Source organism: Roseateles sp. P5_D6, assembly GCF_054049415.1.
Map to the genome: position 1 here is coordinate 57,672 of NZ_JBFUMK010000012.1, position 57,052 is coordinate 114,723.

Here is a 57,052-nt window from a genome sequence, read left to right on the forward strand (position 1 = left end):
TCGAAGCAGGGATCGAAAGCCAGCTCCAGCGCCAGCCGCAGGCCGTGCACCGTGCCGCGCCAGCGGAAGAAGTCCATCGCATGCTGCACGAAGAGGCGATGGCGGCGTTCGTCCCAGGCGGGGTCGAGGGCGACATCGAACCACTCGGCCAGCCAGGCCAGGGCCTCGGACGGCACGGTGCGGGCGTCGAACAGCGACTGCACGCGCGCCACCTTGTCCTCGATGCCGGTCAGCGTGCTCTCGAAGTTGGCGAGCCAGCGCTCCAGGAAGTCCGCGCCCCGTTCGTCCTCGCGGTAGACCGCCGGCAGGAAGCGCTCGGGGTAGGAGAAACGGGGTGCCCACACCCGCAACGCGCGCAGCCGCGGCGTGTTCGTGCCCTGTTCGCTGCTGAGCTTGAGCTTCAGCTGCAGATAGCGGCCCTGGGCGGCCTGGAACAGCAGCTCCCAGGTGCCCTGCCCGGTTTCGCGCCGCGTGGGCCGCATGGCCTCGCGGCGCAGCCACGGCAGCTCGGGGCCGTCGGGCCGCAGCAGCGGCGCCGGTTCCGGCCGCCAGGCGCCGACCAGTTGCATCGTCTCGCCAGGTGGGGACAGCTGGCCCGGGAAGCCGTCGACTTCGTCGGCCGCGCGGCTCCACACCTCGACCAGGGTGCCGGCGGGAATCGCGGCGTCGAGCAGCAGTTTGTCCCAGGTCGTGCCGAGTTCGCCGCTGTCGAACAGTGGGCTCACCAGTTCCGCCTCGGTCTCGAAGCGCGCGCGCGGCTGCTGCACGAACAGCGTCCACACCGGTTGCGCGATGCCGCTGTCGTAGCGGCCATCGCCGCGCACCGCCACCAGCGCCCGGCCACCGTAGCGGCGCAGCGGGTAGAGCTGGGGCAGAGTCTGCAGCTCGAAGCGCTCAGCGTCGTCGATGACGCCGAAGGCATGCACCTGGTTGCCGACGGTGCTGGCGACGAAGAGCTGCTTCGCCACATCGCCCTCGGCGCAGGGCCAGCGCGGCGCGGCGGCGTGCAGGAAGTCGTGGGCCGGCGCTGGCAGGCCGGCCAGCCAGTCCGACGCGTCCTGGGACCAGGTGTCGCCCTCGCGGCGCAGGCGCACGACGCGCGAGCGTTGCACCACGTCGTCGCGGTCGAGCAGCCACACGCTGCCGTCGCGGCCGGGCTCAACGGCAATCGGGTCCGTGACCCAGCCGGGGCTGGCGGCGAGGTCCAGCCCCAGCGGGAAATCGGTCGCCGCATGCACGCGCTGCGGGCCGGACAGGGGCTGGAAGTCGTCGATCACCTCGGGCGCGAGCGACGACAGCGGCTGGCCGCTGCGCACGATGGCCAGCTTGCAGTCCAGCTCCCACAGGCGCAGGTTGGCGCGGTCGAGGATCCAGACGCCACCGCCTTCGCGGGCGCACATGTCCAGGGGCAGGAAAGGCACGGCGGCGGGCCAGGGCGTTTCCAGAGACTGACCGCCGGCGACCAGGTCGAAGGCCAGCAGGCCGCGCAGGCCGCCGCGCTCGAAGGCGACTACGAGCCAGTCGTCCTGCGTGACGGCCATGGCGAGATAGGTTTCAGTCACCGCCGCCGCCGTGGCCGCGTGCAGCTGGAAGGCGAGCCTCTCCCGTTCATGCTGGGGCGTGCAATCGGACGGCTCGGCTGGCCAGAACAGGCTGTCGTGGCCGCTGCCGGCCGACGCCACATGCAGGGAGCGCAGGTCGTCGGCCACACGGTAGACATTGCCGTAGCGGTCCGCCGCGGCGCCGCGGCGCGCTTCCAGTGTCAAAGGCGCCTCGGTGGCGGTGGCCGGCAGCTCGATGGGGCGCGGCTGCAGGCTCAGTTCCTTGCGCGCCACGTCCCAGGCCGGCAGTTTGGGCGGCAGCAGCGGCGCGGGGCTGCCAGCGCCGCTCCACCAGGCTTCCAGCGACAGGGCCGCAGCGCTGTCGCCAACGACGCAGCGGCCCCAGTCGGCACGGCCGAGCAGCAGCTGGAAGCGGGCGCCGTTGACGTTCTTCATCAGCAGGACTCCGGCACCACGGGCACGGGCAGCAGCTGGATGGTCGCGGCCGGGGCCGTACCGGCGCCGCCGCGCAGGGCATCCAGCGGCAGCGGGTCGCCCGACACCACCGAGATGCCGAGCACGCGCGGCAGCTCCAGCCCCGTCATCTCGACCACGTCGGCCCCGGCGCGCGCGCCTTCGGCCAGCAACACGTCGGCAACCGAAGTGACGCCGGGCACGCGCGCCACTTCGGCCAGCAGCACGCGGCTGGCGACTACCGTGCGCAGCGGCCAGCCACGCTCGGGGTCGGTGCCGCGCGGCGTGAACAGCGGCGTTTCGCGCGGCTCATCGCCGTGGGGACCGACCGGCGCCAGCAGGCTGCGCAGGCGCAGCTTCACCGCCTCGACCACTTCGGCAATCGCGAAACCGGCGGCGGCCTCGATGCCGACAGAGATCCACAAGCCCTTGTAGACCGGGCCGCGCACGACCAGTTCGGTGGTGACCAGCCGGCGCGGGTCGAGGTGCTGGCACAGGGCATTGAGGAAGAGGCGGTCCGCACGCGGCGCATCGGGCTGGCCGGGATCGAACCTGGGGATGGCCATCACGGTGACCACGCCCGGTGCCGCGCCCGGTTCGTTGGGCACCAGGTCGGGATGGAAGGCCGGCAGGATCTCGACGCGGCCGATCTGCACGCCGGGCGCACGCAGCGTGATGGCCTCGAAGTCGTCGACGTTGACGAGGCGGTCGCGGTGCTGCAGATAGCGTCTCACCTGCTTCTCGCCGCTGGCCACGTCCTCCGCGTCGGCGCCGCCCCAGGTCTGCACCGGGTTGAACACCGTGAAACCCGAGGGCAGCTGCGGGGCGCTGTCGATCATGCCCTCGGCCACATTGCCGGCAGCGCCCTGGCTGAATTCATAGGAGGCCAGCACGCGCGCGCCCAGCGGCAGGCGGCGCCCGCGCAGGCCGTCGCCGAAGCGCAGCTCGCCGGCCTCGGCGTCGAGTTCGAAGACCTCGGTCGGCCCGGTGTCGGGCGTGTTCAGCTCGCGGGCCGTGGAGCGCGGGTTGCCCACCGGCACCTCGGGCGCCGCGGCGGCGAGATCATCGATGGGCTTCCAGGCCAGCGGCGCTTCGCTGCCCACGCGGGTCGTGACGCTGACGCTGCCCGGCAGCACCGGCGCGCGCGCCAGACGGCGCACCTGGTCCGGCGAGCCGTCGCCATCGGTCAGCGGCTCGGCGGCGATGCGCTGGGTCTGCCGCACCGGCGCCGCATTGATGCCGGCCCAGCGCAGGCGCGCGCGGGCGGCGCCATCGGCACGCACGCGCAGCCAGGTGACGACGCGCGCGCCGAGGGCCGGATCGTCCAGGGTCGGCGGCATGTCGCCCACACCGCCTTCGAGGGGATCGACGTCCTGCCACAGCTTGAGCTGGGCGGCGGCCGGCAAGGCGAGCTGCACGACGCCGGGCACCGACAGCAGGTCGACGTCGGTGCGGGGTTCGAGCTGGCGGTAGCGCGGGGCCGGCCGGTCGCCGGCATCGCGGGCGACGCGGCCATCGACATTGACCTCGGGCAGCTCGAAGCGCAGCAGCTGGCGCGGCTGGGCGCGGCCGGCCGGCGTCAGCTCGGCCGATTCGGCATCCAGCGCGGGCACCAGGCCCAGTGTCAGCGTGCGGCCGCCCAGCTTGTCGCGCAGCGTCTTCCAGGGATCGCTGCCGCCGCTGTCGGGCGGGTCGTCGCGGCGCGCCAGCAAGGCCATCCACAGGCTGGCGTCGACGGTGTCGGCATTGAGGTCGACGCTGTCGACCACCTGCGGGTCCAGGGCCACGGTTTCGTAGAGCTGCACATCGTCGGGGAATGGCACCTGGTAGGACGCGTACAGCAGTCGGTAGTAGTCGAGCAGCTCGGGCGATGGCGCGCTCAGGCGGCGCTTGAAGAAGACGCGCGCCTCCAGCGGCAGCACGTCCAGGCCGAGCTGGGTGCGGAAGGGCACCGCGCCGGCACGCACTTCCAGGTCTGCGCCCAGGGTCTGCACGCTGGCCGCACCGCGTTCGTTGGCGATGGCGACCAGGCCGCTGGCGGCCGACGCCGGCGCCAGCGGCACGCGCAGCATCTGCAGGAACTTGGCGCGGTTGCGCAGCGGCACGAGATTGGCGCGGTACAGCAGGCTCTCGGTCAGGAAGGAGAACAGCTGCACCAGCGTGACGCCGGGGTCGCTCTGGTTGAAGTTGGTCCACTCGGGCGTGTGCACGCGGGCACGGGCCAGCGTGCTGTCGACCAGCTGCGTGAAGCGGCGGTCGTCGAGCGGCGGCGGGGTGATCGGCATGGTCGGGCCCTCGTGTCGCGTCAGGCCGCGCCCAGCGGAACGCCGACCGTGATGCGCTCGCGCGCAGCGGTGGCGACCAGCTTGTAGGTGATGGTCAGCAGCGCGTTCTCGGCGTCCGCGGGGTCGGCCGCCATGTCGAGCGACTCGACCTGAATGCGGGGCTCCCAGCGCGTCAGCGCTCGCTGGGCCGCGTCCTTCACCAGCGCATGCGTGGCGGTGATGTTGGGTTCGAACAGATAGCGCGTCAGGCCGGCGCCGAACTCGGGCAGGCCGACGCGCTCGCCGGCCTCCGTCTTCAGGATCAGCGTGATCGACTCGCGGATATTGGTCTCGCCCTCCGACCAGACGAAACGGCCGTCGGCGCCCACCCGGGGCGGGAAGGACAGGCTCCTGCCGAAGATGCTGTTCATTCCGACTTCCCCTTGAACTTCGGGACCGGGAAGCACATCGCGAAGAAGGGCAACCAGCGGAACACGAAGTCCAGCAGGCTGACGATGATCATCAGCAGGATCAGCGCGCAGATCGTGATGATGGGCAGGGACAGCGAGCAGATCATGCCCAGGCTGGCCTGCGGCGAGCTGCCGCAGGGGCCCATGCCGCCAACGTCGAGGGGCTTGTGCAGGGGCCAGGGCAGCACGGAGCGCACCAGGTCGACGAAGCCCAGCCCCTTGGCGCGCTGCACCTGGCCGCACAGCACATCGGACATCATGAAGGCCGCGTTCTTCTGGTGCTTGCGCAGGCCGGCCGGCGTCGTGTCCATGGGCAGGGCAATGCGGATGGGGCGGGCCGGCGCATCGGAGTCGAAGAAGCTGGCGAGCTGGAAGCGCACGCTGGGCGCCGACAACAGCGTGGGCTTCAGCGACCCGCAGTCGCAGCGCACATAGGCGCAGCGGATGACGAACCAGCCGACGTCGCCCTGCAGGCTGTCGAAGGCGTCGCGCAGCTTGGCGGCGAACGGCAGGGCCGGCGATGGCGCCGCCGGCTGCGTGAGGTCGATGGCGGGTATGACCAGCTGCACGACCTTGTCGACCAGGGCCGCTGCATCCTCGGCTTCCTTTTGCAGAGGCGTCATGTTCGGCGCCGTAGCCTCAATGTCGTCGGCATCGACCGGCACGTCGGGCACCGGCAGCGTGGTGTGCAGGCCGGCAGCCGCATAGGCCGGCAGCACGCCCTCACGCAAGCCGGCCAGCAGATAGCGGAAGTCGGGCCAGGCCAGGCCGCTGCCCGGGTCGTCCGGATAGAGGGCCGTCGTGGCTTCGAGGCTGGCGCGCGCACCGCGCACGCGCCTGAGCGCCTCGCGCAGCGTGATGCCGGGGCTGCCGCTCAGGCCCGGCCAGCCCGTGCCCATCTGTGTCGCATTGCCGTTCAGCCAGTCGAACAGCTTCTTTGGCGCGCCGGTCAGCTGCGCGCCGAGGGCGGGCGTCTCGACGGCGTCCCAGACCCGCGACACATGGGTGGCGAGGAAGTCGGCAAAGTCCAGCAGCACCAGCCAGGACTGCCCCTGCAGCTGCTGGTTGGCGCCTTCAGCCTGCGTGGCGCGGCTGGCAGCATCCACGCCACCGTCTACCACGGTCATGATGCGCCCCTGGGCATAGAAGGCGCTGCGAACCAGGTTCTTCCAGGGCTCGCTGACGTCCATCTTGAACTGCTCCTTGCGCGTCGAGACCACGCTCGGTGCCGCGCCGCCACCCGTACCGGCAGCGCCGTGCTGGGCGCGCGCGCCCATGTATTCCTCGCGCCGGCCGACAGGGATCAGGCCGGCATGCAAGCGCCGGGGCTGGCCGTTATCGGCCTTGAAGCCCATGGAGAACAGGCCCAGCAGCTCCTCACCCGCCACCATGGCGTCGCCGGGGTCGACCTGCTGCCAGCGCGCGCCCGAGGCGTCCTTGACGAAGGCATACTCGACCGGCGTCGCGTTGGCGGACGGCGGCAGCAGCCGACGCAGCACGAAGCCGACCTGCTCGCTGCCGCCGGTGGCCAGCGCACGGTCGGGCAGGCCCGGCTGCGCGCACACCAGGTTAGCCGCGACGAGGTAATAGCGCTGGTGGGCCGGCTGGTAGAGCTTGAGCGGCAGGGTGCGGTCGACGCCGTTCTCCTTCGTGGCGAGCTGGGCCGTCGGCGCCGTCACTTCGGTGCGCGCCTGCCTGTCCTTGCGCAGCCGCGCCAGCGTCTTCGCCAGCTTGGGCAGCGGCACGCGCTCGACGAGGTCGGGCAGTTCGCCGGGCGGCAGGCGCCAGGTTTCGGGGCGCGCGATGCGGTCGCCGAGGCTGGCCGGGTCGTGCTCCAGCGCGGCCAGCACCTGCTGCATGTACTCGTCGCTGTCAAAGCGCAGCAGCACCGGGCGGCCCTGGTCGGCCGACACGGCACCGAGGGCCTGCGTGGCGCCAAAGCGGCCCCAAAGCGGCTGAGCGGTTTGCCAGGCGACGTTGTGGTTCATGGCATCACCACATATTCCCTGCGCCAGGCAGGTAGGAACTGCCAATCACCGTGCTGGCAATGACAGTCGTCGCCTGGACAGTGCCGGAAAAGGTCGCCATGCCGGCATCGACCGACAACAGCCCCGCGCTGACGCTGACCGTGCTCGCGTTGACCGTGACCTTGGCCGAGGCCGTGACGGTGATGCCCGCGGCCTCCAGCTTGATCGAGTTGCCGTTGCTGTCCTCGATGGTCACCGAGCCCGGGCCGTCCTTCAGCGTGACCGACTGGCCGCCCGGCGTCTCGACCTTGAACGACTCCTGGCCGTCCTGGTCGTCCAGCGTCAGCTTCACGCCGTTGCGCGAACAGATCACCTTCTTGGTGTTGTTGCTGTCCATGGACGCCGGCGGCGCGTCGCGGCCGTTCCACAGCCCGCCCAGCACATAGGGCCGGCGCGGGTCGCCATGCTCGAAGGCGACCAGCACCTCGTCATCGACGTCGGGGATGAACCAGCTGCCACGGTCGTTGCCGGCAAACAGCGTCGCCATGCGGGCCCAGCCCTCGTAGCGCTGGCCGCTCGCATCGGGCGACCAGGGCAGCGTGATCTTGACCCGCCCCTGCTGATCAGGGTCCTGGTTGTCGATGACGATGGCCGGCGCCACGCCATACCAGCGTCCGCCCCAGCCGGTGGGAACGCGCTCGTTTAGCAGCTGCTCGAAGGGTGGCAGGTCAGTCACGAGCATGTCAACGTCCTTCGCCAATCGCGGGACGGTCGCACCAGAACTCGGTGCGCAGCCCGCCCTTGGCGTCGAAGCGCACCTGCACCTCGGTCACGGTGTAGTCGCCCTCGAACAACGGGCCGACACCCTTGACCTTGAGCTTGGCCCCGACACGCAGGCCGGGCTTGGTCTTGGCCACGCCGTGGCCGACGACGAAGCGGCGCGCCATGTGGCGGAAGCTTGCCTCGGCGAAGGCGCGCGCCTCGGCATCGACCGCCGGCAAGGCATGGGCGAGCGTGTCGATGCGGCCTCCGAAGGCGCGCTCCAGCGTGGCGGCGCCGCTGGCATTGCCGTTGAGCTCGGCGCGGATGGCGGCCTCGTCGGCCTCGTGGCGGGCCACGCGCTTGTCGGCCACGCTCCAGCCGGAGCCGACGAGCTTGGTGCGCTGGTGGGCCAGGTCGGCGCAGACACAGAACTCGCGCAGGTCGCCCGGCCAGGCCAGTTCGACCGTCGGCGATTCGCGGCGTGCGCGCTGAGCGGCCTTGAGCTGCATGTCCTCGATCCAGATCTGCGCGTCCTCGCGCCGCGCCAGGTCGCGCACAAAGGCCAGGTCGCTCTGGTTGACCTGGGCCAGGTGCTTGTAGGTCTCGCCGCTGAGGTCGGTCTGGGCCTGCAGGCCGTGGTCGCCGGCGATGCGGCTCAGCACGTCGGCCAGCGTCGCATCGGCGAAGCTGCGGGTGCGCCGCGTCATCCTCAGGTCCTGCAGGCGGTCCTCGGCATAGACGCCGATCTGGGCCGGCCGGCCTTCTGGGAACTGCGCCGTGATGGCGCTGATGGCGCCCTTGAACACCAGGTCGTCGGCCACCTTGACCGACAAGGCCTTGCCGAAATCCAGCAGCTGGCGGTCGAAATACTGGAAGCCGCCGCTGTCGTTGCCGCCCCAGTTGCCGAACACCAGGTCGGCGCGCGCCAGGCCTTCGCTGGTCTCGACGATGTCCATCATCATCAGCCCCGCGCACAGGCCGGCATCGCGCTGGGCGTCGATCTCGACCGACGGGCGGGAGCTGTCGATGGCGTCAGTGGATGGACCGGGCATGGTCGGCTACCTCAATGAGCCCAGACACGCAGGGCTTGCGTGCGCAGCGTTTGCAAGGCGTCCTTGACCTCCTGGGGCGGCAGCTCTTCAGGCTTGCCGCCCTGGGCGTCGTTGGCCGCGGACGTGCCGCCCTTGGGCTGCTGGGGCTGGGCATCGCGCAGCACCTCGAAATCGTTGACAACCACGGAACCCATGCTGTGCTCCTCGTGTTAGCCGATGGCCAGGCGTGCACCGCTGGCGCCGCCCAGCGATGCGTTCAGTCCGCCCCCTGCCGATGCGGAAGCCGAGGCGCCGAATGACGCATCGGCCGAGGCCGACGCGCCTGCGGAGACAGAGGCATTGAGATTGACGAACTGCCCCGGCGCCATGCGCAGGGGGTCCTCAATGTCGTTGGCGGCGGCGATGCCCTGCCAACCGTCCTTGTTGCCGCCCTTCTTGTTCTTGCCCGCCATGTTCTGCAGCGAGTCGCCCTGCTTGGCCGCCTTCAGCGGCGCATGGCCCGGCGGCTTGTGGCCGGGCTTGACCTCGACCTTGCCGGCGCCGTCGAGCTTCTGCTCCAGGATGGCCTGCTGGCTCAGGGTCAGGGACAGGCTGGCGCGCAGCGGCTTGCCGTCGGGCGAGAAGAACTCCAGCGATTCCTCCAGCGCCTCGATCATGCCCTTGAACATGAAGTCGCCCCAGTGGAAGCAGACGCCGGGCGGCACCTTCTTGGAGGGATCGGCGTCGGATTCCTTGGGCTTCATGAAGTACAGCACCTTGGTGGTCAGGCGGCGCACGTCGTCGACCGGGTCCTTCTCCATCGCGGTCACGTCGAACCACAGCTGCAGCGCCAGCTTGGTGGTGCTGGAGCCGACGAACTGCATGCCGTCGGAGCCGGCCTTCTGGTCGCCGCCCTCGGGGGTCTTGAGCTCGTTGCTGAAGGTCAGCTTCAACGTCTCGGGGTTGAACTGCACCTCGACGGACTGACCGTCCTCCTTCTTGTTCTCGAAGCCCGGTTCGAGCTCGAACATGACGGCGCGCTTGAGTTCGGTCATGGCTGGATCCCGTTGAAGCGCAGGGTCTCGTAGGCGACCTGCAGTTCCTCGACGGCGACCTGGCCGTCGCGCGCGTTCAGGGCCGGTGCCTTCAGCTTGACCGGCACGCAGCGCGACAGCTGGAAGCTGGCGGTGACGGTGTGGCCGTCGGCCGCGTACATGACGACCTCGGCCTCGGCGCGCAGATAGGGGTTCTTCACGCAGTCCTGGAACCAGTGCCAGAGGTCGAAGTTCTCGGTCATGCCGCGCTTGAGCGTCAGCTGGCCGTAGGCGATCGCGCCGTTAAGGCGGATCTGCCGGTCGTTGGAGCCGCCCTCACGAATGGTCTTGACCTCCATGCTCATCTCAAGGCCGTCGCATTCGGCGAAGGCGGCCGAGACCAGCGGCTTGGGCTCTTCGCCGCGGAAGATCTCCACCGCGAAGTTGAAGGCGGTGAAGGGGCGGACGACGGCGACCTCGCTCATAGCTCTTCGGCCACGCTGAGGCGCTCGCCGCTTTGCAGCAGGCGCACCGCGATGAAGCGCATGGCCTGGGCCGGCGCGACATGCAGCTCGACGACGAGGCGGCCGGCATCGGCCTCGCGCGGCGTGTTGACGGTTTCGTCCGTGACGACGCGGAAGGACTGCGACGGCGTCGCGCCGGCGAAGGCGCCGCGGCGGAACAGGTCACCCATCAGGATGTCGAAGCCGCGCTTGATCGAGCGGCGCAGCGCCGGGCCGTTGGGCTCGAACACCCAGGCCGTGCCGCGCCGCAGCGCGAGCCGGCGCAGCAGCGCCAGCAGCCGCCTTACCTGGATGGGGCGCAGCTCGGTGTCGTGGGCCAGGGTGTCGGCCGACAGTGTCAGGAAGCCGCGCGGGTCGTCGCGCAACAGGTTGATCTGTGCATCTTGCAAGGCCTGGCGGTCAATGCTGCGCACCGGCGGCGCCAGCGCGACCACGTCCCGCAGCGCCTGGTTGGCCGGCGCGATCCAGGCGCCGCGCTGCGAGGCGCGCGCGGCCAGCACACCCATGGCCAGGCCATCGGGCGGGACCACGCGCGGCGCGGCCGGCAGCAGGCCATCGCGCAGCGCCGACTGCACCCAGGGAAAGTACATCGCACCATGCGACAGCGCCCGCGCCTCGTCGTAGCCGAAGGCATGCGGGTCGCCCTGCGCGGGCGGGCGGCGCACCGCGCGCAGCCGCGCCGTGTAGAGCAGGGCCTGCGGCGTGCGGAAGTGGCGCGGCATCGCCAGCGCGACGAACAGGTCGCCACAGGCATTGGCCAGGCGCAGTGCCGCGCGCTGCACCGCCAGCCAGTCGGCCTCGTGCACCAACTGCGCCGCGTCGGGCGCGAGCTGCTCCCAGTCTTCGCCACGCACCACCACCGTGACCGGGTTGGAGCCCAGGCTGCGCTGGCCGTCCAGCCAGGCGAACACCTGGTAGCGCAGCACGCCTTCGCGCATGGCGACCATGCGGTGTTCGAGGCCCAGGCCGCGATAGACCTCGCGTGCGTCGCTGAAGTCGGCCGCGGTCGCTTCGAGCAGCACATAGGTGGCACCCGGCTCGCTGTCGCTCCAGGACAGCCGGTAGGGGCCCGGCGGCAACGGCGCATCCGGGCCGGACAACCAGGGTGCTGCCAGCAGCCGGGTGCTGCAGTCCAGGAAGCTGGCGAAATCGGGGCCACCCTCGGGCGCCGAGCTCTGAGTGGCGCAGGGGCCGGCGTGGCTGCCCCAGAAGGGCAGCGCATCGGGGCCCTCCGGCTGCGACGGCTCCGGCGGCACATCGACACGGCGCTGCCAGCCGAGGTGGATGGCGTCGGGCAGAGCGAGCAGGCTGGCCTCGTTGAACAGGCCGCCCGCGCCGATGGCGAGGGCGGCATGCAGGCCTAAGAGCTCACGCGGATTCGGGCGGATCAGGCGGATGTCGTCGGCATGCGCGACCACGGTGGCGACGCCGTCGTTCACCAACTCCGGGTCGACGAAGAGGCTTGCGTCGAAGCGCGACAGGCCGTCGCGCTCCAGCGCCGTCTCGTCCTGCGGCAAGGGGGCGAGCGCGGCACCGTGCAAGGGCTCGACGCCCAGCGGCAGCCAGGCCAGCGTTTGATCCTCCGGCAGCGGCGCCAGCGCAAACCGCGGCAGTTCGCCCGGCGGCTGCGGCGGACGGTCATCGCGCGGCCGGTAGAAGGCGGCATCGTCCTGCAGCGTCCAGAACGACGCTGGATGCGCGGGTGCGAGGCCGATGCCGGAGCGCCGCGTGACCTCGGCGTCCGCGCTCGTGCGCAGTTCCAGCTCGACGCGCTGCGCCTGCGTGCTGCCGCCCAGTTCGGGCGGCAGCACCGCGCCGAGTTCCTGCCAGGCCGGGCCAAAGGTGGTCGCCGTCATCAGCGCGGTGGCCATCGAAGGCGGACTGCCGGCGAACGATGCCTCGCGGTGGATGCTATCGATGCGCTGCCAAAGCACGCCAGCGGCGCTTTCGAACCGCGCCCAGTGGCCAGCTTCGAGCAAGGCCGGCAGCGGATCATCGAACTGCAGTGCAGCGACGTCGTCATGCTCGGCGTCGGCACCCAGCCAGGTGGCCGACACCGCAGCCCCAAAGCCCCGGACTTCGGCGCTGCCCGGCAACCCCGGTGACAGCAGGCCGCTCGCCCGCTCGAAGGCCGCGAGCATGCGCGCCTCGACCAGCTGCAGGCTATCACCGCCCTGTCCCCGGTCGACCGCTTCCACCCGCGCATAGGCGCAGACGCGGTCGCGGTCGCCGAGTTGCAGCAGGTCGCCCACACGCAGCGCCACGCGCGAACGGAAGACGAGGCCATCGCCCGGCGGCGAGCTCGCCTCCACCAGCCCCTCGATGGCCAGGCCACGCACCAGCGCGGCGCAGCTCAGCCGCAGCGGGTCGGCCCAGGAGCCTTCGCAGCGCGTGCCCGACAGCGCAGACACGGCCGCCCCGCCCACCGGCAGGGCCAGCACGCCCGGCACCGCGAAGCGGCTGCTGCGCGCGACGCCGGGCAGGGAAGGATCGGCGCCCCGCGCCACCTCGAGCGCCTCGCTGCGCGCGATGCGCTGCACCCAGCAGCGCCGGCCGCCATTGGCGAAGAAGGCGCGCACCGCGCAGCCGAGATGGGCGAGCACCCGCTCGCCCCGTTGCGCATCCCAGGCCAGGGGCGCATCCGGGCCGAATACCGCGGCGTACTGGGCCGCGCTTTCTATCGCCACCGGCAGGTGCAGAGGCCCGGTGGATGCAAAGCCGACGAAAACCGCGACGTCCATGCGCGGCAGCGCATCGACCGCCGGCGGTGGCGCGACGTCGACCCGGATCCCGGGCAGTCGGCGAGCGATGGCGTCGGCTAGCACCAATCACTCCATCTCGAGGCGCTCGTAGGCGAGGACGAGTTCCTCCATCGCGACGTCGGTGCCCTTGGCATTGAAGGGGCCGCTGGTGTGCTTGATGATGCGCGCGCGCAGCAGCTTCCAGGTCTGCACCACCGCCGTGTGGTCCTCGTTCTGCAGCTGGATGGTGACCGTGCGCATGGCGTCCTGGTCGCCATTGCGGATCTGGTCCAGCCACTGGTAGAGGTTGAGCGAGCCGATCACGCCACGCTTCATCGTGACGTCGGTCGCCTTGTTCATGCCGGTGATCTTCATCACGCTGTTCTCGCGGGCATTGCCCGTGCGGTACTCGGACACGGTGACTTCCATGCCGATGCCGCTCAGCTCCTGGAAGCCGGCTTGCGGCCCCTCGGTGTTCCCGTCACCCAGGTCGACGAGGAAGTTGAACTGCACATAAGGTCGGTCTCGCAACTCGGCCATGACGGGCTCCTGTTAAACCTTGCGGTCGGCCGTCCATTGGCCGATGCGGAAGATGACGAACTCGGCGGGATTGACGACAGCCAGGCCGACCAGGCAGATCAGCCGGCCGTTGTCGAGGTCGTTCTGGGACATCGTGGAGCGGTCGCACTTCACGAAGAAGGCCTTCTCGGCCTTGTCGCCGAGCAGCGCGCCGGTTTCCCACTGCTGGCGCAGGAAGTCCTCGATGGTGCGGCGCACATTGGCCCACAGCACCGGCCCGTTGGGCTCGAACACCGCCCACTGCGTGCCCTTGTCGATGGACCGCTCGACGAAGGCGAAGTAGCGCCTCAGGCTGACGTATTTCCACTCGGGGTCGGAGCTGATGGTGCGGGCGCCCCAGAGCCGCATGCCGCGGCCCTCGAAGAAGCGGAAGCAGTTGATGCCCTCGGGATTGAGCACCTCCTGCTGCGACTTGTTGAGGAAGCGTTCGAAGCCCAGGGCCAGGTTGACGACCTCGTTGGCCGGCGCCTTGTAGACGGCGCGGTTGATGTCGTTGCGCGCATAGATGCCGGCGACAAAGCCCGATGGCGGCACATGGATCTCGCGCTGGCTCAGCGGGTCCAGCACGCGGATCCAGGGGTAGTAGAGGGCGCCGTAGGTGGAGTCGAGCTGGGCGCGCATGGCGCGCACCTCGCTGATGGCCTGGTCATCGCCGCTGTCGATGACGGCGATGCGGTATTTCATGCGCTCGGCGTGGCGGATCAGCGCGCGCACGATGGTGCGTGCGGTCGGGCCGTAGCCGGGCTCCTCGTAGCCGAAGGTGGAACCCGGTGCGGCGACGATGGAGATGTCCTCCAGGTCCTCGAACGCGACCATGCCGGTCTTGCGGTCGTCGAGCGTCGTGATGCCGGCGTATTCGTCGGCCTGCGGGCGGTTGCCGTCGTCGCCGTCTTCCAGCACGATGGCGACGCTGCGCTGGGCCGGCGAGCTGTCGTCGTTCTCGAGCGCCGCCTGCAGGCCGGTGGCCGGCGAGCCGATGCTAGGCGCTGCGGTGAAGAAGAGGCCCAGCAGGTCGACGCCGGTGTTGATGCCGGCGACATCGGCCTCGCGGAAGACGATGGGCAGCGTGCGGGCGCGCGCCATGCTGGCGGGATGCTCGGAGAAGTAGTCGAACAACCCGTCGGGGCTGCCGCCACGTTCGTGGTCGGGGTCCAGCGGCAGGTCCGGCGACGTGAAGGGCACGGTGATGCCGGTCAGCGGCGCGATGGTCACGCTGACCGTCACGATGCGCATTTCGTAGTCGCCCGGCGTCAGCTGGGCGAGCTGCACATCGGCCGTCGCCAGGTCGTCGCCGGTGGACGAGAAGGCCCAGCTCTCGTTGACCGTGTCGCGCAGCGCCAGGTAGTAGCCCTCGGCCACGGCGGGCGAACCGGCGCCGCCCGCTGGTGCGGGGCGGATCCAGACCGTGTCGCGGTTGGCGAGGGAGCGCACGCCCGGCACGGTGCCGTCGGCGACGAGCACGCTCTGGCCCATCTTGAAGGTGAAGCTCACGCGCGCATCGCCCATGGCACCGGGGAAGCGCGCGAACACCGCCAGCGGCGACGGGCTGCCGGGCAGTCCGCCAAAGGCGTGGCCCGACCAGGGATCCGCTTCATTCGTCGGCGTGAACACGCGGCTGACATAGAGCCGCTTGCCGCCTTCCTCGAAGAAGGCGCGCACGCCGTGCCACATGTAGTTGTCGATCTCCCCGGCGTCCTGGTAGTCCAGGCGTTCGCGGCCGCCATAGGTGCGCTCGAACTCGACCAGGCTGGTGATGATCTCGGGCTCGATGTCCAGCGGCCCGTAACGCGTCGGGCCGACGAAGCCGGTGGTGGTCGTGCTGACGCCTTCGATCGACTTGGAGCGGAACGACACCTCTTCGACGAAGACTCCGGGGGCAAGGTACTCGGGCATATCGCTTCTCCTGCGGTAGGCGGGTGACTCAGGCGGCAGAGACGGAAAGCCAGGACGCGTCGGCCGGCGCCGCCCCCAGCGCGCGTGCCGTCAATGGCACGCGGTAAGCAAGACGGCGCGAGGCCGTCGGCGAAGAGACCAGGTCGTCGACGCTGCCGGGCGTGTTCAGCTGCGCCAGCACGTCGGCCAGGTCGGCAATCGCAGGCACCGGCGCCGGCGGCGAGGCCTGCGACCAGAACACGTCCAGCTCGACCGGCCATGAAAAGTCGTTGCGCGCCTCGGGCGGCGAGGACAGCGCGCGCCGCGCCGGCTCGGGATAGGGGAACATCACGGCCACGCGGCCCTGTTCGTCGGCCAGGCCCAGGCCGCAGCGCTGGCCTTCGATGCGGACGCCCAGCAGCGCCCAGGCGGCCGGCCGGCCGCTGGCGGTGTCGCGCATCTGCGCGTAGACGGCGGCCTGCGCATCCGGCACGCCGCGGCTCGGCGCCGAGAACAGCGGGATGCGCTGCAGCATCAGCTGTGGCGGTGAACCTGGCGTGCCCGGCAGCACAATGGGCTGCGGCGGCGAGAACCAGGGCGCGTTCCAGGTCAGCAGGCCGCGCACCGGCAGGTCGACGTCGATGGCCAGCGGCAGGAAGCGGCCATAGGGGTCGCGCACCTCGATGCGGCAGGCGCGCAGCGCCGCCTCGGCCGTGGCCCACAGCTGCTGCGGATCGGTGTCCGAGAACTCGAAGTCGCGCAGGCCCGGCACGCTGTGGCCAACGTAGACGCCGCTGAGGTTTGGGCTCATGGGCTTGCGCACGCGCGGGTTCGAGCGTGCGAACACCTCGACCTGCAGGCCGTCGATCAGCGACGTGCTGCGCGCGGCATCCCAGAAGCGCACGCCGATGGCGGCGTGGCGTGCCAGCACCTCGAGCGACCGCGCGGCGAGGCTCATGCCGTCACCCCGCGCATGTCGAAGCGCCGCGTCTGCACCGCCGCCCCGCCCTCAACGTGGACGTCGGAGTCGATGAAGGCCATGCGCAGCGTGTAGGTGGCCGAGGCCGGCAGGCGCGGCTGCAGCCGGTCCCACAGGGTCAGGTAGTCTGTCAGCGACAGCGGGTCGCACACCAGGTCGAGCGCCTCGTGGGGCGCGAAGGTGTCGGTCTCGCTGAGGTAGTGGTTCAGGTGGCCCGCCGACAGCGTGCCGGTGTCCTCCATCAGCCGCATCACCCAGCCGAGCATGCGGTGCTGCATCTCGGCGTCCTGCGCCCACGGCGTGACCATGTAGTGCAGGTCCAGCGGCAGCGACGGCCTGAAGTTGCGCCCGTCCGGCGAGCGGCGCATGGTGAGGTTGCGCACCGAGCCGTTGATCGCCACGCGGTACAGGCACACCGAGAAGCCGTCCTGCATCGGTGACTCGAAGTCACGCATCTGGTAGAGCTGCACCTCGAGGCCCGCGCCGAACTCGTCGCGCGGATAGTGGTCACGGATCAACCCGGCCAGCGCGGTGCTGGCGGCGGCGATGGCGCGGTGGTTGGCCATCTTGGCAATCAGCCCCGCGGGGCGTCGCCCAGCAGGTCGTCGAGCTGGGCGTCGCCGGCGATGCGCCGGTAGCGGCGGCGGCCATCGGCCGCGCGCAACTCCTCGACGACACCTTGTTCCTGCAACCAGCCGAGCACAGTCTGAAGCTGTTCCATCGTGATCTCCACTCCCGGGGCTAGCCACCAAAGACAGATGCCTTCGACCGTGTCCGAGGCATGCGGATTCGCGCGCAGGTATCTGGCCAACGCACGCACGGTCGCCGTGGGATCTGTCCCTTCAGCCATGTCTTGATGACGTTTGACGTTGCCTAACCCTGCAAGCGATGTGCCAGGTGTGCGGTCTCGCTCAAGCCCTTGATTTGGCTGGCACCTGGCCGCGCGGCCGCTCCCGGGGTGGCTGGTTTTGTCCTGCCCCGCAGCACAGCAAGCGCGGCCAGCCGACGCGCCGCGAGAGGGCAGACCGGTCAGGATGAATTTGTCCTGGCCCCGTGCTGGATTTGTCCTGACCGCAACGGCCCACGGCATGCCGCAGCCACCGCAGGCTGCGGTGGCCGTCGACAAGCCTTCGGGATGGGGTGGGTCAGGCGGCAGGAAGCCGGAAGCGCTGCGGCTGGATGCCGTGCTTTCGGATCAGCTCGAAGAAGGCACGCCTGTCCTTCTTGGCGGCCTGCGCGGCATGGGTGACGTTTCCGCCGTGGACGGTGAGCAACTGCTCGACATAGCCGCGCTCGAAGCTCTCGACCGCGCGCGTCTTCGCCGCGCGGAACGACTCGTCCTCGGCAGCCTGGGTCTCGCTGCCGGCGCGGCCGATGTCGATGTCTTCCGGCCCGAGCGTGGGCCCCTTGGACAGCAGCACGGCGCGCTCGATCACATGGCGCAACTCGCGCACATTGCCTGGCCAGTCGTGCATGGACAGCTTGTGCAAGGCGGCGGACGACAGCGTGCCCACCCCACGGTCGAACTCGCGCGCGAACTCGCGCAGGAAGTGCAGCGCCAGCACCGGGATGTCCTCACGCCGCTCGCGCAGCGCAGGGATGTTCACGTTGAGCACGTTCAACCGGAAGAACAGGTCCTGCCGGAAATGCGCACCCTGCATCAGCGCGTACAGGTCGGTATTGCTGGCCGCGATCACGCGCACATCGGCGTGCACCACCGAGCTCGAACCCACGGGGCGGTACTCGTGCTCCTGCAGGAACCGCAGCAGCTTGGCCTGCGCCGGCAGCGGCAGGGAGTCCACCTCGTCCAGGAACAAGGTGCCGCCCTCCGCCTGACGCACCAGGCCCGGGCTGGCCGCGTGGGCGGTCGTGTAGGCGCCCTTGGCATGGCCGAAGAGCTCGTTCTCGACCAGCTCCGTCGGCAGCGCGCCGCAGTTCAGCGCCACCCAGGGCCGCGAGGCGCGGGCCGACATGTAGTGCACGGCTCGCGCGCAGACCTCCTTGCCTGTGCCCGTCTCACCCGTGATCAGCACGTTGGCCTGGCAAGCGGCAATCACCGGCAGCTTGGCCGCAACCATTTCGCAGGATCGACTCACATAGACGAAGCCGCGGATGGCGTCCGGGCGCGGTGCGACGGCACCGGGTGCCGCGCCTGGCCCGAGATGCCCGGTAGCCCTGCGCAGGCGGACATCCAGCTCTGCGGCGCTGCATGGGAGCAGGATGAAATCGTGGGAACCCGCCTTGAGCAAGGCGGCCATGTCCACGGCTGCGTGCCTCTCGGCAGCACACAACAGCGCGCACGAGGGATGCCGCTGGTGCAGCCGGGTCACCTGCTCGGCCGCAGATTGCAGGTCGTGAGGGTCGATGACGAGAACAATGCCGACCAAACCCTTCAACCTGTCGTCAGCGTCGCTGGACGCGGCAACCTCTATGCCGTCCAGGCCGCTCATCATTGAAATGACCGTCTGCGCGTGCCCCTTCAGGCAGGAAGCAGCCACGACGGCCCACCTGCACGTTTCCATTCGAGCACCTCGATGTCAGCCGCGACGAGCAGTTCCACGTACAAGGGGCCGAAACGCCGTTGACTTAGGTCACCGAGGTCGGCTCAAGGGCACGCTAAAGCGCTTCAGGCTGCGTTGGCCAAGCGGGCTTGGACTTCGGCGCAACCTCAAGAGCGTTGGGGCGGTTTGAGTTTAAGAGGCATGAAACGAAGCTCCATACTTCAGCTTAGGGAAGCGGTTAACGATTCGGCCGGGTGGCGGCCCGGCGTCGAGGCGGCCCTTCGAAGCTGAGTTGCTGGGGATTCAGGAACAAGGCAATGCATGACTTGGCTGATGGCGTCGCGACCTCAGGTGCGCGGCGCCGTCGCCTGACTGGAGGCGTGGCATGGATGGATTCACGGGCGGCTGCCTGTGCGGCGACGTCCGTATCGTGGCCTGCGGGCAGCCGTACCGGGTGGGCCTTTGCCACTGCCTGGATTGCCGCGCCTACCACGGCGCACTGTTCCACGCCAGCGCGATATTCCCTCAGGACGCGGTGACTATCACCGGCGAGACCCGCGACTACGCCGGGCGCTTCTTCTGCCCACGCTGCGGCTCGTCCGTGTTCGGCTGCAGCGCCGACGAGATCGAGGTGAGCCTGGGCGCACTGGACGCCCCAGCCAGCTGCAGCCCACCTACGAACTCTGGACCGTTCGCCGCGAGTCGTGGCTGCCGCAGTTTCCTCTGGTGCGCCGGTACGCGCATGACCGTGACAGCACAAGCCGCCTTGAGCCCTAGCGCGAGGCGGCTCGGCCGCAGCCACTACGATGCCGCCCCTGGATCAAGTGGGGCGCGGACGATGGCGTGGATGGACTTCTGTGAGGGTGGCGCGTGGGCCTGAGGCTTCTTGTCGGTTTTGTCTGGCTGCTCAGCTGGCTGCCGTTTCGCGCCATCACGGGCCTGGGCTGGCTGATTGGCAACCTCGTCGCATCGATGCCGTCGTCACGCCGGCACATCGGTGAAGTCAACCTCAAGCTCGCGCTGCCGGACTGGACACCGGCAGCTCGCCGCCGCCTGCTGCGCCAGAATTTCGTCGCCATGGTGCAGATGCTGCTGGAGTACGGCTATGGCTGGTTCGCTTCGCGCGAGCGCCTGAAGCGCCTGGTCCGCATCGAAGGCCTTGAGAACCTGCGCGCGTTGGATGGCCGCAATGTCATCTTGATGATGCCCCACTTCACCGGCCTGGACCTGGCCGGCCTGCGGGTGTCGCTGGAGACGCCGCTGGTCAGCATCTACTCGGTTCAGAAGGACCCCTGGCTGGACGCGTTCTTTCGCGCCAAGCGGCTGCGTTTTGGCACCGGCATCATCTTTGCGCGCCAGCAGGGCACGCGGCCGACGCTGCGGGCGCTGAAGGAAGGCTATCGCCTCTACTACCTGCCCGACCAGGACTTTGGCCACCGCGACTCGGTCTTCGTGCCCTTCTTTGGCGTGCCGGCGGCCACCATCGGCGGGCTGTCGCGCATGGCCGCCGTGACCAAAGCGGCTGTGCTGCCCTGCTACCCGCGCCGCGAGGCGGATGGCTACACGCTCGTCATCGAGCCGGCGCTGGAAAATTTCCCGACCGACGATATCGTGGCGGACGCCACCCGCATGAATGCCGTCATCGAGGCTCAAGCGCGCCGACAATTGCACCAATACTTCTGGCTGCACAAGCGCTTCAAGTCACGGCCTCCCGGCGAGGCTGACTTCTACGCCAAATGACCCACGACATTCCCTATATCAAGCTGCTCATCGTGGCGGTCTTCATCGCGAGCACGATGTACGTGCATTTCCGCGGTCGCGTGCGCCTGCGCTTCTTCCGCCAGCTGATGGATCACTCCACCTTCATGGCGCCCATCAACTGCCTGATGTACCTGTTCTCCAGGCTGCCGGCCAAGCCTTATCTGCCGGTGGCCGGCTTCCCGGAGCTCAAGCTGCTGCAAGACCATTGGCAGGACATCCGCGCCGAAGCCTTCAAGCTGGCCGACGCGGGCGAGATCAAGAAGAGCGATAAGTACAACGACGCGGGCTTCAACAGCTTTTTCAAGACCGGCTGGACGCGCTTTCACCTGAAGTGGTATGGCGACGCGCATCCGTCGGCGCGCGAACTCTGCCCGGTGACGACCGGGCTGCTGCAGCGCATCCCGACCGTGAAGGCCGCCATGTTCGCGGCCTTGCCGCCGGGCGGGCGCCTCGTCACCCACCGCGATCCCTTCGCCGGCTCGGTGCGCTATCACCTCGGTCTCGTCACGCCCAATGCCGACAGCTGCTATATCTCGGTCGACGGCGAGCGCTATTCCTGGCGTGACGGCCAGGGCGTCATCTTCGACGAGACCTATCTGCACTACGCAGAGAACCAGTCGGACGTGATGCGCATCATCCTGTTCTGCGACGTCGAGCGGCCGCTCAACAACCCGGTGGCGCGCTGGTTCAACCATTTCATCAGCCACACGCTGATCCGCGCCGCAGCCGCCCCCAACTCGGACACCGACAAGACCGGCGGCATCAACCGGCTGTTTGCCTATGTGCAGCAGGTGCGCATGTTCGGCAAACGCATCAAGGCCAGGAGCCGCTTCGCCTACTACGGCTTGCAGTGGCTGATCTTTGGCGGCTTGTTCGTCTGGTGGCTGTTCTGAACCCATGCTCCGTCTGCGCCTGCTCGGTGGTTTTGAGATCGAGCGGGCCGGCCGCGTCGAGCTGACCCGCCTGCCCAGCCGCGCCAGCGTGCTGCTGCTGGCCCGCCTCGCGCTGGCGCCCAGGCGCCAGCATCCGCGCGAGGAACTTGTCGAGCTGCTGTGGCCGGGTGTCGAACTGGACGTCGGCCGCAACCGGCTGCGCCAGACCCTGTCCACGCTGCGTGCCCTGCTCGAAACCGACGAAGCGCCGCTCTTCAACGCCGACCGTCTGCAGCTCTCGCTGTTGCCCGGCGCGCTGGCTTCAGACGTGCATGACTTCGAGGCCACCCGTCTTGCTTCCCACTATGGCGGTGAGCTGCTGCCCGGCCATTTCGACGACTGGGTCGTCGCCGAGCGGCATCGGCTGGCGGCGCTGGCCGACGATCTGCCCCCGCAGCCGCAGCCGGTGCTCGAGTTCGTGCACGCTCCCGCCCTGCCCTCGTTCGCGACCAGCCTGCCGCGCTACCTGACGCGCTATTTCGCGCCGCCTGGCCGGCTCGAAGCGCTGGCCGTGCGGCTGCCCCAGCTGCGCCTGCTGACGCTCGTCGGCCCAGGCGGCGTGGGCAAGACCCGGCTCGCGGTGGAACTGGCCTGGCTGCAGTTCGGCGAGCACCACTGGAGCTGCGGCATGGCGGCCCTGGCCGAGGTGCGTGATGAGGCCGGCCTCGTGGCAGCGCTCGAGCGCGCCCTGACCGTCACGCGCGGCGGCGGCTGGCCGGCCATCGAGGCTGCGCTGCAAGACCCCGGCGGCCTTCGGTTGCTGGTGCTGGACAACGCCGAGCAGGCCCTCGGCGTCGTCGCCCAGGCCGTGCAGCGGCTGCTCGCGCAGGCGCCCACGCTGTGCCTGCTCGTCACGTCCCGGCATGCGCTGGAGGTGGACGGCGAAACCCTCGTCGATGTGGCACCGCTCGCAAGTGCTGAAAATTCGGCCCAGGACACCGCCCAGGCTCTCTTCATCGACCGCGCCCGCGCCGTGCGGGCCGACTTCCACGCCAGCCGCGACAACCAGGCCGCGCTGACCGAACTGATCCGCGAGCTTGAGGGACTGCCGCTGGCGCTGGAGCTGGCGGCCGCCCGCGTGCGCAGCTTTTCGCCGGCCCAGATGCTGGCGCAGTGGCGCGGCCTCGGCACGCAGGCCGCGCCACTGCCTGCCTGGCTCGCGAGCCCGACGCGAGCGCCCCGCCACGCCTCGGTGGCGGGCCTGCTGGACTGGAGCCTGGCCCTGCTCGGCCCCGAGCCGCGCGCCCTGCTGCAGCGCCTGGCCGCCCTGTCCGGTGCTTTCGCCTGGGCCGACGTCGAAGCCCTCGGCGGCACACCGGCACTGCTGAGTGAACTGGTCGGCCATTCCTTGCTGCAGGCCGGCGGCGACGCCGAGCCGCGCTACCGCATGCTGGAGCTGCTGCGCCGCGGCGTGCTGGCGCACCTGGACGCGGCCGAGCAGCGCCAAGCGCGCCGCAAGCTGCGCGCGGCGCTGTGCGACTGGGCGCTGGCGCTGGGCCTGCAGGCGCCCATCACGGCCTGGGCGCCACGGCGCGAGCAGGCTCGCGCCCTTGTGGCCAGCGCGGCGGACGACAGTGACGCGGCCACCGGCCTGCGCCTGGCGCTGGCCATGCGCCCCTGCTGGGAAAGCGACGGCGTGGACCGCACGCTGGTGGACCAGCTCGGCCTGCTGCTGCAACTCGCGCCCTGCTCCGCCGGCCATGAGCTGCGCGCGCAACTGGCTTTCACACATGGCGACCGCGCCCTCGCGCTGGCCGAGGCCGAGCGTGCGCTGCAACTGGCCGGCAGCGACCCCGTCGCCCGCGCACCGGCCCTGGTGCGCCGTGCCTGGGTACTGCTGGCCGGCGACAACCGCGAGCAGGGCCAGACCCGCCCGCTTGAAGAAGCCATCGGCCTGGCCCGGCGCGTCGGCGACGTGGCCACCGAGGCGCGTGCCTGGCAGCAGCTCGCGGCAATAGCCGTGTCGCGTGGCCAGCCCGCGCAGGCCGAGGCGCTGTACGCCCGCGCCCAGGAGCTGTGGGAGGCGGTCGGCCACTCGCGCCAGGCCGCCGCAAGGCTGCGCAACCGCGCCCAGTGCCTGATCGAGCTGGGCGACATCGCCACCGCGCTGGGCTGGATCACCGCCTGCCAGCGGCTGGCCGAGGCCGATGGCGACGGCGTGGGCCAACTCGACGCGGCCATCTCGCTCGCCATGGTCCACGAAGCCCGCCGCGACTGGCCGGCCATGCTCGCGGCGGCTCGCCAGGCCTTGCGCATCGCGCATGGGCGTCAGCATCTGCACGCGCGGGCCCTGACGCTGCAGCTCTTCCCTCGGCCGCTGGCACGGCTGCGCCACCCCGAGCAGGCGCTGCAGCTGGCGGCCTTTGCCGAGCAGTACTGGCAGCGCCATCTGGGCGCCCTGGGCTCGCGTGAAGCCCGCGCGCTGGCGCGTGTGCGCCGCCTGGCCGGCGCCCAACTCAGCCGTGACGGCGCCAAGCTGGCCTGGGCCTCCGGGCAAACCCTGAGCCTCGCAGAAGCCCTGGCCTTGGCTGGGGCGTGACGAACGGGCGGGCAAGCCACCCTTCGCTAGCATCGAAGGTTTTGGTCTTCCCAACACCCGCCTCCATGCATCGTCTGAACGCCGCCCCCGCCCTGCTGCTGGCCGCAGCCCTGGCCGCGAACGCACAAGAAGCGCCCAAGCCTGCCGCGCCGGCCGCGTCCGCGGTCTGGAATGTCAACACGCCGCCCGGCGTGGCCAAGACGGCCAACATCGACGTGAAGAGCGGCACCTGGATGAGCGTGGACGTCAGCCCCGACGGCAAGACGATCGTGTTCGACCTGCTGGGTGACCTGTACACGCTGCCGATCGGCGGCGGCGAGGCCAAGGCGCTGACCCACTCCATCGCGTGGGAACACCAGGCCCGCTTCTCGCCGGACGGCAAGCAGATCGCCTTCCTCAGCGACGCCGGCGGCGGCGACAACATCTGGGTCATGAACATAGACGGCAGCGGCGCCCGCGCCGTGACCAAGGAAGACTTCCGCCTGCTGAACAACCCTGTCTGGCACCCGAATGGCAAATACCTGCTGGCGCGCAAGCACTACACCGGCACGCGCAGCGCGGGCTCGGGCGAGATCTGGCTGTTCCACGTCGATGGCGACGCGGCCAAGAACAAGGGCGTGCAGCTCAACGAGAAGCCCAACTGGCAGAAGGACCTCGGCGAGCCGGCCATGTCGCCGGACGGCAAATACCTGTATTACTCGCAGGACACGACACCCGGAAAGACCTTCGAATACAACAAGGACAGCAATGGCGAGATCTACAAGATCTTCCGCCAGGACCTGGGCGACGGCTCGGTCGAGGCCTTCGTGCAAGGCCCTGGTGGCGCGGTGCGGCCCACGCCCTCGCCGGACGGCAAATACCTGGCCTTCGTGCGCCGCGTGCGCAACCAGAGCACGCTGTTCCTGAAGGACCTGACCACCGGCGTCGAGCGCCCTGCGTGGAGCGGCCTGTCGCGCGACCTGCAGGAGATCTGGGCGATGTGGGGCGTCTACCCCAGCTTCGCGTGGATGCCTGGCTCCAAGGAGATGGTCGTCTGGGCCGAGGGCAAGATCTGGCGCGTCGACCCCTTCAAGGGCACGGCTGCCGACATTCCCTTCCACGTGAAGGACACGCGCGAGCTGCGCGAGCCGATGCGCTTTGCGCAGGACGTCGCGCCCGCCAAATTCGCGGTGCACCAGTTGCGCGGTGCGCAGGTGTCGCCGGACGGCAAGCGCGTCGTCTACTCGGCGCTTGGGTCGCTGTACGTGAAGGACCTTCCCGACGGCGCACCGCGCCGGCTGACGAAGCAGGACGAGTCGTTCGAGTTCGCGCCGAACTGGGCGCGCGACGGCAAGTCCGTCGTCTACGCCACTTGGCGCGACGACACCCAGGGCAGCGTGCGCCGGCTGGACATCGCTTCGGGCAAGGAGACCTTGCTCGTCAAGGAGCCGGGCAAATACCTGGAGCCGCGCCTGTCGCCGGACGGCAAGCAGGTCGTCTACCGCAAGGTCAAGGGCGGCGGCCTGACCAGCCCTTGGCACGGCCTGGACACCGGCCTCTACCTGGCTGCGGCCGATGGCTCGGGCAAGCCCGAACGCATCAGCAAGGAAGGCAGTGGCGCGCAGTTCGGTGCGAAGAGCGACGAGCTCTTCTTCACCAAGACGAGCAGCACCAGCGAGGTCGAGCAGCGCTTTGCGCTGACGCGCCTGAACCTGCGCGACCGCAGTGAGACCGAGGTGGCGCGCAGCGACGCGGCGGCCGAGTACAGCGTGTCGCCCGACGGCCAGTGGCTGGGCTTCGTGGAGCGATACCACGCCTACGTAACGCCGCTGCCGAACGTGCAGGGCCAGTCCGGCAAGACCATCACCGTCGGCGCCAAGATGGACGCGCTGCCGGTGCGCCAGCTCGACGTGAACGCCGGCTCGGCGCTGCACTGGAGCGGCGACAGCAAGAAGCTGCATTTCACGCTGGGAGATGAGCTCTTCACCGCGAACGCCGAAGGGAAGGACAAGGCAACCAGCCAGAAGATCGGCTTCGAGCAGGCCAGCGACAAGCCCACGGGCAAGGTCGCACTGACCGGCGCCCGCATCGTGACGATGAAGGGTGATGAAGTCATTGAGGGCGGCACGGTCCTGGTCGACGGCAACCGCATCGTGGCGGTCGGCAAGGACGTCGCGATTCCCGCGGACGCCAAGCGCATCGACGCCAGCGGCAAGACCATCGTGCCCGGCTTCATCGATGCCCACTGGCATGGCTCCATGAACGACTCGGGTCTGATCCCGCAGCAGAGCTGGGTCAACCTCGCCTCGCTGGCCTTCGGCGTGACGACGCTGCACGACCCGTCCAACCTGAGCTCGGCCATCTTCACGCAGGCCGAGATGCAGCGCGCCGGCCTCGTGCTGGGCCCGCGCATCTACTCGACCGGCACCATCCTCTACGGTGCCCGCACGCCCTTCTATTCCAACGTCAACAGCCTGGACGACGCGCTGACCCATCTGAACCGCCAGAAGGCCGAAGGCGCCATCAGCGTCAAGAGCTACCAGCAGCCGCGCCGTGACCAGCGCCAGCAGGTGCTGGAAGCCGCACGCCAGACCGGCATGATGGTCGTTCCCGAGGGCGGCTCGCTGTTCCAGCTCAACATGAGCATGGTGGTCGACGGCCACACCACAGTCGAACACGCGCTGCCGGTGGCCGAGGTCTGGGACGACGTCAAGCAGCTGTGGAGCCAGACGGCAGTGGGCTACACGCCGACGCTGAACGTCGGCTACGGCGGCCTGGACGGCGAGCATTACTGGTATGCCCGGACCGACGTCTGGAAGCACCCGCTGCTGAGCCGCTATGTGCCGCGCACGGTGCTGGAGCCGCGCTCGGTCCGCCGCGAGACCGCGCCCGAAGAGGACTTCAACATCATCCGCGTGGCCCGCACCGCGACCGCGCTGTCACGCGCTGGCGTCAACACCTCCATCGGCGCCCACGGCCAGCGCGAAGGCCTGGGCACGCACTGGGAGATGTGGATGTTCGTCATGGGCGGCATGACGCCGCATGAAGCCCTGCGCACCGCCACCATCAACCCGGCGCGCAACTTCGGCTTCGAGAAGGATCTGGGTTCGCTGGAGCCCGGCAAGCTGGCCGACCTGGTCGTCATCAACGGCAACCCGCTGGCCGACATCCGTCAGTCGGACCGCATCGCCCAGGTCATGCAGAACGGCCGCCTGTTCGACGCAATGACGATGAACCAGGTCGCGCCCGTCGCCAAGGCGCGCAAGCCGCTGTTCTTCGAGGGCGCCGATGGCCAGACCATGCCCATCGACGCGGAGGCCCTGGAGTCGGGCCATATGGGCGACTAAGCCACGCGGCGCCGCCAGAGCAGGAAGGCGGCGCCCAGCCCGATGAGGAGGCCGGTGCCCGGTTCGGGCACCGGCGCTGCCTGCAGATAGTTGAATCCCGAGCCCGAGGTCAGCGTCACCTGGCTCTGCGGCACACCGTTGAGCGAAACCGTCATGCCGCCCCAGCGCAGCGTGTGCCCCAGGTCGAAAGCCGCCGTGGCCAAGGCGCCGCCCTGACCGTTGTATGCGGTCTGGGCCGACGCTTCCAGCTCCACATACAGGGGCAGCATCTGGCCGGTGTTGATGGTGGCCGTGCCGTGCAAAGTGCCGACAGGGTCACCCACATAGCCGTGGATGGCCAGCGTCGGGGAGTTGTTGTACAGATGCCCCCCAGCACCCAGGTCGAAGGCGCCACCACCCACGTCGGCGCGCACCTGCCAGTTCGCCGCAGCCTCATTGGACGCGCCGACACTGAAGCTGCCACTCAGCAGCAGATCGAACTGCACGACCACCTGGGTGCCCGCGGCAACCCCGGCCAGATCCAGCTTGAAATCGTCGCGGAAGATGGCCCGGGCCAGGCTGTTCAGGCTGCCCATAGAGGTGCCATCCATCTTCAGGGTGCCGGCCTGCGCGATGGCGTGGGCGGCGCCGCTGGAATTGAAGCCGCCGGTCACGAGGCCACTGCTCAATTCAGCGGTGCTGGGCTGGGTCAGCAAGGTATTCACCGGGCCGGTGCCGCCGAAGAAATTCGGGTTCACACCCAGCTGCACCGTGACACTGGTGACGGCTCCGGCGGGGGCCGCCAAGGAGGCAATCGCTAGGGCAAGCGCGGCGCGAATGGGCAACATGGCGGTCTCCTCATAAATGATGGCCGCGAGTCTGCCCCTAGCTGCTTGCGCGGACAGCCCCCTAGATGTGCATAGAATCCTCACTCGTCAGGAGAGCGCCCCGCTGAAGTTGGGGGCCGCCGAAGGCGCAGGGTCTAGCGATCCGAACGCTCAGGCAAAAGGACTGACAAACGTCTTGAGTGGGCGCCACCAGTGGCAGACACTCCCGACGTTCCTCACTGGAGAGAAGCCGGCCCTGGAGCCGGCTCACCGAAGGGGCAAGCTTGCGCGGGACTGCCAACCGCCTTGTCAATCTCTCAGGTACCCCGGACAGCGAGGACATCCAAACCCGAATTTCGTCGGAGCACTTGATGTCCTCTTTGCTGCAAACGCCCCTGCACGCCCTTCACGTCGAACTCGGCGCCAAGATGGTGCCCTTCGCCGGCTACGACATGCCGGTGCAATACCCCGCCGGCGTGATGGCCGAGCACAAGCACACGCGGGCCGCCGCCGGCCTGTTCGATGTGTCGCACATGGGCCAGGTGCGCCTGGTCGGCTCGGATGCCGCCGCTGCGCTCGAGACCCTGGTGCCGGTCGATATCGTCGACCTCGGCGTCTTCAAGCAGCGTTACGCCCTCTTCACGAACGACCAGGGTGGCCTGCTGGACGACCTGATGGTCTGCAAGCGCCCCGACGACCTGTTCGTCGTCGTCAACGCCGGCTGCAAGGAGCAGGACATTGCTCACATGCAAAAGCACATCGGCTCGCGCTGCGAGGTCATTCCCGTGCCTGAGCGCGCGCTGCTGGCGCTGCAAGGCCCGCTGGCCGTCGACGCGCTCAGCCGCCTGATTCCCGGTGTCGAAAAGCTGACCTTCATGACCGGCGGCTTCTTCTATGTCGACGGCATTGACTTCTTCCTGACCCGCTCGGGCTACACCGGCGAGGATGGCTTCGAAATCTCGGTCCACCAGGATCACGCGATCGCCTTCGCCCGCAAGCTGCTGGCGCAACCCGAGGTCAAGCCCATCGGCCTGGGCGCGCGCGACTCGCTGCGCCTGGAAGCCGGTCTGTGCCTGTACGGCCACGACATCAACGAGACGACCACGCCGGTCGAAGCGGCCATCACCTGGGCCATCCAGAAGGTGCGCCGCGCCGGTGGTGCTCGTGCCGGTGGCTATCCGGGCGCTGCTGTCATCGACGAACAACTCGCCAACGGCGCGGCCCGCAAGCGCGTCGGCCTGGTCGGCAAGGAGCGCATGCCCGTGCGCGAGGGCGCCAAGATCGTCACTCTAGAGGGCACCGAGATCGGCGTCGTCACCAGCGGCACACTCGGCCCCACGGTCAACCAGCCGGTAGCACTCGCCTATCTCGACAAGGCGCATACCGCCGCTGGCACCGAAGTCTTCGCCATCGTGCGCGACAAGCGCACGCCCATGGTTGTTTCCGCCACCCCCTTCACCCCCAACCGCTACTACCGCGGCTAAACCTCTCGGAGCCTGAACGATGAGCATCAAGTACACCCCCGATCACGAATGGCTTGACGTCCACGGCGACGGCACGGCGACGGTCGGCATCACCGTGCACGCGCAGGACGCGCTGGGCGACGTGGTCTTCGTGGACCTGCCCGAAGTCGGCAAGACCTATGCCGAAAAGGAAGTCGCCGGCGTCGTCGAGTCCGTCAAGGCCGCGGCCGACGTCTACATGCCCGTGGACGGCGAAGTCGTCGAAGTCAACGAAGCCCTGCGCGACGACCCGGCCCTGGCCAACACCGACCCGCTCAAGGCCGGCTGGTTCTTCAAGGTCAAGCTGAGCAACCCCAGCCAGCTCGATGCCCTGATGGACTCGACCGCCTACGACGCCCTGTTGAAGACCCTGTAAATCCTCGAAGCAAGACCCGCCATGCCGACGCCGCTTTCTCAACTCGAAGACGCCTCCGAATTCCACGCCCGCCACATCGGGCCGGATGCCGTCGATGAATCCCTGATGTGCGCCGCCGTCGGCGTGGCCAGCCGGACCGCGCTGATCGACGCGGTCGTGCCGAAATCCATCCGCCGCTCGCAGGGCATGAAGCTGCCCGCGCCCATCACCGAGGCCGGCGCGCTGGCCGAGCTGAAGCTCATCGCCGGCAAGAACAAGGTCTACAAGAGCTTCATCGGCCAGGGCTACTACGGCACCCACACGCCGGGCGTCATCCTGCGCAACATCCTCGAGAACCCCGCCTGGTACACGGCCTACACGCCMTACCAGGCCGAGATCTCGCAGGGCCGCATGGAAGCCATCCTGAACTTCCAGACGATGGTGACCGACCTCACCGGCATGGACATCGCCAACGGCTCCATGCTGGACGAGGCCACCTCGGCCGCAGAAGCCGTCACGCTGGCCAAGCGCGGCGTGAAGAGCAAGAGCAACACGCTGATCGTTGCTGGTGACGTGCACCCGCAGACCATCGAAGTCATCCAGACGCGTTGCGCGCCGTTGGGTATCGACGTGAAGGTCGGCATGGCGCCCGCGCTGATGGCCGAGAACGACTATTTCGCCGTCGTCTGCCAGTACCCCAGCACCACCGGTCTCATTCATGACCTGAAGGCCTTCGCCGACCAGGCCCATGCCAAGCAGGCCGCCTTCATCGTCTGCACCGATTTGCTCGCGCTGACGTTGCTGGTCTCGCCTGGCGAGTTCGGCGCCGACATCGTTGCCGGCAACAGCCAGCGCTTCGGCATGCCCATGGGCGCCGGCGGCCCGCACGCCGCCTTCCTGGCTTGCAAGGACGAATTCAAGCGCTCCATGCCGGGTCGCTTGGTCGGCGTCAGCAAGGACGCGCAAGGCCACCCGGCCATGCGCCTGGCGCTGCAGACCCGCGAGCAACACATCCGCCGCGAGAAGGCCACCTCCAACATCTGCACGGCGCAAGTGCTGCCGGCCGTCGTGGCCAGCATGTACGCGGTCTATCACGGCCCGCAAGGCCTCAAGCGCATCGCCGAACGCGTGGCCAGCTACACGGCCATCCTGCACGCCGGCCTGACGCGCATGGGCGCCAAGGTCGTCACGCCGCATGTGTTCGACACGCTGCTGGTCGAGTGCGATCCCGCCCCGGTCATGGCCAAGGCCGTGGCCGCGCAAGCCAACCTGCGCAAGATCAGCGACAAGCACGTCAGCATCGCGCTGGACGAGACGACGACGCGCGCCGACATCGAGGCGATCTGGAGCTGGTTCGCACCCGCTGGTGCGGCCGTGCCGACCGTCGCCGAGTTCGCCGCCGGCGTCGACAGCCTGATCCCGACGCAGTTGCGCCGCAGCAGCGCCTACCTGACCCACCCGGTCTTCAACACCCACCACAGTGAAACCGAGATGCTGCGCTACATCCGCAGCCTGTCGGACAAGGACCTGGCGCTGGACCGCAGCATGATCCCGCTGGGCTCCTGCACGATGAAGCTCAACGCCACGGCCGAGATGATCCCCATCACCTGGCCGGAGTTCGCGGGCGTGCACCCCTTCGCGCCGCAAGACCAACTGGCCGGCTACACCGAGCTGGACCAGCTGCTGCAGAACTGGCTGACCGAGTGCACCGGCTATGCCGGCATCAGCCTGCAGCCCAATGCCGGCTCGCAGGGCGAGTACGCCGGCCTCTTGGCCATCAAGGCCTGGCATGAGTCGCGTGGCGACCACCAGCGCAACGTCTGCCTGATCCCCGAATCCGCACACGGCACCAACCCGGCGTCGGCCCAGATGGTGGGCATGCAGGTCGTCGTCACCAAGTGCGACAAGGAAGGCAATATCGACCTGGTCGACCTGAAGGCCAAGTGCGAACAGCACGCCGCCAAGCTGGCCGCCATCATGATCACCTACCCCTCCACGTATGGCGTGTTCGACACGCACGTGAAGGAAATCTGCGCGATGGTGAAGACCCACGGCGGCCGCGTCTACGTGGACGGCGCCAACATGAATGCGCTGGTTGGCGTGGCGGCACCCGGCGAGTTCGGCGGTGACGTGTCCCACCTGAACCTGCACAAGACCTTCTGCATCCCGCACGGCGGTGGCGGCCCGGGCGTCGGCCCGGTCTGCGTCGTCGACGACCTCGTGCCCTTCCTGCCGGCGCACCGCACGGCGGGCCTGGGCAAGGCCACCAACATCGGCGCCGTGAGTGCGGCCCCTCTGGGCAACGCGGCTGTACTGCCGATCTCGTGGATGTACATCCGCATGATGGGTGCCGAGGGCCTGAAGAAGGCCACCGAGGTGGCCATCCTGTCCGCCAACTACGTCGCGGCCCGCCTGTCGGACCACTACGACATCCACTTCAGCGGCAACATCGACGGCGTCAAGGGCGGCGGCGTGGCCCACGAGTGCATCCTGGACCTGCGTCCGCTGAAGGACAGCTCCGGCGTCASCGCMGARGACGTGGCCAAGCGCCTSATSGACTACGGCTTCCAYGCGCCSACRYTGAGCTTCCCYGTGGCCGGCACSCTGATGGTCGAGCCGACCGAGAGCGAGTCCCGCGCCGAGCTGGACCGTTTCATCGACGCGATGATCCAGATCCGCCAGGAGATCGCCGACGTCGAGTCCGGCAAGGTCAGCCGCGAGGACAACCCGCTGGTCAATGCGCCGCACACCTCGATGGTCGTCAGCGCGACGGAATGGGCTCATGGCTACAGCCGTGAAGCGGCGGCGTTCCCGCTGCCCAGCCTGCGCCGCCAGAAATACTGGTCGCCTGTGGGGCGTGTGGACAACGTGTGGGGCGACCGCAACCTGTTCTGCAGCTGCGTGCCGTTGAGCGAATACGAAGAAGCCTGAAGCTCAAGCCATGCAAGTTCGCTGGTATCGGAAAACAGGCCCGCAAGTCATAGCGGGCTTTGCGATCCTGATGCTGGCGGCTCTCGCATGGTCCGCCTGGGTGCCCACGCTCGCGCAGCGTTGCGCATCCGGCTGTGAAGCACAGGGCATGAAGGGCCAGATCGTGGCCAAGTACACCGCCACTCAGACGGCTGGCAGCGGTGGTCGCAGTCCCGAAGAGTGCAAATGCGTTTGAGTCCGCGAGGTCACTGAGCCATGGCTGTTTCTGTTTTCGACCTCTTCAAGACCAGCCTCGGCCCGAGCAGCTCGCAGATGGACCGGCTGTTCGACCTGCTCGACAAGGTGGCGCACCGGTGCTCGACGACACTCAAGTCCCGGTTCTAGCCCTCGTGCGCCAGCTGCACCCGATCACGCCCAGCCGCCTTGGCGGCATAGAGGGCCGTATCGGCGGTCTGCACCAACAGCTCGGGGCGACGATCTGCGCCGGGCACTTCGGCTGCCAACCCGATGCTGGCCGTGACATGACCCGTGGGGCTGGCCGGGTGCGGCAGCGCCCGCGCGCGCAACGCGGCGACGATGCGCTCGCCCAGCGCCTGCATCTGCATGGCACTAGCGCCGGGCACGATGAAGGCGAACTCCTCGCCGCCATAGCGAGCCACCAGCTCGCCGCTGCGCCGGCCGATGGTGTCGGCCAGCACGGCCGCGATCTGGCGCAGGCAGTCGTCGCCAGCGACATGGCCCATCCGGTCGTTGTAGGCCTTGAACAGGTCGGCGTCGAGCAGCCCCAGGCCGAGCGGCTGGCCGGCCCGCTGGGCGCGCGCCCATTCAGCGGCCAACACCGCGTCGAAATGCCGGCGGTTGGCCAGCCCGGTCAGGCCGTCGGTCTGGCTCATCAGCTCGAGCTGCCGGTTGGCGGCCTCCAGCGCCGCGGTGCGCTCCAGCACGCGCGCCTCCAGCACGCGTTCGCTGTCGGTCAATGCCTGCACGCGGGCCTGCTCGGCCTGCAGCGCGCGCGCCTGGGCCTGCTCCTTGTCGGCACGCATGCGCGCGTAGCGGTCGGCCAGTGCCAGCGACAGCAGCAGCAGGTCGACCGCCGAGCCGGCCTGGGTGCCGGCGCTGGTGATCAGGTTGCTGGGCAGCACGCCCAGGTTGCGCATATGGCCCAGCAGCACGGCCACCAGCAGCACGCTGAAGGCCACGACGAAGAAGTAGGCACTGCGCTGGCGCTGCAACGTGCCGGTGATGCCGCAGGCCAGCAGCAGCGCGGCCGTCGTGGCGCTGCAGACGGCCCAGAACGGCGCCGTCTGCGCGAACCAGCCCATCAGCAACGGGATGAGCAGCACATTCAGCGCGATCAGCGCACGCAGCCCGAGGTCCAGCCGCGGCATGGTCTGTGGCGTGCGCAGCATGCGGCGCGAGAACATCATCAGCGCGATAGCCGCCACCGAGCCGGGCACGTTGACGCCGCGCTGCTGCCAGAAGGGGGCATCCGGCCAAAGGAAGTTGGTGCCGATGCCGGTGAAGCAAGCCAGCGACGCCGCGATGCTGCCGGCGAACAGCACGTACCAACCGAACGACGCGTCGCGCAGCAGCAGGAAGATCACCAGGTTGTAGAGGCCCACGGCCAGCGCCAGCCCGAAGTACAGCATCTGCACGGCCAGCCGGCGCTGGTCGAAGTGCGGAAAGACATCGGCGCGCCACAGTCGGGCCGGCACGATCAGCGAATTCGCGGACGCCACCCGCAGCACCAGCGTCCGGGTCTCGCCCGGGGCCAGCGTGACCGCCACGGCGAAGTTGCCGCCCGGCCAGCGCCGCTGGGCAAAGGGGCGCTGGTAGCCGAGCTCATGCCTGATGGCGGTGCCGTCCGGCGCGAGCAGGATCACGTCGAGGTATTGCAGCAGCGGATAGCTGATGTCCAGCATGGCCTGCACCGGCTGGCTGCCGCCGTTGCGCAGCGGCAGGCGCAGCCAGACCGCGGCCCCGGTGTAGCCGAACGACACGGCCTCGCCGCCGGCCGTGCTGGGCTGCCAGTCGCCACGGGCTGCGGCCGCCAGATCCAGCTTGCGGTCCGGGTCCTGCAACAGCTCCCAGTGCGGCCCCAGCGCCAGCCCATCGGCCGGCAGGGCCTGCAGGTCGACACCACCCGCCCAGGCGACGCCCGACAGCAGCCACAACATCCCCGCCACCCACCACCGCCAGGCTTGCTGGCGCCCACCCAAACACCTCTTCAGCATGGGGCGGGAGTGTAGGCAGCGCCCGCACCCGCTTCGCTGAAAGGCTTCCACTCATTGCCCGAAAGGCCTCCCATGGCAGTCTCCGTCTTCGACCTCTTCAAGATCGGCATCGGCCCGAGCAGCTCGCACACGGTCGGGCCGATGCGCGCGGCGCGGCTTTTCGGCCTGCGGCTGCAACACGACGGCCTGCTCGACCAGGTGGCGCGCGTGCAGGTCATCCTGTACGGCAGCCTGGGCGCCACCGGCAAGGGCCACGGCAGCGACAAGGCGGTGCTGCTGGGCCTGGCCGGGCATGAGCCTGACACAGTGGACATCGAGGCCATCCCGGCCTTGATGGACACCATCCGCGCAGGCGACTTGAACCTGCTCGGCCAGCACCAGGTCGCCTTCGACGAAGCCAAGGACCTGGTCTTCAAGCGCCGCGAGACGCTGCCCTTCCACGCCAACGGCATGCGCTGCATCGCCTTCGACGCGGATGGCAACGAAATCGCCAACCGCGTCTACTACTCCGTCGGCGGCGGTTTTGTCGTCAGCGACGAGGTGGCGGCCGACGGCAGCAAGCAGAAGGTCATCGCGCCAGACACCACCGTGCTGCCCTACCCCTTCAAGTCCGGCGACGAGCTGCTGGAGCTGACCAAGCGCCACGGCATCTCCATCGCCGAGCTGATGCGCCGCAACGAATGCCATTGGCGCACCGAGGCCGAGATCGACGCCGGCCTGATGAAGATCTGGGGCGTCATGCAGGCCTGCGTCACGCGCGGCTGCAAGACCGAGGGCATCCTGCCCGGCGGCTTCAAGGTCAAGCGCCGCGCGGCGCAGTTGCATCGCGACCTGACGGCCAACCCCGAGGCCGCGCTGCGCGACCCACTGCAGGTGATGGACTGGGTCAACCTCTACGCGCTGGCGGTCAACGAAGAGAACGCAGCCGGTGGCCGCGTCGTCACGGCGCCTACCAACGGCGCCGCCGGCATCGTGCCCGCGGTGCTGCACTACTACACGCGCTTCGTCCACCACGCCACTGAACGCGGGGTCGTCGACTTCCTGCTGACCGCCGCAGCCATCGGCATCCTCTACAAGGAAAACGCCTCCATCAGCGGTGCCGAGGTCGGCTGCCAGGGCGAGGTGGGCGTGGCCTGCTCGATGGCCGCCGGCGCCTTGTGCGCCGTCATGGGCGGCACGCCGGAGCAGGTCGAGAACGCCGCCGAGATCGGCATGGAGCACCACCTGGGCCTGACCTGCGATCCGGTCGGCGGCCTGGTGCAGATTCCCTGCATTGAGCGCAACGCGATCGCGTCGGTCAAGGCCATCAACGCGGCGCGCATGGCGCTGCGCGGCGACGGTACCCACTTCGTCAGCCTGGACAAGGTCATCAAGACCATGCGCGACACCGGCGCCGACATGATGACCAAGTACAAGGAAACGGCCCGCGGCGGCCTGGCGGTCAATATCGTCGAGTGCTGACGCGGCCATGTGCCTCGCCGCGTTCGCGCTGAACGCCCACCCGCGCTTCCCCCTCGTCATCGCCGCCAACCGCGACGAGTTTTTCGCTCGCGCTGCGGCGCCCATGGCCTGGTGGCCGGATCGGCCCGACATCCTCGCCGGCCGCGATCTCAGTGCCGGCGGCACCTGGTTCGGCCTGACGCGCGCCGGGCGTCTCGCGCTGCTGACCAATGTGCGCGAGCCGGGAAGGCAGATCGTCGATGCGCCGTCGCGCGGCGCCCTGGTCGTTGACTGGCTTGGCTCGTCCAGCGACGCTGACGATTTCGCGGCCGGGCTGGCGCCGGACTACAACGGTTTCAATCTCATCACCGCCGATCTGGCCCGAAACGCCTGGCACTGGATCAGCAACCGTGCCTCCGCGCCGCTTGAACTGCGGCCCGGCATCCACGCGCTATCGAATGCCTCGCTTGACACGCCCTGGCCCAAGACCTTGGGCCTGTCGGAAGCGCTGACCGAGGCGCTCGACAGCTCAACCTCGGCGCAGCAACTGGCAAGCCGGCTCTTCGCCGCGCTGGCCGACGCCACGCCGGCTCCGGACGCGGCCCTTCCCAACACCGGCGTCGGCGTGGCTCGCGAACGCCTGCTGTCGCCCCGCTTCGTGCGCATGCCCGATCCGGCTCGGCCTGACAGGGCTGTCTACGGCACGCGCTGCGCGACCGTGCTGATCCGTGAGGCCAGCGGTACTACCCACGTCATCGAGCGCAGCATCACGGCCGGCGGTGACTGGCTCCCGCCCGTCCACCACGAATTGAGCCGCTGGCCCTGACCCAGGCGCCGCTCAAGCTGATATACAGGCGGGCACTGCCGCTTCTCGCTGCCCGATGAAACCCTTGCCTCGCCTGTCGACCGCCCGTTGGACCGCGCTGGCCTGCATGCTCCTGGCCGGCTTTGTCGCGGTGCGCTGGTGCCTGCAACTGGATGTCGGCAGTTTCCTGCCCGGACTGGCCGAGATCGGCATCGTGTCGTCGGTGCTGTTGCTGCTCGGCAGCGCCACGGCCTGGGTCATGGCCGGCTGGCGCAGCGGGCAGGCGCCGAGCGCTGCCGCCAGGCGCGCCGTGCAGGGCATGGCACTGCTGATGGCCGTGTTGCCAGCCTTGATGCTCATCGAGGCCATGGGTGGCCAGTCCTTGGGTATCGACATCACCCGCCCCGGCGTGCTGCCAACGGCGCTGAACCCTCACCCCGGCCGCATCTCACCCAATGGCTGCGTGGCCCTGCTGCTGCTGTTCGCCTGCCAGGGCCTGCTGGCCGGCCCGCCACGCACGCTGGCCCGGCGTTTGAGCGCGGTCGGCATCATCGTCGCGGCCTGCATCGCCCTCCTTGGCATCCTGGGCTATCTGCTGAATCTGGAGCAGCTCTACCACTGGGGTTCATACAACCGCCTGACGCTGCCGACGGCCGCTGGCCTGGCGCTGCTGGCCCTGTCGATCTGGGAGTTGCGCCTGAGCTGGAGCGACCTGCGTGAGCGCATCGACCTGCATGAGCAGCGCATCACGCGGCGCTCGCTGGCCGTGCTGGCCCTGGTCGCCGTGGCGGCCGGCGCGGGCGGCTTCGCAGCGCTGGAATCGGAGTTCGAGCACACGCGCAAGGAAGATGTGCGCTCCACGGCAGTGCTCACCGCCGAGGCACTGGTCAGCGCCGTCGACGGCGGCGTCTGGCTTGCGCAGACCATCGCCACCCGCCCCGTCGTCATCGAGCAACTCGCGGCGCTGGCCAGCAGCCCGGCCGACACTGCCCGGCGCGAGCGCCTGGGCAACATCACCCGCAGCCTGCTGACGGCCGGCGTCACCGCGGCGCGCTTCGTCGACGCCACCGGCGCGCCGCTGGCCGAAGCCGGCGCCTTCGCTGCCCAGGCGGGCACGCCGTCGCTGGCGCTGGCTCGCGACTACGCCGCCACGGGTCGTCTCGCCTGGACCAGCGGTTTCCTGCTTGCAACCGACGTTCCGATCATGGACAAGGGCGAGGTGGTGGGCCGCTTCCAGAGTGAGCAGCGCCTGCCATTGATGGACCGCCTGGTCATGCGCATCCGCGACACCGATGCCTCCTCCGACGTGCTGATCTGCAACCGCGTCGACAAGGTCGCGTCCTGCGTGCCGTCCAAGCTCTATCCCCAGGCCTTCACCATCCCGATGTTCGACGCCAACGGCAACGTCAACCTGCCGATCAACCGCGCCCTGCTCGGCGAGACGGGCGTCATGCTGACGCCCGACCTGCGCGGCGTGCCGGTCGTCGCGGCCTATGTGCCGCTTGGGCGCACCGGCCTGGCGATGGTCGTCAAGGCCGACATCGATGCCGTCTTCGCCGTCATCCGCCAGCGCCTGGGCTGGCTGGCCCTGCTGCTGACGGTGCTGACTCTGATGGGCACCTGGGTGCTCAGGCAGCACGTGCGGCCCTTGGTGAAACAGCTGGCCGGCGAGCAGGCGCGCTGCCGCGCCATCCTCGACCACTCCAGCGACGCCTTCATCGGCCTGGACAGTGAAGGCCTCATCACCGACTGGAACCTGCAGGCCGAGCGCCTGTTCGGCTACACGGCGGCCGAGGCGAGGGGCCAGCGCGTTTCCGAACTCATCATCCCGCCCGAGTCACGCGCCGCCCACGAGGCCGGCATGGCACGCTTCCGGCACACCGGCCAGGGCCGCGTCGTCAACCAGCGCGTCGAGCTCATGGCCCAGCACCGCGACGGCCGGCTGCTGGACGTGGAGCTTTCCGTTGCCGCGATGGCCGTGGGCGACGGCTACGCGGCACATGCCTTCGTGCGCGACGTCAGCCAGCGCAAGGCCGCCGCCCGCCAGCTCGCCGCCAGCGAGCAGCGCATGCGCGACGTGACCAACGCCATCCCCGCCATGGTCGGCGTCTTCGATGCCCAGGAGCGCTGCGTCTTTGCCAATGACCTGGCCCTCAAGGTGCACGGCCTCGATCGTGACAAGGCCATCGGCCTGCCCATGCGCGACGGCCTGGGCGAGGCCAGCTATGCCCTGCACGAGCCCCATGTGAAGGCCGTGCTGCAAGGCCAGCGCCAGACTTTCGAGGGCTCGCTGCCCTGGCGCGACGGCACTGGCTATTTCCAGATCCACCTCGTGCCCATGCGCGACGCGCAGACCGATGCCGTCAGCGGCTTCTATCTGATGACCTTCGACATCACGGCCCTGCGCAGTGCCCAGTTGAAGCAGGAGCGCAGCGAGCGGCGCCTGCGCTCCATCACGGACAACCTGCCGGCCCTGATCTCCCACCTGGATGCCGACGGCCGCTATCTGTTCGCCAACCGCCAGTTCGAGACCCTGCTCAAACTCGATCCCGAGCAACTGCTCGGCCGGCGCATTGACGAAGTGCGTGACGCGGACTACGTCGCGCAGGTGCACCCCTGGCTGGCCAAGGCCATGGCGGGCCAGACCGTCGTCTTCGAATCCGAGACCGGCCCCAGTGTTGGCCAGGCCCGCCAAACCAGCAGACCTACGTGCCGGAGTTCGACCCCGACGGTCAGGTCGTCGGCGTCTTCGCGGTGACCTTCGACATCACCGACCGCAAGCTCGCCGCCCAGCGTCTCGGCGACGCCCAGGCCCATCTCAAGGCCATCGCCGACAACCTGCCGGTGCTGATCTCCTATATCGACCGCAACCAACGCCTGACCTTCGTCAACAAGACCTTCGAGGAATGGATGGGCGTGGCCCCCGAACTGGCGGTCGGCAGCCACCTGAAGGCGCTGATCGGTCCCGAGCTCTATGCCCAGCGCCAGCCGGCCCTGGAGCAGGCACTGCGCGGCGAACGCGTTGAATTTGAGGTCGCGTCCCAGGCCCTGGGCCTGACCCGGTACCTTCACACCGTCTACATCCCCGACCGGCGCGCCGACGGCAACGTCGCCGGCGTCTACACCCTGTCCACCGACATCACGGCCACCAAGGACATCGAGCGCCGGTTGCATGAACTGGCCCGCATCGATCCGCTGACCCGCCTGCCCAACCGCCGCGAGTTCGAGGAAAGGCTGGCCCTGGCGCTGGCGCGCGCCCGCCGCGGCCAGAAGGCCCTGGCCTTGATCTTCATGGACATCGACCACTTCAAGCGCATCAACGACGGCCATGGCCATGCCGCCGGTGATGCCGTGCTCAAGGAATTTGCCACGCGCATCCGCGGCGCCGTGCGCAGCACCGACACCGCGGCGCGCCTGGSCGGCGACGAGTTCGTCGTCATCCTGGAAGGCCTGCTGAGCGATGCCGAGGCGTCGCACGTGGCGRCCAAGCTCGTCGATGCCATCCGCCCGCCGATGCCACTGCCCGGGGGCGGCGAGATCCTCGTGACGACCAGCGTCGGCATGGCCTGCTGGGGCGGCGTGGGCGACGGTGCCGACGACCTTCTCGAGCGCGCTGACCGGGCCTTGTACCGCGCCAAGGCCGCCGGGCGTGACACCTTCGCGCAAACCATCTTCTGATCGCCGGAGCTGGTAACAACCCGGGCGCGGCGCCGGGCCAAAATGCGCCCGCAGTGACTGCCGCCGTCGCCCTTCCCCGCCGTTTGCCGCCCGACCCCAAGCAGCTGCAGCGCTGCCTGCTGCTGGCGGTGCTGCTGCACGTCTGGCTGGTGCTCGTCTTCGGCAACGCCAGCGGCACGGCCGCGCCGGGCCAGGGTGTCTGGGGCAGCCTGACCGTCAAGCTGCTGGGCCGCAGCGGCAGTGAAGCCGGCGCGCCGCCGAACGACAGCAGCACGGCCGACTCCGGCGGACAGCGTGGGCCAACGCCCGCCGTTACCGAAGCTGGCGCCGCCAGGCTGGGCCGCACGAACCCGCAGGAAGTGCCACCCGAAGCCGCCCGCACCGAGGAGCCCTCGCCCGCACCGCCCAGCGCGGCGACGCTGGAGCTGCCCGAAGGCTTCAAACCCGTGGAGCGCGAGAACCTCAGCGCACCGCCGCGCACCGCGCCGCTGCAGACGCCCTCGGCGGAACTGCCCGCCGCCGTTGGCCGCCTGGAAGCCAGGCCCGAGGCCGCCGTGGCGCCATTGCCCTCCGCCACCAGCCTGCGCGCGCCGAGCCGCCCGACCGAATTGCCCACCCTGCCTGCCGATCTGCCCTCGGCGGTGCGCCGCCTGGAGGCTGCACCCGCCGCACCCGCGCCCGCCTTGCCCCGCCCGGCTGAGCTGCGTGCTGCGCCTGCGCCGGCCACCACCGCCACGCCGAGCGTCGAGCTGCCGGCCCCGGTGCGCCGCCTCGAGGCGCCAGCCGAGGCGGGTGTGAGCCGGGCACCGCCACGCGCTGCCGAGCTGCGTGCCGCGCCGCCGAGCACCGTCGCCCAGCCTGAACCGAGCACCGCCCTGCCCTCCGCCGTACAGCGGCTGGAGGCGCCGACAGCCGAAGGCGGCGCCGTCACGCCGCTGACGCGCTCCAGCGAACTGCGCGCACCAGCGGCAGCCGCCACGGCCACGGCGCCGGCGCTGAACAGCCAGGACCTGCCGGCACCGGTGCGCCGCCTGGAGTCGGCCGATGGCGGTGCTGCAGTCACGCCGCTGCAAAGCACCGCCACCCCGCGAACCACCGCGGCCGCACCTGGCGCGTCGGCGCTGAACGAGCTGTCAGGCAACGTGCCCGGCGAGGTCAACGCCCCGGCCGGCCCGGCGAAAGGCGATCCCAACGCCAGCCCGTATGCCGCACCCAAAGCTGCGGCAGGCTCGCCCGATGCCGGCTCACGCCTGGGCCCCGACCTGCCCATGCCGCCGTCAGCCGCGGCCAGCGCGCCGCGCGCGCCGCTGAACCTGTCACTGCCGCGCGGTGACATTGCCGCCCGCCGCGGCCCGGGCCTGGTCGACATGCTGCCGCAACCACCGGAGCGCAAGTCCAAGCTCGAGCAGTCCATCGAAGACGCTGCCAACAAGGACTGCCGCAAGGCCTACGCGAACGCCGGCATCCTGGCCGCCCTGCCGCTGGCCGTGGACGCGGCGCGTGGCAAGGGCTGCAAGTGGTGAGCCGGGTTCACAGCAGGGCCTGAAGCCGCAGCGCATCCTGCAGCGCCGCACCGGACGCCGTGTTGTCGAAGACGCACCAGCAGGGCACGTCTCGCGGCAGCGCCTCGGCGCGCTCCTGCAACCAGGCCTCTTCATAGGGTGACCAGTAGATGCGCGGCGAGCCATGCCAGCGGAAATAGCGCATGCCCGGCCACCCGCCCGGCTCGCTGGAACCGGGCCATTTGGCCGGGTCGACCGCAGCACGCGCCACCTCGTGATCGCGCAGCAATTTCTCTGCCTCGAGTGAGAACCAGCTCAGATGGCGCGGCTCGCAGACGACGCCGCCACCGAACACCGCATGCACTTGCTTGAAGAAGCGGTCGGCCACGCCGGCGTCGAAATGCAGGGATGGCGGCAACTGCACGAGCAGCACGGCCCATTTCTGGCCCAGGGCACCGGCTTCGCCGGCAAAGCGCACCAGCAGTTCCTGCACGCCTTCGAGCCGCGCCTCATGCGAGATCTGCTTCGGGAGCTTGACGGCGAAGCGGAAGTGCTCGGGTGTGCTGGCGGCCCAGCGCTCATAAGTCTGCGGCCGATGCGGGCGGTAAAAGGAGGAATTGATCTCGACGCCGTTCATGACGGCGGCATAACGCTCCAGCTGCGAGCCCTCCGCCGGAAAGGCCGCCGCCACCTTGGCCGGGATGGACCAGGCAGCCGTGGCGATAACGACGGGTGCAGTGACGTCCAAGCGCCGAGTGGACATGGGCTGTCGACCAGTTCCGCGTCAAGATCGCAATGTCCCCAGCCTAGGCAGGCTGGCAGGGGTCGGGCGTCGGACAAGGGCGCAGCGCGGGCCCGCCGCTGTCCGACGCGGCTCAGAAGCCGCTGAGGACGATCTTGCCGCGCATGCGGCCCGATTCAACGAGTTCATGCGCCCGCCGCAGGTTCGCCGCATTGATCGGGCGCAGCTGCTCGCTGACCGTGGTGCGCACACGACCCGCGTCGACCAGGGCGGCGATGCGCGCCAGCAGGCGGCCCTGCTCCGCGACGTCCGCCGTGCCGAACATCGGTCGCGTGAACATCATTTCCCAGTGCAGGGACAGGGCCTTGCGCTTGAGCGTCATCACATCGATGGGGCCCGAGAGGTCGTCGATGAGGCCCAGACGGCCCTGGGGCGCGGCGGCATCGATGAGGGCGTCCCAGTGCTGCTCGGTATGGGTGAGGCTGGCGATGAACTCGACCTCTGCGACGCCGGCGGCCACCAGTTGCGGCCGCAATGGCTGGCTGTGGTCGATGACGATATGGGCGCCGAGTTGCTTCACCCAGTCCTGCGTTTCGGGCCGGCTGGCCGTGCCGATGACGCGCAACTGGGTCAGCTCGCGGGCCAGTTGCACGAGGATGGAACCGACGCCTCCGGCCGCGCCGGTGACCAGCAGGCTCTGGCCTGCGCCGCCACCCTCGGCCACGCCGAGGCGGTCGAACAACAGCTCCCAGGCCGTGATGGCGGTCAGCGGCAAGGCGGCGGCCTCGGCATCGGTGAGGCTTTTTGGCGCCAGCGCCGCGATGCGGTGGTCGACGACCTGCAACTCGGCATTGGAGCCGGGGCGATTGATGGCGCCGGCGTAGTAGACGCGGTCACCGATGGCAAAGCCACTGACGTCCTGGCCCAGCGCCTCCACGGTACCCACGGCGTCCCAGCCGAGGACCTCGGGCCGGGAAGCCGTTGGCGCGCGGTTGCGTCGCACCTTGGTGTCGACGGGGTTGACCGACACGGCCGCGACGCGAACCAGCAGGTCCAGCGGGCCGGGCGCCGGCGCGGGCAGTTCGAGATCGATCAGGGATTCGGGGTGATCGATGGGCAGGGATTGCACATAGCCGACGGCTTTCATGGGACGTCCTTTCTGAGACGAATCAACGATGGCCGTCATGGTGGCAGCCAGCATTCAAATCAGAAAGACTAGGATCGGCGAATCAGTTTCATCACAAAGATGAAGATGGATCGCTTTTCACCGCTGCAGCTCTTTGTCTGCGCCGCCGAGGCCGGCAGCTTCTCGGCAGCGGCGCGACGCCTGGACCTCGGCCCCGTGCAGGCCAGCGCCACCATTGCAAGGCTGGAGCGTGAGCTGGGCGTGCGGCTGTTCGAGCGCTCGACGCGCCGGCTGCGCCTGACCGAGGCGGGCGAGCAATGGCTGCCGCATGCACGGCAGCTGCTGGCTGCCTGGGAGGGTGGCCAAGCCGCGCTGCGGGGCATCACGGCCGAGGACCAGCCCCTCAGCGGGCGCCTGCGGGTGAGCCTGCCCAGCGACATCGGGCGCCAGCATCTTTGGCACTGGATCGAGGATTTCATTGCCAGTGATGGCAGTTCGGCGCTGCAACTGGAGTTGCGACTCAGCGACCGGGTGACCGATCTCGTGCAGGAGCCCGTCGACTACGCCGTGCGCTACGGCGAGCCGCCCGACTCCAGTCTCATCGCCCTCCCCTTGGCGCCGGACAACCGTCGCGTGCTGTGCGCCAGCCCGGCCTATGTCGCTCGCCACGGCCAACCGGCGACGCCCGCTGACCTGCGTAGCCATAACTGCCTGCGCTGGATGCTCGGTGACAGCCTGCACGGCCGCTGGCGCTTCACGTCACCCGATGGTGAGGCTTGCGCGGTCGAGGTCAGTGGGGACCGCACCGTGGACGACGGCGGCCTGGTGCGCGAATGGGCCGTGGCCGGGCTGGGCATCGCCTACAAGAGCCGCCTCGACGTGGCCGCCGACCTGGCGGCCGGGCGGCTGGTGGCGCTGCTGCCGGAATGGCTCGGCGAGCCCGCGCCGCTTCACTGGATGGCGGTCGGGCGGCACCGCCTGACGCCGGCCCTGCGGCGGCTCGCAGAAAGCATCAGGGCCCACTGTGGGGCCCTGGATGGAAGTGAAGTGCGGCGCTGAGGCCGCGACGTTCAGTGGGCGCGGCGGCGGATGGCGCCCAGGCCGAGCAATGCAAGACCAGTCAGCGCCAGGCTGGCGGGCTCGGGCAGGCGGTTCGGGTCACGCACTGTGAAAGTCAGCGGGCCGCTGGTGAAGCCGCAGCCGTAGTTCTGAAGGTTGGAATTCAGGCACTGGGAATTGGTGGCGATGAAACCGGAACCCGCGGCAACGGCCGTGTAATCGATGATGAACAGCGACGGGTCAAGATTCCACTCCACACCATTACCCAGGGTTCCGATGACGATGTTTGTCAGGTTCAGCGCGGGCGAGCCATCGGCAGTGAACGCACCGCCGCCGGAACCACCGGCATCCACCTCGCCGGCCGAACCGCCTTGGACGATCACTTCGACCTGGAAGGTTTGGCCGATGAGCAGGTTGTTCAGATCCACGCCACCAACACCCTGCATGATCAGGACGGGTGCGGCATGGGCAACCAAAGCAGACGCTGCGAGGGCAACACCGGCAAGGACGGTACGGAAATTCATCTTGTTCTCCAGGCGATTTAGCAAATCAAAGCAAGCTCCGGGCCATTGCTGGTTTCTCCTATGAAGCGCACATTCTTTGTAACAGGCGCTGTAAAGCCCACCGACACCGCAATCGGGCTCAAGCACCTCATTCGAGCTTGACGGGCAGGCCGGGAAGCGGCCAGTGCGGCGCGTGAAAGGGCAGCGCACCACGCCCATCGCGCCACGCCCGTTGCCAGGCCTGCGGCAGGTGGGTCGCCCCGGGTGCAAGGCCGCGCACGACGCAGCCGGCGCTGGCGCCACTGGCGGCGATCTCGGCGAGCTGCTGCGGCTCCAGCACGCCGCCAATGCCGACCACAGGCGCCGGCGCCATCGCCACCCACCAGGCGAGGTTGTGCAGCCCTTGTGCCCGCCAGGGCATGGCCTTGGTCAGCGTTGGCCAGACGGGACCGCAGGCGATGTAGTCGGGCGACCAGGCCACGGCGTGGGCCAACTCCCACAGGCTGTGCGAACTCAGCCCCAGGCGCAGGCCACGAGCTCGCGCCTCGGCAAGGTCACGTCGATCGGCAGCGGAAAGCGCCAGCAGATCTTCCTGGCCCAGATGGATGAAGTCGACGCCCGAGGCCAGTGCCTCTCGCCAGTGGTCGTTGACGATGAGGACCGCGCCCGGGTGCCGCGCGGCCTTGATTTCGGCGCGCAAGCGGGCTGTCCAGACGGCGTCAGCCTCGCCCGGGGTTCGCTTGACGCGCAGTTGGACCGTTTGCAGGCCGGCATCGAAGAGGCGGGCGGCATGGGCGCCGCTGTCGGTGATGGCGTAGACCCCTTCGAGGGCCGGTGCCCCGCGGCGCGCTGCCGGCCAGGCCTCGGGTGGCGCCTCGTCGTCGAACAGCGCGGGCAATAGGCTGGCATCGCCGATGAAACCCGACTCAGGCCGCGCCGGCCCCGCGCCAGCGCCAGGCGACTGCATGTCGGCACGCAGGCCGGAGGTCGTCAGCATCTTGGCGATAACGGCCGCATCGGCAGCGACGAAACCTCGGGCCGATGCCGCAGCCAGGGCGGTCGCGAAGGTGCAGCCGGTGCCGTGGTTGTTGCCAGCGGCGCGGCGCGGCAGGGCCAGCCAGCCGGTTGCATGCTCGGCCGCCAACCAATCCAGGGCGAGCGGGCCGCCGGCATCGCCACCGGTGATGCAGACAGCGTGTGCACCCAGGGCCAGCAGCGCGCGCGCCTGCGCAGGCACGCTGCCCTCGCCCACCAGGCACGCCGTCTCGCGTTGGTTGGGCGTGACGACGCTGGTCCGCGGCAGCAGCTCCTCGCGATAAGCGCGCAGCAGTGCTTCGTCGGCAAAGGTGGCGCCGGTGGAGGCCCGCAGCACCGGGTCGACAACCAGAGTGACGGGAGCGCGCTCGCGCAGCCGGTCAACCCAGCGTGCAACAACGCGCAACTGCTCGACACCGCCGAGCAGGCCCGTCTTGATCGCAGCAGGCGGCAGGTCATCGGCCAGCGCGGCGAGCTGGGCGTCGAGCTGCTCAGGCGGTACGGGAAAGACGGCCTCGACGGCGACGCTGTTCTGCGCCGTCAACGCGGCCGCCACGGGGCAAAGGTGCACGCCCGCCGCATCGGCAGCGCGCTGGTCGGCCGACAGGCCGGCACCGCCACCGCTGTCCAGCCCGGCAATGCTCCAGATGATGGGTGGCTTGCTCATGGAATCAGAAAGGGCCTGCCGCCCACCGGTGTGCTCGCGACAGCCATGTCCTGCTTGCTCATGACGCCGGCCTCGAAGCCGGTTCGCCCGGCCTCGATGGCCTGGCCGAACGCCGCGGCCATGCGGATGGGGTCGCCGGCCTGCGCGACGGCGGAGTTCAAGAGCACGCCGTCAAAGCCCAGCTCCATCGCCTGGGCCGCGTGCGAGGGCGCACCGATGCCGGCGTCCACGATCAGCGACACGCCGGGCAGGCGCTCGCGGAGCGTGCGCAGGGCGAACGGGTTGAGCAGGCCTTGGCCCGACCCGATGGGTGCGCCCCAGGGCATCAGCACCTGGCAGCCGGCGTCCAGCAGGCGGCGGCAGGTGACGAGGTCGTCGGTGCAGTAGGGGAAGACCTCGAAACCGTCCTTCACGAGCTGCTCGGCGGCCGTGACCAGCTCCCAGGGGTCGGGTTGCAGCGTGTACTCGTCGCCGACGACCTCCAGCTTGATCCACGGCGTGTCGTAGAGCTCGCGCGCCATGTGCGCCAGCGTGACGGCCTCCTGCGCGGTGCGGCACCCGGCGGTGTTGGGCAACAGGTGGCCGCCGGTCTCGGCGAGCGTCGCGCGGATGGCGGCGACAAAGCCGTTGTCGCCGGCCGCCGCGAGCGTGCGCTTGAGGCCGACGGTCAACACCTGGGCGCCGCTGGCCAGCACGGCCCGGCGAAGGATCTCGGGCGAGGGGTAGCCGGCGGTGCCGAGCAGGAAGCGGCTGGTGAGCTGGCAGCCGTAAAGGGTCCAAGACATGCTCAGCCTCCGGTGATGGGTTGAATGAGGGTCAGTTCGTCGCCGGGCTGGATCAGCGTCGCCTCGCGCAGCGAACGGGGCACGAAGGCGCCGTTCAACGCCGTGGCGACGGCTTCGGGCGCCCTGTCCTGCTCGGCCAGCATCGCGGCGACGCTCAGGCCTTCGCGCCAGGGGCGGGGCTCGCGGTTCAAGGTGAACTCAGACATGCTGAAGCGCTTTCTCGGCCAGCGCCGGCGCCAGCAGCCAGCCATGGCGAAACAGGCCGTTGATGCGCAGCAGGCCGGGCTGGTGGTCGATGCGCGGCCGATGGTCGGCAAAGGCCGGGCGGAGGTTGGTTTCCATGTGCACGATGCGCGCCTCGGCCAGCGCCGGCAGCACGCTGTGGGCAGCGGCCATCAGCTCAACGGCGCTGCGAAGGCTCACGGGCGAGCGGTCCTCGCTCTCGACCTCGGACGCACCAACGACGATGACGTCGCCCGGCCGCGGCACGAGGTAGACGCGGTGGCGTGGGTGCAGCAGCCGAACGGGGCGGTTGAGCACGACGCCAGGCGCGTGCAGCCACAGGATCTCGCCGCGAACGCCGCGCAGGCCCGGCTGGTCGGGCCTGGCACCGAGACCGCGGGTGTCGATGACGAGGTCGGCATCCAGGCGACGGCCATCATCCAGCTCGACCCGGTGCGGCTGCACGGTGACGGCGCGGCGGCCCCAGAGCCAGTCGACATCGGCGGCTTGCTCGGCCAGGGCGGCCAGCAACTCGCGCGGCAGCAACTGGCCTTCGCCGGGCAGCAGCCAGGCCTTGAGATCGGGCGCAAGCGCAGGTTCCAGCGCCTGCAGCGCGGCGCGATCCAGCGGCTCGGGGCCTTCCGCCAGGCGCGCCAACACTCGCCGCGCCGCGCCCAGGTCACTGCCATGCGCCAGCAGCAGGCTGCCCTCGGTCTTCACCAGGCCGGGTTGCCCCAGCGCCGCGGCAATTGCCGGCCACAGCGCGAGCGACCGCCAGCCCAGCGCCGCGATCTCGGGCTCGGCATGTTCCTGCTCGGCCAGTGGGCTCAGCATGCCGGCCGCGGTGAAGGCCGCGGCGCCGGGCTCGGCCGGCCCGGAGGCAGGGTCCACCACGCTGACGCGATGCCCGGCCCGCGCGAGCTGCCAGGCGAGCAGCCGGCCCATGACGCCGGCGCCCGCAATTGCAACGCGGGTCACGCCTGCGGCTTGATGGGGATGTAGAGCTCGCCGCCGGCCTTGCGGAACTCGGCTGACTTCTGCGCCATGCCGTCAGCCACCACGTCCGCCGCTTCGAGCCCCTTGGCCGCCGCGTACTCGCGCACGTCCTGCGTGATCTTCATCGAGCAGAACTTCGGCCCGCACATGGAGCAGAAGTGCGCCTCCTTGGACGAGTCTTTTGGCAGCGTCTCGTCGTGATAGTCGCGTGCCGTGTCGGGGTCCAGGCCGAGTGCGAACTGGTCGTTCCAGCGGAACTCGAAGCGCGCCTTGCTCATTGCATCGTCACGCGCGCGTGCGCCCGGGTGACCCTTGGCGATGTCGGCCGCGTGCGCGGCGATCTTGTAGGCGATCAGCCCCTGCTTCACGTCGTCGCGGTCGGGCAGGCCCAGGTGCTCCTTGGGCGTCACGTAGCAGAGCATGGCCGTGCCCATCCAGCCGATCATGGCCGCGCCGATGGCGCTGGCGATGTGGTCGTAACCCGGCGCGATGTCTATGGTCAGCGGGCCCAGCGTGTAGAACGGCGCCTCGTCGCAGTGCTTGAGCTGCTCCGTCATGTTGGCCTGGATGAGGTGCATGGGCACGTGGCCGGGGCCCTCGATCATGGTCTGCACGTCGTGCTTCCAGGCCACCTTGGCCAGTTCGCCCAGCGTCTTCAGCTCGGCGAACTGCGCCTCGTCGTTGGCGTCCGCGCCGCTGCCGGGGCGCAGGCCGTCGCCCAGCGAGAAGGTCACGTCGTAGGCCTTCATGATTTCGCAGATCTCTTCGAAGTGCGTGTACAGGAAGTTCTCGCGGTGATGCGTGATGCACCACTTGGCCAGGATGGAGCCGCCGCGCGACACGATGCCCGTGCGGCGCTTGGTCGTCAGGTGAATGAACGGCAGGCGCAGGCCGGCGTGGATGGTGAAGTAGTCGATGCCCTGCTCGGCCTGCTCGATCAGCGTGTCGCGGAAGATGGCCCAGGAGAGGTCTTCGGCGATGCCGCCCACCTTCTCCAGCGCCTGGTAGATGGGCACGGTGCCGATGGGCACGGGCGAGTTGCGCACGATCCAGTCACGCGTCGTGTGGATGTTGCGGCCGGTGGAGAGGTCCATCACCGTGTCCGCACCCCAGCGGATGGACCAGACCAGCTTCTCGACCTCTTCCTCGATGCTGGACGTGACGGCCGAGTTGCCGATGTTGGCGTTGACCTTGACCAGGAAGTTGCGGCCGATGATGGTCGGCTCCAGCTCGGTGTGATTGATGTTGGCCGGGATGACGGCGCGGCCGCGGGCCACCTCCTGGCGGACGAACTCGGGGGTGATGCTCTCGGGGATGGCCGCACCTAGCGAGTCGCCACGCAGGCGCTGCTCGCGCTCGGCGTCGGAGAGGTATTCGCGCATCCACTCGCGCTTGCCGTTCTCGCGCAGCGCGACGAACTCCATCTCCGGCGTGACGATGCCGCGGCGGGCGTAGTGCATCTGGCTGACGTTGGCGCCGGCCTGGGCGCGACGCGGGGGGCGCTGCAGCGCGGCGGCCTCGGCGCGCAGTTGGGCGATGCGCTCGTTGTCCTCCTTGCCGCCATCGTCCAGCGCCACGCGCGTGCGGCCGGTATAGGCCTCGGTGTCGGCGCGGTCACCAACCCAGCTGGAGCGGATGGACGGCAAGCCGCGGCGCACGTCGATCTGCGCCTTGGGGTCGGTGTAGGGGCCGGAGGTGTCGTGCACGACGACCCGCTCGCCATTCGTCAGCGCGATTTCTCGCATGGGCACGGCCACGTCGGGCCGGCTGCCGGTCACGTAGACCTTGCTTGATGCCGGGAAGGGCTCGCGCGTCAGCGACAGGCGCTCATCGAGCGAGAGGTTCTTTTCGGGGGCGTTCATGGCGGCGGTCTCCTGGAGCAGTGGGTTCGGTGCTCCAAGGCCGCCTGTGGGTGAGGTCCGGCCCGAAGGCCACACCTGCACGCCGCGAGGCATGCGCTCTCCTTACGCCGGTATTAGCCGGTTCAAGTTCACGGGTTTGGTCAGGGCTTGTTAACACGACGGCAACGGGCCGCGTTGTGGCCAGAAAGGCCGCGAGCAAGGCGCAAAGCGGAGCCGGGTTGGGCACCCGGCGAGCATTTGCAACGCCGCGCGCGGCCTTTCTGGCCACAACCCGAAGGGAAGGCCATCTGCCAGGGGTCACTCCGCGTTGCACCGCTTGCCCGCATATCAATGCGGGCGGCGCGCTACGCCTTGATTGGCCCCTGGCAGATGGCCTTCGCGGCCCATTGCCGTCGTGTTAACAAGCCCAGGATGACCATCTCAGCGTCTGGGCTCGGCTTTCGCCAGGCCCGGGCACCCCGGAGCGGGGGCGATTGTGCTTGTCAATTCGCGCGTCTGGCAAGCCCGAGGGCGACGGCAACCAAAGCTGTCGCGATGACGAAGCTCAAGCGCAGGCCGCCGGCGGCGAAAACGGCGCCCATGGCCGAGGCGCCGGTGATGAGGCCGAGGTTGCGCGACAGCGTCAGCAGGCCGCTGATGACGCCGCGCTGTTCGGCCGGCACCTCGGCCATGACCSCTGTGTTGTTGGCGGCCTGGAAGAGTGCATAGCCTGGCGTGACGATGGCGAGTGGGCCCACATAGGCGATGGCGCCAAGTGACGCGGGCAGCAGCGCGATCAGCGCGCAGCCAACCGCCATGACGGCAAGGCCCAGTTGGCTCGTGCGCCGTGTGCCGAAGCGGTCCACCAGCCGGCCGGCCGGAATGCCGCTGCCGGCCGAAAGGAGGGGGCCGACGGACATCAGCACACCTACTGTGGCAGCGCCAAGGCCGAGCGCGCCGCTGAGGTGGAAGGGGCCAACGACCAGGGTGGCCATCATGACGGCAGACACCAGGGCGTTCATCGCCAGGGCTGTGCTCAGGGCGGGGTCGCGCAGCCGGTCCAGCCGCACGAGAGGCGCCGCAGCGCGCGCCTCGGTGCGCAGGAACAGCAGCAGGCCCACCGCGGCGGCAGCCAGCAGGCCAAGATGCCACGTCATCGCGAGGGCATAGGCCGCCAGCGTCAGCGCCAGCCACCACGTGCCGGGCAGGTCGAAGCCGGCAGCGCCCTGCCCTCGGTCAGCCGGCAGATACCGCCAGGCCAGCGCAATGGCCAGCAAGCCCAGCGGCAGGTTGACGGCGAATACGGCCTGCCAGCCCAAAGCACCGATCAGCGCGCCACCCAGCGACGGACCGAGAGCCGTGCCGACTGCCGACATCGTGCCCAGCAGCCCCATCGCGCTGCCCGTGCGCGCCTTGGGCAGCGCCGCGCCCACCATGGCCATCGTCAAGGCCATCATGGCGGCAGCGCCCACGCCTTGCAGTGCCCGGGCGGCGATCAGCAGCGGCAGCGTGGGTGCCAGCGCGCAGAGCGTCGACGCGGCCGTGAACAGCGCGATGCCGGCCAGCAGCAGGCGGCGTCGGCCGATCAGGTCACCCAGCCGGCCGGCACTGACGATGAGGGTCGTGATCGCCAGCAGATAGGCCAGCACGACCCATTGCGCCTCGGCGAAGCCGGCACCGAAGGCGCTAGCCAGCGTGGGCAGCGCGACATTGGCGCTGCTGACGGCCAGCGAAGGCAGCAGGGTGCAAAGGGCCAGGCCGACAAGCACGCCGGTGACAGGCGTTGCGGCGGGTTGAGCGACGGTCGAGGTATTCATGCCCCGACCTTAGGCATTTGCTGGGCATGGCGGAAGACGCATCATCTGCACTTCATCAATGCGCGAGACGCCATGTCAGACCCTGATCTGAACCTGCTGCTGACGCTGGACGCCCTGCTGGCCGAGGGCAGCGTCGCTGGCGCTGCAAGGCGTCTCAGGCTGAGCCCGTCGGCGATGAGCCGGTCGCTGGCGCGGTTGCGCGAGGCGACGGGCGACCCGCTGCTCGTGCGGGCCGGGCGTGGCCTGGTGGCGTCACCTAGGGCGCTGGAATTGCGCGAGCGCATCGGACCGCTGCTGCAGGAGGCGCAGGCCGCGTTGAGGCCGGCGGCGGCGTTGCGGCTGGACAAACTGGAGCGAGAGTTCACGTTGCGAACGCGCGAAGGGTTTGTCGAGAACTTCGGCGCAGCCCTGCTAGCGCGCATGAGTTCGGAAGCGCCGAGCGTGCGGCTGCGCTTCGTCCCCAAGCCCGATCGTGACAGCACGCCCCTGCGTGATGGCAGCGTCGACCTGGAGACAGGCATCGTCACTGCGTCCAGCGGGCCGGAGCTGCGCGCGCAGGCGTTGTTTCGCGATCGCTTTGTGGCCGTCGCGCGCCAAGGTCATGGGCTGGCGAGCGGCAAGCTGACGGCGAAACGCTACGCAGCGGGCCGGCATGTCGCCATCTCCCGGCGCGGCACGGCGGCAGGGCCTGTCGACGAAGCGTTGTCCGCGCTGAACCTTGGCCGCGACATCGTCGTCACGGTGGCGGGGTTTTCGGAGGCATTGGCCCTGGCGCGCGGCACGGATCTGATTGCAACGGTGCCCGAGCGGCACACCGGGCATCTGCGCGATGGCCTGCTGACTGTCGGTCTGCCACTGGCGCTGGAGCCGTTCACCGTCTCGCTGCTGTGGCATCCTCGGATGGATGGGGATGCGGCGCATCGGTGGTTGCGTGGCTGCGTGCGCGAGGTCTGCGCGGCCTGATCTACGGCAAGTCGCCCTCGAGTGCACAAGCCGCTGCGCTCGCCAGGCTTTTGCGCCCGCCCCCGGCTGAGCCGCGTCAGCCCTTGGCCAGCAGTTGCGCGCCGTCCACCCGGGCAGCGCCTTTATCGAAAGTCCACAGCGGCTGCTCGCCGGCCTGGGCGGCCAGCGCGATGTGCAGGCAGTCGGCGAAGTCCGCCGGGCCTTGGCGGTACAGCTGCAGCGCCACCTCCAGCGCACGCTCCGATTCGATGTTCAGCTCGGCCGCCGAGAACAGCGATGACAGGGCGTGCAGCACGCTGTCCTTGTCGAAGCCATAGCTCTTGCGCAGCACCCATTCGAGCTCCAGCACGACGGTGACGGGCACGAAGAGCGTGGCGCCTTCACCCGTCAGCCGCGCCATCAGCTGGCGCACCGCCGCAGCCTGCGCGGCGTCGTCCTGCACGAGGTAGCGCACCAGGACGTTGGTATCGAGCGCGGGCATGCCTCAGCGCCAGGGGTTCATTTCATCGATGCCGATGCGCTTGCCCTTGGGGGCCTTGAGCATGCCGGCCATGTCGAGGATGGACTTGCTCTTGACCCGCACGATCAGAGTGCCATCGGGCATGGCCGACCACACCAGGCGCGTGCCAGGCTTGGCATCCACGAGTGCCCGGATTTCTGCGGGCATGGTGGTCTGGCCCTTGGCAGTGACGGTGGATTCGGACATGGCAACTCCTTACTATTGGCGAGATTGTAATTCGCACAAGCAAAAAGGGCCGACCACTTGACGTGACCGGCCCAAGCGCAGAAGCGCTCGAGGGATCTCTTGCTTATTCCTTGTCCGCCGGCATCGCACCCGGCATGCCGTGCAGCGGCATCGACGAGGCACCGCCCTGCTCTGCTGTCTTCTTGGCGGGCTTCTTCTCCCGCACCAGATAGCTGTACAGCACCGGCACCACCACCAGCGTCAGCAGCGTCGAGGTGATGACACCGCCGATGATGGCGCGGCCCATGGGCGCCTGGATTTCGCCGCCGTCGTTCAGCGCGATGGCCATCGGCAGCATGCCAAAGACCATGGCGGCCGTCGTCATGATGATGGGGCGCATGCGGATCAGCCCGGCTTCGCGCAGCGCCTCGGCCACCGTGGCTCCGGCCTTGCGGGCATGGTTGGCGAAGTCCACCAGCAGGATGGCGTTCTTGGTGACCAGGCCCATCAGCATGACCAGGCCGATCATCGAGAACACGTTCAGCGTCGAGCGCCACAGCAGCAGGGCCAGCATCACGCCGATGAGGGCGAGCGGCAGTGAAGCCATGATGGCGATGGGCTGCAGGAAGCTGCCGAACTGGCTGGCCAGCACGATGTAGATGAAGATGCCGGCCAGCGCCATGGCCGCCAGCAGGCCGTTGAAGGCCTCGGCCTGCTGCTTGCCGGCGCCGTCCACCTTGAAGCTGGTGCCCGGGGGCAGCTGGGTGGCCTTGATCAGCTTCTGCACATCGGCATTCACGTCGCCGCCCGGGCGGCCCTGGACGCCGGCGAACACGGCCTCGCGGCGCTGCAGGTTCTCGCGGCGGATCACCTCGGGGTTGAACACCGGCTCGATGGTCGCGACCTGGTCCAGCGCGATGGGCGCACCGTCCTTGGAGAAGGCCACGGGCAGCTTGCTCATCTGCTCGATGCGCTCGCGCTGTTCGCGCGGCAGGCGCAGCAGCACCTCGACCTGGTTGCCATCCGGCGTCGTCCAGTAGGTCGCGATCTCGCCGTTCACGTAGGCACGCAGGCTGGAGGCGATCTGCGGGGCGGTCAGGCCCAGTTCGCGGATGGCCGAATCCTTCAGGCGCACGGCAAAGGCCGGCAGGCCGGGCTTGACGGTCGTGTCCACGTCGACGGCGCCGGGGATCTTCTTGATCTTCTCGACCAGGTCGGTGGCGGCCTGGGTCAGCACTTCGGGGTCGCTGCCCAGGATGGTGATCCAGATCGGGCGGTTGAAGCCAACACTGACCTCGATGCCGGGGATCTTGGCAATGTCGGCGCGGATGGCGTCCTCGATCTCCTTTTGCGTGCGCTTGCGTTCGCTGCGGTCGGTCAGCGTGATATTCAGCGCCGCCTGGTTGCGGCCGGTGGACAGGCCTTCGCCGGTGCTGCCAACCACGGTCGAGACGGTCTTGATCTCGGGGTAGTTCTTGAGGATCTCCTCGATCTGGGCGACCTTGGCGCTGCCGCGCTCGATGCTGCTGGCCACCGGCATGCGCAGGTTGACCTGCGTGAAGCCGTTGTCTGTCTCGGGCACGAATTCGCTGCCGACCATGGGCGCCAGGGCCAGTGCGGCGACGAAGCTGGCGAAGGCACCCCACATGACGAGGCCACGCGGCGTCAGCGTCGCGAAGCGGAACACGCGCTTCGCGGCCTTGTCGCGCTTGCCGTCCGCGCTGAACGGATGGCCATAGGCGGGAATCGGCGGCACGAAGACGCGGTAGCGACGGCCGGAGAAGGCCCAGTCGATCGTCCTGGCATAGAGGTCGTGCAGGCGGTCCATGCTCCAGTCGGTCGCGCGGATGAGATGACCGATGACAGGCCAGTGCTTGATGCGCGTGCCCGGCGGGTCTGGCCAGACCGACGACAGCATCGGGTCGAGCGTGAAACTGACGAACAGGCTGACCAGCACCGCCACCGCGACGGTGATGCCGAAGGGGTAGAAGAACTTGCCGATGATGCCGCCCATGAAGGCGACGGGCACAAACACCGCGCAGATGGCGAAGGTGGTGGCCA

General features: G+C 69.3%; 47 protein-coding genes and 2 riboswitches (2 of these 49 only partly in view). Of the genes, 17 read left to right on the forward strand and 30 right to left on the reverse strand.

The window, feature by feature from the left end; genetic code table 11:
- The 16 genes from ACXJKM_RS17345 to ACXJKM_RS17420 all read right to left on the reverse strand — a co-directional run.
- Positions 1–1,997 carry the 5' portion of a phage tail protein gene (locus ACXJKM_RS17345; RefSeq protein WP_457353968.1) on the reverse strand. The gene continues 1,030 nt to the left of window position 1, outside the view, so the window shows 1,997 of its 3,027 coding nt (coding positions 1–1,997); the start codon lies at positions 1,995–1,997; its stop codon lies off the left edge, out of view.
- A complete protein-coding gene (locus ACXJKM_RS17350; RefSeq protein WP_457353970.1) occupies positions 1,997–4,300 on the reverse strand; it encodes a baseplate J/gp47 family protein in 2,304 nt (767 codons plus the stop codon). The genes ACXJKM_RS17345 and ACXJKM_RS17350 overlap by 1 nt, the downstream gene beginning before the upstream one ends.
- A gap of 20 nt (positions 4,301–4,320) precedes the next feature.
- A complete protein-coding gene (locus tag ACXJKM_RS17355; protein WP_457353972.1) occupies positions 4,321–4,710 on the reverse strand; it encodes a GPW/gp25 family protein in 390 nt (129 codons plus the stop codon).
- Positions 4,707–6,737 carry a hypothetical protein gene (locus tag ACXJKM_RS17360; protein ID WP_457353974.1) on the reverse strand — a complete coding sequence of 677 codons (2,031 nt, stop codon included), beginning with the start codon at positions 6,735–6,737 and terminating at the stop codon, positions 4,707–4,709. The genes ACXJKM_RS17355 and ACXJKM_RS17360 overlap by 4 nt, the downstream gene beginning before the upstream one ends.
- Before the next feature lie 4 nt (positions 6,738–6,741).
- Positions 6,742–7,458, reverse strand: coding sequence for a phage baseplate assembly protein V (locus tag ACXJKM_RS17365; protein ID WP_457353976.1), 717 nt, complete (start codon positions 7,456–7,458; stop codon positions 6,742–6,744).
- Position 7,459: 1 nt separating this feature from the next.
- Entirely contained in the window at positions 7,460–8,530 is a 1,071-nt protein-coding gene (locus ACXJKM_RS17370; RefSeq protein WP_457353978.1) for a phage late control D family protein, read from the reverse strand.
- Positions 8,531–8,541: 11 nt separating this feature from the next.
- On the reverse strand, positions 8,542–8,724 hold the full coding sequence (locus ACXJKM_RS17375; RefSeq protein WP_457353980.1) for a hypothetical protein: 183 nt from the start codon (positions 8,722–8,724) through the stop codon (positions 8,542–8,544).
- 15 nt (positions 8,725–8,739) lie between these two features.
- Positions 8,740–9,564: a CIS tube protein gene (locus ACXJKM_RS17380; RefSeq protein WP_457353982.1), complete on the reverse strand. Its 825-nt coding sequence runs from the start codon at positions 9,562–9,564 to the stop codon at positions 8,740–8,742.
- Positions 9,561–10,028, reverse strand: coding sequence for a phage tail protein (locus tag ACXJKM_RS17385; protein ID WP_457353984.1), 468 nt, complete (start codon positions 10,026–10,028; stop codon positions 9,561–9,563). The genes ACXJKM_RS17380 and ACXJKM_RS17385 overlap by 4 nt, the downstream gene beginning before the upstream one ends.
- The gene (locus ACXJKM_RS17390) at positions 10,025–12,892 is read right to left on the reverse strand and encodes a phage tail sheath C-terminal domain-containing protein (protein ID WP_457353986.1); all 2,868 of its coding nucleotides are present in this window, start codon (positions 12,890–12,892) and stop codon (positions 10,025–10,027) included. The genes ACXJKM_RS17385 and ACXJKM_RS17390 overlap by 4 nt, the downstream gene beginning before the upstream one ends.
- A 3-nt stretch (positions 12,893–12,895) precedes the next feature.
- Positions 12,896–13,348 carry a phage tail protein gene (locus tag ACXJKM_RS17395; protein ID WP_457353988.1) on the reverse strand — a complete coding sequence of 151 codons (453 nt, stop codon included), beginning with the start codon at positions 13,346–13,348 and terminating at the stop codon, positions 12,896–12,898.
- Between the two features lie 12 nt (positions 13,349–13,360).
- Positions 13,361–15,280 (reverse strand): phage tail sheath family protein, encoded by a 1,920-nt coding sequence (locus ACXJKM_RS17400; RefSeq protein ID WP_457353990.1) that lies wholly within the window; start codon positions 15,278–15,280, stop codon positions 13,361–13,363.
- Between the two features lie 28 nt (positions 15,281–15,308).
- Positions 15,309–16,217 carry a hypothetical protein gene (locus ACXJKM_RS17405; protein WP_457353992.1) on the reverse strand — a complete coding sequence of 303 codons (909 nt, stop codon included), beginning with the start codon at positions 16,215–16,217 and terminating at the stop codon, positions 15,309–15,311.
- Positions 16,214–16,804 carry a DUF4255 domain-containing protein gene (locus ACXJKM_RS17410; RefSeq protein WP_457353994.1) on the reverse strand — a complete coding sequence of 197 codons (591 nt, stop codon included), beginning with the start codon at positions 16,802–16,804 and terminating at the stop codon, positions 16,214–16,216. The genes ACXJKM_RS17405 and ACXJKM_RS17410 overlap by 4 nt, the downstream gene beginning before the upstream one ends.
- 8 nt (positions 16,805–16,812) lie before the next feature.
- Entirely contained in the window at positions 16,813–16,959 is a 147-nt protein-coding gene (locus ACXJKM_RS17415; protein ID WP_457353996.1) for a hypothetical protein, read from the reverse strand.
- A 424-nt stretch (positions 16,960–17,383) separates the two neighbouring features.
- Positions 17,384–18,760 carry a sigma-54 dependent transcriptional regulator gene (locus tag ACXJKM_RS17420; protein WP_457353998.1) on the reverse strand — a complete coding sequence of 459 codons (1,377 nt, stop codon included), beginning with the start codon at positions 18,758–18,760 and terminating at the stop codon, positions 17,384–17,386.
- A 364-nt stretch (positions 18,761–19,124) separates the two neighbouring features.
- Here ACXJKM_RS17420 and ACXJKM_RS17425 point away from each other — a divergent pair, with 364 nt between their 5' ends.
- The 5 genes from ACXJKM_RS17425 to ACXJKM_RS17445 all read left to right on the forward strand — a co-directional run bounded on the left by ACXJKM_RS17425 (position 19,125) and on the right by ACXJKM_RS17445 (position 27,297).
- The gene (locus ACXJKM_RS17425; RefSeq protein WP_457354000.1) at positions 19,125–19,619 is read left to right on the forward strand and encodes a GFA family protein; all 495 of its coding nucleotides are present in this window, start codon (positions 19,125–19,127) and stop codon (positions 19,617–19,619) included.
- Entirely contained in the window at positions 19,610–20,479 is an 870-nt protein-coding gene (locus ACXJKM_RS17430) for a lysophospholipid acyltransferase family protein (protein WP_056197013.1), read from the forward strand. Before ACXJKM_RS17425 ends, ACXJKM_RS17430 begins: the two co-directional genes overlap by 10 nt.
- Entirely contained in the window at positions 20,476–21,393 is a 918-nt protein-coding gene (locus ACXJKM_RS17435; protein WP_235531965.1) for an aspartyl/asparaginyl beta-hydroxylase domain-containing protein, read from the forward strand. The genes ACXJKM_RS17430 and ACXJKM_RS17435 overlap by 4 nt, the downstream gene beginning before the upstream one ends.
- 4 nt (positions 21,394–21,397) lie before the next feature.
- On the forward strand, positions 21,398–23,971 hold the full coding sequence (locus ACXJKM_RS17440) for an ATP-binding protein (protein ID WP_457354002.1): 2,574 nt from the start codon (positions 21,398–21,400) through the stop codon (positions 23,969–23,971).
- Between the two features lie 65 nt (positions 23,972–24,036).
- Positions 24,037–27,297 carry an amidohydrolase family protein gene (locus ACXJKM_RS17445; protein WP_457354004.1) on the forward strand — a complete coding sequence of 1,087 codons (3,261 nt, stop codon included), beginning with the start codon at positions 24,037–24,039 and terminating at the stop codon, positions 27,295–27,297.
- Here ACXJKM_RS17445 and ACXJKM_RS17450 read toward each other — a convergent pair.
- Positions 27,294–28,124 carry a PEP-CTERM sorting domain-containing protein gene (locus tag ACXJKM_RS17450; RefSeq protein ID WP_457354006.1) on the reverse strand — a complete coding sequence of 277 codons (831 nt, stop codon included), beginning with the start codon at positions 28,122–28,124 and terminating at the stop codon, positions 27,294–27,296. The two genes, ACXJKM_RS17445 and ACXJKM_RS17450, sit on opposite strands and share 4 nt — an antisense overlap.
- 78 nt (positions 28,125–28,202) lie before the next feature.
- Positions 28,203–28,300, forward strand: a riboswitch (glycine riboswitch).
- A 32-nt stretch (positions 28,301–28,332) separates the two neighbouring features.
- Positions 28,333–28,447: riboswitch (glycine riboswitch) on the forward strand.
- 27 nt (positions 28,448–28,474) lie between these two features.
- Between ACXJKM_RS17450 and gcvT the strand changes: the two genes are divergently transcribed.
- Genes gcvT through ACXJKM_RS17475 form a run of 5 tightly spaced genes read left to right on the forward strand, consistent with a single transcriptional unit; the run spans position 28,475 to position 33,275 of the window.
- Entirely contained in the window at positions 28,475–29,587 is a 1,113-nt protein-coding gene (gene gcvT, locus ACXJKM_RS17455) for a glycine cleavage system aminomethyltransferase GcvT (protein WP_457354008.1), read from the forward strand.
- A 19-nt stretch (positions 29,588–29,606) separates the two neighbouring features.
- On the forward strand, positions 29,607–29,981 hold the full coding sequence (gcvH, locus tag ACXJKM_RS17460) for a glycine cleavage system protein GcvH (RefSeq protein ID WP_056197006.1): 375 nt from the start codon (positions 29,607–29,609) through the stop codon (positions 29,979–29,981).
- Between the two features lie 21 nt (positions 29,982–30,002).
- A complete protein-coding gene (gene gcvP / locus ACXJKM_RS17465) occupies positions 30,003–32,891 on the forward strand; it encodes an aminomethyl-transferring glycine dehydrogenase (RefSeq protein WP_457354010.1) in 2,889 nt (962 codons plus the stop codon).
- Positions 32,892–32,901: 10 nt separating this feature from the next.
- The gene (locus ACXJKM_RS17470; RefSeq protein WP_457354011.1) at positions 32,902–33,126 is read left to right on the forward strand and encodes a hypothetical protein; all 225 of its coding nucleotides are present in this window, start codon (positions 32,902–32,904) and stop codon (positions 33,124–33,126) included.
- Between the two features lie 20 nt (positions 33,127–33,146).
- Entirely contained in the window at positions 33,147–33,275 is a 129-nt protein-coding gene (locus tag ACXJKM_RS17475; RefSeq protein WP_457354013.1) for a hypothetical protein, read from the forward strand.
- On the opposite strand, the gene ACXJKM_RS17480 is transcribed toward ACXJKM_RS17475, so the two are convergent.
- Positions 33,272–35,125 carry a sensor domain-containing diguanylate cyclase gene (locus ACXJKM_RS17480; protein WP_457354015.1) on the reverse strand — a complete coding sequence of 618 codons (1,854 nt, stop codon included), beginning with the start codon at positions 35,123–35,125 and terminating at the stop codon, positions 33,272–33,274. The genes ACXJKM_RS17475 and ACXJKM_RS17480 overlap by 4 nt on opposite strands.
- A gap of 72 nt (positions 35,126–35,197) precedes the next feature.
- Between ACXJKM_RS17480 and ACXJKM_RS17485 the strand changes: the two genes are divergently transcribed.
- Genes ACXJKM_RS17485 through ACXJKM_RS17505 form a run of 5 tightly spaced genes read left to right on the forward strand, consistent with a single transcriptional unit; the run spans position 35,198 to position 42,571 of the window.
- The gene (locus ACXJKM_RS17485; RefSeq protein ID WP_457354017.1) at positions 35,198–36,586 is read left to right on the forward strand and encodes an L-serine ammonia-lyase; all 1,389 of its coding nucleotides are present in this window, start codon (positions 35,198–35,200) and stop codon (positions 36,584–36,586) included.
- Between the two features lie 7 nt (positions 36,587–36,593).
- Positions 36,594–37,391, forward strand: coding sequence for an NRDE family protein (locus ACXJKM_RS17490; protein WP_457354019.1), 798 nt, complete (start codon positions 36,594–36,596; stop codon positions 37,389–37,391).
- Between the two features lie 55 nt (positions 37,392–37,446).
- The gene (locus tag ACXJKM_RS17495) at positions 37,447–40,128 is read left to right on the forward strand and encodes a PAS domain S-box protein (protein ID WP_457354021.1); all 2,682 of its coding nucleotides are present in this window, start codon (positions 37,447–37,449) and stop codon (positions 40,126–40,128) included.
- On the forward strand, positions 40,080–41,048 hold the full coding sequence (locus ACXJKM_RS17500) for a diguanylate cyclase domain-containing protein (RefSeq protein ID WP_457354023.1): 969 nt from the start codon (positions 40,080–40,082) through the stop codon (positions 41,046–41,048). The genes ACXJKM_RS17495 and ACXJKM_RS17500 overlap by 49 nt, the downstream gene beginning before the upstream one ends.
- Positions 41,049–41,101: 53 nt before the next feature.
- The gene (locus ACXJKM_RS17505) at positions 41,102–42,571 is read left to right on the forward strand and encodes a hypothetical protein (protein WP_457354025.1); all 1,470 of its coding nucleotides are present in this window, start codon (positions 41,102–41,104) and stop codon (positions 42,569–42,571) included.
- A gap of 7 nt (positions 42,572–42,578) precedes the next feature.
- Here ACXJKM_RS17505 and ACXJKM_RS17510 read toward each other — a convergent pair whose 3' ends face one another.
- On the reverse strand, positions 42,579–43,313 hold the full coding sequence (locus ACXJKM_RS17510) for a DUF72 domain-containing protein (protein ID WP_457354027.1): 735 nt from the start codon (positions 43,311–43,313) through the stop codon (positions 42,579–42,581).
- Positions 43,314–43,425: 112 nt separating this feature from the next.
- Positions 43,426–44,439: a zinc-binding alcohol dehydrogenase family protein gene (locus ACXJKM_RS17515; protein ID WP_457354029.1), complete on the reverse strand. Its 1,014-nt coding sequence runs from the start codon at positions 44,437–44,439 to the stop codon at positions 43,426–43,428.
- 105 nt (positions 44,440–44,544) lie between these two features.
- Here ACXJKM_RS17515 and ACXJKM_RS17520 point away from each other — a divergent pair, with 105 nt between their 5' ends.
- Positions 44,545–45,477, forward strand: a complete 933-nt coding sequence (locus ACXJKM_RS17520; protein ID WP_457354031.1) for a LysR family transcriptional regulator — start codon at positions 44,545–44,547, stop codon at positions 45,475–45,477.
- Between the two features lie 11 nt (positions 45,478–45,488).
- On the opposite strand, the gene ACXJKM_RS17525 is transcribed toward ACXJKM_RS17520, so the two are convergent.
- The 7 genes from ACXJKM_RS17525 to ACXJKM_RS17555 all read right to left on the reverse strand — a co-directional run bounded on the left by ACXJKM_RS17525 (position 45,489) and on the right by ACXJKM_RS17555 (position 53,343).
- Positions 45,489–46,001, reverse strand: a complete 513-nt coding sequence (locus tag ACXJKM_RS17525) for a PEP-CTERM sorting domain-containing protein (RefSeq protein WP_457354033.1) — start codon at positions 45,999–46,001, stop codon at positions 45,489–45,491.
- A 127-nt stretch (positions 46,002–46,128) separates the two neighbouring features.
- Complete coding sequence (locus ACXJKM_RS17530; RefSeq protein WP_457354035.1) at positions 46,129–47,682, reverse strand: bifunctional hydroxymethylpyrimidine kinase/phosphomethylpyrimidine kinase; 1,554 nt, start codon at positions 47,680–47,682, stop codon at positions 46,129–46,131.
- Positions 47,679–48,467, reverse strand: a complete 789-nt coding sequence (locus ACXJKM_RS17535) for a thiazole synthase (RefSeq protein ID WP_457354037.1) — start codon at positions 48,465–48,467, stop codon at positions 47,679–47,681. Before ACXJKM_RS17535 ends, ACXJKM_RS17530 begins: the two co-directional genes overlap by 4 nt.
- Before the next feature lie 2 nt (positions 48,468–48,469).
- Positions 48,470–48,673 (reverse strand): sulfur carrier protein ThiS, encoded by a 204-nt coding sequence (gene thiS, locus ACXJKM_RS17540; protein WP_457354039.1) that lies wholly within the window; start codon positions 48,671–48,673, stop codon positions 48,470–48,472.
- Positions 48,666–49,667 (reverse strand): FAD-dependent oxidoreductase, encoded by a 1,002-nt coding sequence (locus tag ACXJKM_RS17545; RefSeq protein ID WP_457354041.1) that lies wholly within the window; start codon positions 49,665–49,667, stop codon positions 48,666–48,668. Before ACXJKM_RS17545 ends, thiS begins: the two co-directional genes overlap by 8 nt.
- A complete protein-coding gene (gene thiC / locus ACXJKM_RS17550) occupies positions 49,664–51,547 on the reverse strand; it encodes a phosphomethylpyrimidine synthase ThiC (RefSeq protein ID WP_457354043.1) in 1,884 nt (627 codons plus the stop codon). Before thiC ends, ACXJKM_RS17545 begins: the two co-directional genes overlap by 4 nt.
- 482 nt (positions 51,548–52,029) lie before the next feature.
- Positions 52,030–53,343 carry an MFS transporter gene (locus ACXJKM_RS17555; RefSeq protein ID WP_457354045.1) on the reverse strand — a complete coding sequence of 438 codons (1,314 nt, stop codon included), beginning with the start codon at positions 53,341–53,343 and terminating at the stop codon, positions 52,030–52,032.
- A gap of 72 nt (positions 53,344–53,415) precedes the next feature.
- On the opposite strand from ACXJKM_RS17555, the gene ACXJKM_RS17560 reads away from it, so the two are divergent.
- Positions 53,416–54,306, forward strand: a complete 891-nt coding sequence (locus ACXJKM_RS17560) for a LysR family transcriptional regulator (protein ID WP_457354047.1) — start codon at positions 53,416–53,418, stop codon at positions 54,304–54,306.
- Between the two features lie 76 nt (positions 54,307–54,382).
- Here ACXJKM_RS17560 and ACXJKM_RS17565 read toward each other — a convergent pair whose 3' ends face one another.
- From ACXJKM_RS17565 to ACXJKM_RS17575, 3 genes are all read right to left on the reverse strand, one after another.
- Positions 54,383–54,787, reverse strand: a complete 405-nt coding sequence (locus ACXJKM_RS17565) for a PIN domain-containing protein (RefSeq protein WP_457354049.1) — start codon at positions 54,785–54,787, stop codon at positions 54,383–54,385.
- Between the two features lie 3 nt (positions 54,788–54,790).
- Positions 54,791–55,012, reverse strand: coding sequence for an AbrB/MazE/SpoVT family DNA-binding domain-containing protein (locus ACXJKM_RS17570; RefSeq protein WP_056196972.1), 222 nt, complete (start codon positions 55,010–55,012; stop codon positions 54,791–54,793).
- 103 nt (positions 55,013–55,115) lie between these two features.
- A protein-coding gene (locus ACXJKM_RS17575; RefSeq protein WP_056196970.1) for an efflux RND transporter permease subunit crosses the window boundary here: on the reverse strand, positions 55,116–57,052 show its 3' portion. The gene runs 1,306 nt beyond the window's last position; the window shows 1,937 of its 3,243 coding nt (coding positions 1,307–3,243); the start codon falls outside the window, past its right edge — the gene reads right to left on this strand; the stop codon is at positions 55,116–55,118.

What these genes read in the sequence shown, in the direction of transcription:
- ACXJKM_RS17350 (WP_457353970.1), bottom strand. Translation starts at nt 4,300, where the DNA reads ATGCCGATCACCCCGCCGCCGCTCGACGACCGCCGCTTCACGCAGCTG.
- ACXJKM_RS17355 (WP_457353972.1), bottom strand. Translation starts at nt 4,710, where the DNA reads ATGAACAGCATCTTCGGCAGGAGCCTGTCCTTCCCGCCCCGGGTGGGC.
- ACXJKM_RS17360 (WP_457353974.1), bottom strand. Translation starts at nt 6,737, where the DNA reads ATGAACCACAACGTCGCCTGGCAAACCGCTCAGCCGCTTTGGGGCCGC.
- ACXJKM_RS17365 (WP_457353976.1), bottom strand. Translation starts at nt 7,458, where the DNA reads ATGCTCGTGACTGACCTGCCACCCTTCGAGCAGCTGCTAAACGAGCGC.
- ACXJKM_RS17370 (WP_457353978.1), bottom strand. Translation starts at nt 8,530, where the DNA reads ATGCCCGGTCCATCCACTGACGCCATCGACAGCTCCCGCCCGTCGGTC.
- ACXJKM_RS17375 (WP_457353980.1), bottom strand. Translation starts at nt 8,724, where the DNA reads ATGGGTTCCGTGGTTGTCAACGATTTCGAGGTGCTGCGCGATGCCCAG.
- ACXJKM_RS17380 (WP_457353982.1), bottom strand. Translation starts at nt 9,564, where the DNA reads ATGACCGAACTCAAGCGCGCCGTCATGTTCGAGCTCGAACCGGGCTTC.
- ACXJKM_RS17385 (WP_457353984.1), bottom strand. Translation starts at nt 10,028, where the DNA reads ATGAGCGAGGTCGCCGTCGTCCGCCCCTTCACCGCCTTCAACTTCGCG.
- ACXJKM_RS17395 (WP_457353988.1), bottom strand. Translation starts at nt 13,348, where the DNA reads ATGGCCGAGTTGCGAGACCGACCTTATGTGCAGTTCAACTTCCTCGTC.
- ACXJKM_RS17400 (WP_457353990.1), bottom strand. Translation starts at nt 15,280, where the DNA reads ATGCCCGAGTACCTTGCCCCCGGAGTCTTCGTCGAAGAGGTGTCGTTC.
- ACXJKM_RS17405 (WP_457353992.1), bottom strand. Translation starts at nt 16,217, where the DNA reads ATGAGCCTCGCCGCGCGGTCGCTCGAGGTGCTGGCACGCCACGCCGCC.
- ACXJKM_RS17410 (WP_457353994.1), bottom strand. Translation starts at nt 16,804, where the DNA reads ATGGCCAACCACCGCGCCATCGCCGCCGCCAGCACCGCGCTGGCCGGG.
- ACXJKM_RS17415 (WP_457353996.1), bottom strand. Translation starts at nt 16,959, where the DNA reads ATGGAACAGCTTCAGACTGTGCTCGGCTGGTTGCAGGAACAAGGTGTC.
- ACXJKM_RS17420 (WP_457353998.1), bottom strand. Translation starts at nt 18,760, where the DNA reads ATGGAAACGTGCAGGTGGGCCGTCGTGGCTGCTTCCTGCCTGAAGGGG.
- ACXJKM_RS17425 (WP_457354000.1), top strand. Translation starts at nt 19,125, where the DNA reads ATGGATGGATTCACGGGCGGCTGCCTGTGCGGCGACGTCCGTATCGTG.
- ACXJKM_RS17435 (WP_235531965.1), top strand. Translation starts at nt 20,476, where the DNA reads ATGACCCACGACATTCCCTATATCAAGCTGCTCATCGTGGCGGTCTTC.
- ACXJKM_RS17440 (WP_457354002.1), top strand. Translation starts at nt 21,398, where the DNA reads ATGCTCCGTCTGCGCCTGCTCGGTGGTTTTGAGATCGAGCGGGCCGGC.
- ACXJKM_RS17445 (WP_457354004.1), top strand. Translation starts at nt 24,037, where the DNA reads ATGCATCGTCTGAACGCCGCCCCCGCCCTGCTGCTGGCCGCAGCCCTG.
- ACXJKM_RS17450 (WP_457354006.1), bottom strand. Translation starts at nt 28,124, where the DNA reads ATGTTGCCCATTCGCGCCGCGCTTGCCCTAGCGATTGCCTCCTTGGCG.
- gcvT (WP_457354008.1), top strand. Translation starts at nt 28,475, where the DNA reads ATGTCCTCTTTGCTGCAAACGCCCCTGCACGCCCTTCACGTCGAACTC.
- gcvH (WP_056197006.1), top strand. Translation starts at nt 29,607, where the DNA reads ATGAGCATCAAGTACACCCCCGATCACGAATGGCTTGACGTCCACGGC.
- ACXJKM_RS17470 (WP_457354011.1), top strand. Translation starts at nt 32,902, where the DNA reads ATGCAAGTTCGCTGGTATCGGAAAACAGGCCCGCAAGTCATAGCGGGC.
- ACXJKM_RS17475 (WP_457354013.1), top strand. Translation starts at nt 33,147, where the DNA reads ATGGCTGTTTCTGTTTTCGACCTCTTCAAGACCAGCCTCGGCCCGAGC.
- ACXJKM_RS17480 (WP_457354015.1), bottom strand. Translation starts at nt 35,125, where the DNA reads ATGCTGAAGAGGTGTTTGGGTGGGCGCCAGCAAGCCTGGCGGTGGTGG.
- ACXJKM_RS17485 (WP_457354017.1), top strand. Translation starts at nt 35,198, where the DNA reads ATGGCAGTCTCCGTCTTCGACCTCTTCAAGATCGGCATCGGCCCGAGC.
- ACXJKM_RS17490 (WP_457354019.1), top strand. Translation starts at nt 36,594, where the DNA reads ATGTGCCTCGCCGCGTTCGCGCTGAACGCCCACCCGCGCTTCCCCCTC.
- ACXJKM_RS17495 (WP_457354021.1), top strand. Translation starts at nt 37,447, where the DNA reads ATGAAACCCTTGCCTCGCCTGTCGACCGCCCGTTGGACCGCGCTGGCC.
- ACXJKM_RS17510 (WP_457354027.1), bottom strand. Translation starts at nt 43,313, where the DNA reads ATGTCCACTCGGCGCTTGGACGTCACTGCACCCGTCGTTATCGCCACG.
- ACXJKM_RS17515 (WP_457354029.1), bottom strand. Translation starts at nt 44,439, where the DNA reads ATGAAAGCCGTCGGCTATGTGCAATCCCTGCCCATCGATCACCCCGAA.
- ACXJKM_RS17520 (WP_457354031.1), top strand. Translation starts at nt 44,545, where the DNA reads ATGGATCGCTTTTCACCGCTGCAGCTCTTTGTCTGCGCCGCCGAGGCC.
- ACXJKM_RS17525 (WP_457354033.1), bottom strand. Translation starts at nt 46,001, where the DNA reads ATGAATTTCCGTACCGTCCTTGCCGGTGTTGCCCTCGCAGCGTCTGCT.
- ACXJKM_RS17530 (WP_457354035.1), bottom strand. Translation starts at nt 47,682, where the DNA reads ATGAGCAAGCCACCCATCATCTGGAGCATTGCCGGGCTGGACAGCGGT.
- ACXJKM_RS17535 (WP_457354037.1), bottom strand. Translation starts at nt 48,467, where the DNA reads ATGTCTTGGACCCTTTACGGCTGCCAGCTCACCAGCCGCTTCCTGCTC.
- thiS (WP_457354039.1), bottom strand. Translation starts at nt 48,673, where the DNA reads ATGTCTGAGTTCACCTTGAACCGCGAGCCCCGCCCCTGGCGCGAAGGC.
- thiC (WP_457354043.1), bottom strand. Translation starts at nt 51,547, where the DNA reads ATGAACGCCCCCGAAAAGAACCTCTCGCTCGATGAGCGCCTGTCGCTG.
- ACXJKM_RS17560 (WP_457354047.1), top strand. Translation starts at nt 53,416, where the DNA reads ATGTCAGACCCTGATCTGAACCTGCTGCTGACGCTGGACGCCCTGCTG.
- ACXJKM_RS17565 (WP_457354049.1), bottom strand. Translation starts at nt 54,787, where the DNA reads ATGCCCGCGCTCGATACCAACGTCCTGGTGCGCTACCTCGTGCAGGAC.
- ACXJKM_RS17570 (WP_056196972.1), bottom strand. Translation starts at nt 55,012, where the DNA reads ATGTCCGAATCCACCGTCACTGCCAAGGGCCAGACCACCATGCCCGCA.